The sequence below is a fragment of the Chryseobacterium carnipullorum genome (genome assembly GCF_003815695.1).
Taxonomy (GTDB): domain Bacteria; phylum Bacteroidota; class Bacteroidia; order Flavobacteriales; family Weeksellaceae; genus Chryseobacterium; species Chryseobacterium carnipullorum.
The window spans coordinates 288,358-346,028 of the sequence record NZ_CP033920.1 but is presented as its reverse complement, the minus strand read 5'-3'; the positions used below and the strand labels follow the sequence as shown (position 1 = coordinate 346,028).

Below are 57,671 nucleotides of genomic sequence, written 5' to 3'. Positions count from 1 at the left end.
AGAAGTGGAAAATGTACTGAAAGACTATCTGAAAAACCTTGAGAACATAGATATTATGAGCAAAATATTTGACTTCGACGAAGAAACCAATATTCTGCGCGCAATGCTTAATTTAAATTTGAATAATAATTAATACGAAATTTGATTTGCAAATAGGTTCATAAGCCCATTTGCCAAAAATAAATAACAACAATAAATATAAAAAGATGGCTATTAACTTACAAAAAGGTCAAAGAATCAACCTGAAAAAGGAAAACGGTGCCGAACTTACCCAAGCTTGTGTAGGGATCAACTGGGGGGCAATCGAGAAAAAAGGACTTTTCGGAACTAAAAAAGAAGCAGTAGACTTAGATGGAAGCTGTATTTTATTTGATTCAAATAAAACGCTGACAGAAGTTATTTATTTCGGAAATCTGAAATCAAGAAACGGTTCTGTAAAACATAGCGGTGATGACCTTACCGGAGACGTAAACGGAGATGACGGACTGGACAATGAAGTCATTACAGTAGATTTCAGCCAGCTGGAACCCAACGTGGAGCACGTTGCATTGGTACTGAACAGCTACCAGGGACAGGATTTCGGAACGATTCCTTTTGCTTCTATCCGTATCTACGAAGGAACCCCTACCAATGTAAGAGAGGTTTTCGCTAAATATGATATCGCCAATGATGCTTCTTTCAAAGGACACGTTGCTATGGTAATGGGAGTGTTCTACAAAAGAAATGGCGAGTGGAAGTTCAATGCGATCGGAGATCCTACTTCAGACAGAAAACTGGAACAGACGATTCAGACGGTTCAGGCCAATTATTTATAACCAATAGATAATCAGTAAGAATGAGCCTTGCTTCATTCGGAAAAAATGAATAGTTTTACAGGCTTGAAGCCAGAAATTATTGATCTGTTGATATCAAATAAAAAACATTAAAAATTAGCAATATTTGTGCATACTGTACATCTATTGCTTTTATCATATAATAACATAAACTGAAGTGGAACATCAAAGTATTTTAGAATTGCACCCGGGCTTGGTGTGGGGATTTGCGGTAACAGTCGTTATCATGCTGCTCCTGGATTTAGGAGTATTCAACAAAAAAAGCCATGAAGTATCATCCAAAGAAGCAACCATCTGGTCTATCGTATGGATTTCACTATCCATGGTATTCTCAGGAGTAGTCTATTGGGTTTTCAATACAGACGGAAGTCCTGAGAGCCACGCGGTGGCCGTAGAGAAATTTACGCAGTATCAGGCCGCCTACTGGATCGAAAAAGCCCTCTCTGTGGATAACTTATTCGTATTTATTCTTGTTTTCGGGTTCTTTAAAGTTCCGAAATACCTTCATCACAAAGTTCTTTTCTGGGGAATTATTGGAGCACTGATCTTCAGAGCGATATTTATTTTCGCAGGAGTAGGATTGATCAACCTGACGTATCTTCCTGAAATGACTATTTTTGGAAAAGCAGTACAGATCAACGTGGTAATGGCTCTGTTCGGTCTCTTCCTTGTTTATGCCGGGATAAAATCCTGGGGCGACGGAGGTGATGATGATGACGAAGATTACAGCAATACAGCTGGGGCAAGACTGATTAAAAGTTTCTGGAAAGTTTCCGATAATTATGATGGTGATAAGTTCTTCACCGTTCAAAACGGAATCAAGATGGCAACTCCGCTTTTAGTAGTGGTTGGGGTTATTGAATTTACCGACGTTCTTTTTGCAGTAGATTCTATTCCGGCGATCTTTGCGATCTCCAATGACCCGTTCATCCTGTATACATCCAATATTTTCGCGATCTTAGGATTAAGATCTTTATATTTCCTATTGGCGAACTTTATCCACATGTTCAGCAAGCTTCCTTACGGACTGGCGATTATCCTGTCATTTATCGGGGTAAAAATGTTGATCGCGCCTTGGATTCATATTCCGTCTCCGGTTTCATTGGGAATTGTAGGAGGAGTATTGGTACTTTCTGTTCTGGTATCTATTATTTTCCCTGAAAAAGAAGATGATGTAAAAGAAAAATCAGACAAATAAGAATCGCAAAACCTGATCATATAAAAAGGCTTTACCATCTGTAAAGCCTTTTTTATTTTAAAAAATTAATTGAATCAACAAATATTCACATTTTGTAATTCACTATTCAGAACTGACCACTCACTTCACTCCGTGTAACAGCTTATTAATCTTTTTCCTGGTCTGCATAGAAACCTTATAGGCTTCATCACGAAGTTTCTGTATCTTTCCCACAGGCTGGAAAAAAATCTTGCTTTCAAATGGATTGAACGATAACAGTTCATTGCTGCAATTGCGCGGATCCAAAAGATCGCCTTTATTTATTCTTACTTCTCCAATCTTTAGATAAGGCGAATTTTTCCATTCCACATTCAGTCTATTGACAGGCTGGTCTTTCAGATCGTAACAAAACTGGATCAGAACATCTGCCGTATAGTCATGATCTTGGAAAAAGTTTTTCACAGCTTCTTTCATCTTTGATTTTTTACCGAAATGTTTATCTACAGATTGGGGAACCAGTTTTATTTTAATCATATAGTCACCAAGACGGTAAGCTCCTACAGAATGATAATCAAAAGACAGAATAAAATCATTCCTTTTGCTCAACAATTTAAAAACATTCCTGGCGAATGATAGCGTGAAAACAGAAGGTACAACTTTTAAAGACTGAGCTGCCAGTGAAAAAAAACTGCTCCATTTTTTAATATAAAATCTGTTCACCGCAGTAAACAGTTTCAGGAAATGAGAAACCGAATTCGTTGGGAAGAGAGGGAAATTAACGAGAGGGAAATTAGCGATTAAGCCCCCTTTTTCATCCTTTACTTTTACAGCAAATCCATAGGCTGGAATATCGTTTCCTTTGTTTTTAATTTTCAGATTCGCATTGGAAAGCCTTATAGTAAGGTCAAATTTTTCGCTGTCAAAAAACGGGAGAAGTTCTTCCGGAATATTTTTATCGATGAAGAATGTCCCCTCTGCTGTAGCATAAGTTTTGGCATGAGCATTTCTGGTAGCGTAGTTGACATCACTTATGGAAGAAGACTGTTCAACGAAATCTGCAATCGTTTTTTTATTGATTTCCAGAAGTTCTCTTTCCTCTTCAGTAAGCTCATCAAATTTCCTGTTATATTTTAGTGGTGTTGGCATTTAGTTTTTAAATTCAATTATAACGCCAAGTTTTGGAATCTGCGTTAACATAATATTAAAATTACTTGAATTTTGTAGCAGGCAATAGGGTTGGAAGGGAACGTTTTGCTAATCTGTGGTTTAGCAGAAGTGATGGAAGAGGAAAAGGAGGAAAAACTTCCGATGCACCCATCAGCTAGCTGTGATGCAAATTTATTTCGTCATTATATTCTAAACCGACAACCAGCAACATCTTAACTATTATTCCTTCCATCTACCTCCATAACTTCCATCCTCCGGCTTCCTTCTTCCATTCTCTCCAAAACTCCTATCTTTGTAAAAAATATCAACAATGGGAGTAGCAGATATGTTATTTAAAAAGAAAAAAGAACTGGCAGAAAAGAACCTTAACGATGGTAAGGAATATATGATGGAATATGGTAAGAGAGAAAGCGTTGTGCAATTACCAAGCGGTTTACAATACGAAATCATTACTGAAGGCGACGGCCCAAAACCAGGTCCTAAATCCACGGTAAAATGCCACTACCACGGAACGACCATTTCCGGCAAAGTATTCGACAGCTCTGTAAAAAGAGGAACACCCGCTTCTTTCCCTTTAAACAAAGTGATTAAGGGATGGACAGAAGCACTCCAGTTAATGCCTGTTGGAAGCAAATGGAGACTGATTCTTCCTCCGCATTTAGCGTATGGAGATCAGCAGATCAGCAAAGAAATCGGACCCAATTCTACACTGGTTTTTGAAGTAGAGTTGCTGGATATAAAATAATCCTGCTTAAAAATAGATTAAAAAATTACCCGAATTCGGGTAATTTTTTTTATTTGTATTATATTCGTATCAATCAATTTCAAAGGATAAAACGGATTGGAATAATTTTTAGAATTATCGTTACAACTTTTCCATAAAATTGGTGTATTTAAATTGTATAAAAGATAAAATCATTACACCTTAAAAAGAGAAACAGCTGAATCTCTTCGAGCCTTTGCAATTAACGAACTACATGACACAAAGAAAAATATAGACTGAATGAAAAAACTCTTTTACCTTTTGGCAGTATTCAGCTTGCTGACTTCCTGTATTTCCAAAAAGAATCAGGTGATCAGACAGAATATTCTTACTTTAAAAGACAGCTACTGTAAAGCACCTTTTAAATATAACTACAGCACCAGAGTACCATCATACAATTCTGATTCTATTTTAGCGGCCAATAAAGAATTGCAGGGAATGTTCTCCGATCAGAGTATTTTGATTTTGAATGCTTTGGATAATCTGGACGAAGTTCATAAAATTGTTGATCTGAAAAAGGATTCATCCATTACAGCCCAGGTAAAAGTATTACAGCTTAAAAGTAAAATCAACAGTAAAATTACCATTGCCCTTACCGAATTGGATGCGGTTGCCGCAGAATTTGATTGTGAAGGGGAGAGGGTAGCACAGATTGGAAATTATGTGGATAACCTTAATGATTCCAGAAATAACAAAATGATTCTCTACTCCATTGTGACGGGAGCGGCTGCCTCTATAGCAGGAGGTATCGTTTCAGACGGTGGATGGAGCAATGCGATTGATATCAGTGGGGGAGTCGTGGGAGCAGGTTTCGGTTTGGCAACCCTGAATCCAAAAGGAAAAAAAGTAGAATTTATCCATCAGAGAAATCTATTGAGAGATATATGGAAAGAAAAGCTGGAGTCTCCGAATTTTCCACCATTCATCTGGTACATGTATACCGAGAAAAAATTCTCCAATAAAGAAAAACATTCTATCATCAGCAGTATGAAGGAAAGATGGCTTCATTACCAGTTTGATGACAGTAAAGAAGAGGCTGATCAGTCGGTGATCTTCAGCGACGGAGGTTTTTACAGAGCTGATGATCTTCATAACCGTGCTGCGATGCTCAATCAGATGCAGTCCGCAACGAGAACGATTAACCAGAATATTAATTATCTGCTGCTGGATCTGGACAAATTAATTCTTTAAGAAAAATTTAACTGTAATAAATTTTGTTACATTTAAAAAATGTTTATCTTTGCCCTGTAATTATAATGAACAATACAAGATTTGCTACGGCGATACACATGATGACCTTGTTGGCGAAAAGTCCTCAGGAGTGGCTCACTTCTGAATGGATTGCAGGCAGCGTGAATGTCAATGCAGTGATCGTAAGGAAAGAATTAAGTGTATTGAGAGAAGCAGGCCTGATTGCCAGCAGACAGGGAAAAGATGGCGGAAGCCAGCTTGCGAAGGGCGCAGATCAGATCAGTATTTCTGAAATCTACAGAGCGGTAAAGAATACCGAAGTTTTAGGAAAAAAAAATCAGAATCCTAATCCGGAATGCAGTGTAGGGAAGGAGATCAATAACCATTTAATGACCTTGTTTGAAGAAACAGATCAGTTGGTTACTCAATTTTTAGGCAATAAATCATTGCAGGAATTCAGCGATCAGTTTGATTAAAATTTTTTATCTATAAATGTAACAAAAGTTATTACAATTTAATTTTAAAATAAAATATTATGAAAAAAGTATCAGTAATCGGTGCAACCGGTTTTGTGGGAAAAAATGTGGTGAACGAATTGGCGAAAAGAGGATATGCTGTGGAAGCTTTGGTAAGAGATGCTTCTAAGGTAGAATCTAAAGAAAACGTGACGGCAAAAAGTGTTGATGTAAACAATACAGAAGAACTGGCAGAAGCTTTAAAAGGAAGTGATGCGGTCATCAGTGCATTCAACGCTGGCTGGACAAATCCAAATCTTTACAATGATTTTCTGAATGGTTCTGTTAATATTGAAAAAGCAGTAGAAAAATCAGGCGTAAAAAGGCTGATCGTGGTAGGAGGAGCAGGAAGTCTTTATACTCCGGATCATGTACAGATCGTAGATACACCAGATTTCCCTGAGGCTTACAAACCAGGTGCAACGGCAGCAAGAGATTATTTAAACAAAATTAAAGAAAACACTACACTGGACTGGACTTTCTTCAGCCCTGCCATTGAAATGAACCAGGCGAATGTAGGGGAAAGAACAGGGAAATACAGAACCTCTTTAGAAACTCCGGTTTTTGATGAGAACGGAAGAAGCCGTCTTTCTGTTGAAGATGTAGCAGCCGTTTTGGTCGACGAACTGGAGCAAAATAACCATATCCGTGAACGTTTTACAGCAGCTTACTAATTCCTTAAAAAAAAGACAATGTTAAAAAAGAAATTATTATCACTATTGACACTGCTGGGTTTTGTAAGCATTATGTTTGCAGGGAATTTAAAGATTAAAGTGTACAATCCCGGCCCCAAGGCTATTTTTCCTATTACATCCACCATTATTTATGGCGATAAAGATGCGGTGCTTATCGATGCTCAGTTTCAGAAGCAGTATGCAGAACAATTGGTAAAAGAGATTAAGGCCACGGGAAAAAATCTGAAAACGGTTTTTATTTCCCACAGCGATCCCGATTTTTACTTTGGTTTAGAGGTGATCAAAAAAGCATTTCCAAATGCAAAGATTATTTCTACAGCGCAGACTGCTTACTTGATATCTGCCTCAAAAGATGATAAAATGGCCGTGTGGAAACCGCAGCTTAAAGAAGATGCTCCCTCAGAGATCATTATTCCTGAAGCAGTAAACGCCATTCCTGATCTGGAGGGAAATAAGATTGAAATCAAAATGAATGCTGAAGATTCTGCTCACAGTTTTGTCTGGATTCCATCTCTAAAAACTGTAGCCGGTGGTATTTCTGTATCAGTAGATTCCCATATCTGGATGGCGGATACTCAGAATATCAAAGCAATTGATCAGTGGATCGCACAGATTGATGCCATGAAAGCACTACAACCTGAACAGGTCGTTCCTTCCCATTTTGCAAAGCTTTCGGTGTCTACTCAGTCACTTGATTTTGTTAAAAACTATCTTGAAAACTATAAAAGGGCCGTCACTGAAAACAAAACATCTTCAGGTGTTGTAGATTTTATGGTAAAAAAATACCCTGATCTTCACGGAAAAGATGAACTGGAAATGGGAGCGAAAGTTTTCTTCGGAGCGATCAACTGGGATTTGAGATCACCTTATCCGGCCATAGGAAACAAAGTAGAAGCTGATTTCGGAACTTTTAAATTCATTCTTGATTTCAAAAACAATAAAGAAATGTCTTTCACCGGAGTTTCCGGAAACGTAAAGGGAAATACCGATACGGTCCGGTACACTGCTGTAGAAGTAGCAAAGAATATCTTTATGGTCTACTGGCATGAACCTAAATTAGGCGCTAATGTGACCCATATTCAGGATTATAATCAAAATATAATATATACCAATATAGCAGAACCTAACGGATCATTCACTCATCTGAAAGGAACTCTTAAAATTCTGAAATAATATGTAAAACTGCTGTCATTAGATGGCAGTTTTTTATTGATAATACAGTATATTTTGCGAGAACAAGATCATTGATGACAAATATTTCTGGGAGACTGAGTTTCTCAAAGCCCTCACGCGCTTAAATTATTTAAACCACAAAAGTCACAAAATTTTATAGTTTTAAACACTTTAGATCACTTTAGTTTCAAAAGTTTATCATCCTGATACATAATAAGACCACATAAGCAGAAAATCAAAGATTTTCATAAAACTTTAGTGCACTTTATCGGTTTAATGTATTTAACTTAAAAATAAGTTGTGTTTTAAAAGCTTTTGTGACTTTTGTGGTTGATGTTTTTCGTTTCCCACGGATTTCTCAGAATACACAGATTTTCTTTTGATAGTATTACATAAAAAATGGCCGTCCAACAGACAGCCATTTTTTTATAAATTCATAAACAGTTTCGGATTTACCGGCGTGTTGTTTTTATGTACTTCGTAATGCAGGTGAGGCCCTGTAGAACGTCCGGAATTTCCAGACTTCGCGATAACCTGTCCTACTTTTACTTTCTCGTTCACTTTAGAGACCAATTGAGACAAGTGGCCATATAATGTAGCCAGTCCGTTTCCGTGAGAAACGATAACACAGTTTCCATAACCACCCTTCTGACCGGAGAAAATAACAGTTCCGGCAGCAGCAGCTCTCACATCTGAACCGAAGGCCACCGCAATGTCAAGTCCCTTATGGAACTGCATCTGGTCAGCTTCAGCAGGTGGATTATTCTTTTCTGCAGACGCTTTAGCTGGAGAATTGCTGGCCACAGCTTTTGTTGAAGTGGCAGTTGCAGACGATGGGGCCGGAGCAGTAGGTGCTGCTTTAGGCGTTACCATAACTTTTACTTCTCTTTTGTTACCATAGCTGTCCGTTAATTCAATGATTTTCTCAACGGGTTCTACTTTTACTTCCGGTTTAGGAGCGGCAGCGGCTATTGGCTTAGACTCTGCGGCACTTGATTTTACAGAAGCAAATACGGTTTTAAAAGGAATTGGATTTTTTCTGATACCAAAATTAGAGGAGATATATCCGTCCGTAGGCATTCCCAGAGGAACTTCCATCAGCTTTTTTTGAAGATTCATGAGATACTGACTGTAGCGGTTGGCTTGCTTAGCCAGATATACGGAATTTGAAATACTGTCTTTACTGAGGATCATCACTTTTTCATTGGAGATGTCTTTGGATTTCAGGAAAGAATTAAGTTCAGATACCGTTTGATCTACCAAAGTAAGATCTGTTTTCATTTTTAAATAATCTACACTGTCTTTTTCAGTGTTGATCTTGACAAGGTTCACTTCATACATCTTGTCATCCTTTTCAGAAAATAACCTGGCGATAAAGATGGCCTGTGCAAAAACTACCAGCAAAAGTCCTCCCAGGAGAATATTCACATTCTTCTTGCTGTTTAGAAATTTCTTCATATTTCTTTTCTTAAGTATATTACAAAACGGTTTTAAGCGTGCAAATTTAATTAAAAATACTCTTTGATGTATATTTTTAAAGAAAACTTAGTTTTTTCTGTATTTAACGTCTAATTAGATATTTAATTGTGTTTAAGTGTTAATTTTTTCAGAAAATGGCTTTTATCATAAGCCTAAAGTCCTTCTTCCGCCTTTGTTTTAATATATTTGTAGCTCATATTTCAATTATGGCTAAAAAGAAAATAATTTCCGAATCTTCGAATCCAAAAAAGAATAAAAACGAAGTTTCTGTAGGGGTAGTAGGCAGTGGAAGTTTTGCAACTGCTATCGTAAAAATGCTTGTTGAAAACTGTAAAGTGGTCCACTGGTGTGTAAGAAGCGAATTCGTAAAAGGGGCTATAGAGCTTCGCGGACACAACCCATCTTACCTGACAGCAGTTAATTTTAATCTTAAAAGTCTAAAACTGACAACCGATATTAATGAATTGGTAAGTGCCTGTGATGTCATCGTATTGGCAACACCTTCCATTTACCTTTCTGATACTATGGATAAAATGACCTGTGAATATGGTGACAAGATCTTTGTTTCAGCAATTAAAGGAATTATTCCCAAAGTCAATGATGTGGTAGCGCATTATTTAAGGGATGAATTTAAAATAGGTTTCAGAAATCAGGCGGTTATTGCAGGGCCATGTCACGCGGAAGAAGTAGCTATGGAAAGGCTTTCTTACCTCACCGTTGCCGCAGTAGAAGATGAAACAGCAAATAAACTGACCGGAATTTTCAGTTCAGATTTTATCAAAGTACATTCCAGTAAAGATATTTTAGGAAACGAATACAGTGCCATTCTTAAAAATATTTTCGCCATCGGAGCGGGAATAGCAAGCGGATTGGGCTATGGAGATAACTTCACGGCCGTTTTTGTTTCCAATGCGATCCGTGAAATGGAAATTTTCCTGGAAGCAGTATATGAAGCTCCAAGAGACGTTAATGAAAGTGCGTATCTGGGTGATCTTTTGGTAACGGCATACTCTCTTTTCTCAAGAAACCGAAGTTTAGGAAATCTCATCGGAAAAGGATACACTGTAAAATCTGCAATCCAATCGATGAATATGGTGGCAGAAGGATATTATGCTGCTGACTCTATTTATAAGACTGCAAAGCAGAAAAATCTTAAGCTTCCGATTATTGATACCGTGTATGCCATCCTTTACGAAGGAAAGAATGCTGAAAAGCAATTTAAAAAACTGACCGCTAAGTTAAATTAAAAAAACAAGGCTTTAAAGATTAAAACCTTGTTCAGATATACCATTAAACTAAAGCCTTTTTTCAAGGCTTTAGTTTTTTTATAAGCTCATTTTGGTGATCAAAAGTGTAAAGGAAGCTCTTACATTAAGATTACTTGCCGTAAATCCATTGCCTGTATCAAATTCAAACTTCTGTCTGATCGTTGTTGGAGCAGCCAGCATTAAAAAATAAGTTCCCTGAAAAAAAGTAAATGAACTGGATAGCTGGCACATTTTGTTCATTTCAGTAATCGTAGCACTTGTGGCCCCATTAATTAAATAAGAACGTGTGCAGGTAAAGTTTTGTGAAAGATACTGTGTATTCGCCGGACCCGAATTATTATTGGCATTACTCGTATCTACAGAATAACGGACGATGTAAGTTCCGGCTGGCAATGTAATGGTAGAAGTATCAGCACCAAGTGATGCACCTGTGATCTTATTGGCAGCAACGGTAAATCCTGTAAGTGTATTATTCGTACTGTTAGCAGGGATTAGAGCAGAAGGGTTAATAAGAAGAGACATAATCTGGGGTTCAGATCCTGCAAGAATAGCACGTTGCCACTGGTCTCTTATCCATATATAGTACCCTTTTGGATAGACAGAACTGCCTCCTTTGTTAAATATCATTAGTCCGTCTGCAGGGTTTGAAACCGGAGTAGAAGTACTGTTCAGTACCGTGAGATCATATTGTGGAAAAAGAACACCTTTATTTGCTGAATTGATATCCAGAACACTACTTGCGTTGGGTGTATTGGTATTAATACCCACCTGTGCTTTTATGAACATGCTTGACAGGAAAGCTGCCATACAGAATATATAAATAAGTTTTTTCATTTTTTTACTGTTATTGATTAAGAGCAGAACGCTGGATGTCAATTTTTGCATTGGTAATGATGATTTCTCCGTTATTTGGAGTGGTACCTCCAGCGCCCGCCTGATAGGTTCCTCCAGCGTCATGAGCAATAGAAGGAAGAAGTGTAATAGGCGTTGTAGAAGTTGTTACAAAAGAGAAACTCAAATTAAGAGTATGCGTTTTGTTGGTGGCGATCGACTGGGCGTTTAAGCTGATAGTTTTTCCATACTGTGTCCCGCTTACAGGGTCGATAAGCTTTACAAGATACTGATGTAAATGAACTGCGGTGCCTCCAATACCCAATGTCGTGCTTTCAAGAGCTGTACGGATGTTCAGACATACCACTGTTGCCAGGGAGTGTGATAAGCCCGGAGCCAGTATTGTAAGACGCTCCGATATCGTTCGAGATGACTGTAAGGGCGGCATCATTGAAGTTTTTAAAAGTGCCGTTTGCAGAAGCTCCCAGTATAGTATAATCAGTAGTTCTCTGAAGGATCATATAGCTCACGAGATTGTAAGTGTCTGAAATCTGGTTCCAGCGGTTGTTTTTCCATAAGTAGAGACCTGGGCTCATAGAATTCCCTTTATTATATACTAAAAGCCCATTTGCAGGATTGTTTACAGGACTTGTATTGCTTAATATATCTACAATATCTACTCTGGGAAGAAGAACTCCTTTATTGGAAGATTCTGAAATTTCCAGCACTGCAGAGCTGTTAACGGTGTTTTTCCCTATAGCAACTTGTGCATATATCAGGTGGGCTATTGATAAAAATAGTAGAATATAACTTTTTTTCATATTTTGTATTTAAAGCTTAGAGATTTTAATATAAGATCCTGTTGGGATCACATTCACCAGATCATAGAATGTACTGTTCTGCATTCTTCCAAGGCTAAGCCTTAGTCCCCCGATGATGTTGGCATTGGCATTATTAGGTACACTATAATAATACGACCAGGTTGCAAGGTGATTGGTGTTCACTTTCGAAACAATCGGGACTTCCTTTCTGGAATTGGCTCCCGCTGTAAAGGTGCTGGTAGAGTTATTAAAGGTTTCGCTAAAGAAATCGATGAAATATCCCATCAGATAATAAGTACTACCTGTAAGAGGAGCAGTGCCTCCCTGTCCTGCAGGGCTTTCCTGTGGTGAGTTGAGGTTAAGGTTTACTTCAACGAGGTAATTTCCCTGTGGAAGAACTAAAGAATAGCCTCCGGATACTGTATTCAGCACTACTTTAAAACCATTAATATTGGAAACACCGGAAATTGCCGGCGGGTTTACGACTAATAGCGCACTAGCTCCTGCAACAGCATTGTCCAGTAAAGACAGAGAACCTGTGAAATCCAGATAAGCTACTTTAGGGGTTTCTTCAGCATCTATCGTACTTTGCCACTGGTTTGAAGTACCATTGAAAAAATGAAGTGCCTTATTGTTACTGTTCGTTCCTCCATTAAAGCCAATAAGCCCATTGGCTGGCGATGCTACGGGAGAAGTTGTACTGCTCAGGTTAGCGATATTAAGGTTGGGGAAAAGAAGACCTTTGTTACCTCCGGAGATCGTAACAGTAGGAGGACTGGTATAACCCGTTCCACCATTATTAATCGTAATTCCTGTCACTGTACCTCCTGAAATAGAAGCTGTTGCCCTGGCTTTTGTTCCTCCGTTGACGATAGATCCTCCTGCATAGAAGTTAACTGTAGGAGCGGTAGTGTATCCGCTTCCGCCGTTGGTTAAGGTAATCCCTGTGACAGCACCTCCTGAAATTGTTGCCGTAGCAATAGCTGGAGTTCCTTTAAAGTTTTCGATGTGTAAAATTGCACTGGGATCAGGTGTGGACGTGTCAATCCCTACATTTCCGCTTTGGGCTAGTGCCGCTGTTGCAAAAAATGTACTCATGAAATGGATGATTTTCATCTGTTTTATGTTTTAATGAATATTTTTAATTAAATACTAATAAAATAAACAATATTAAGGGTGCAAATTACATAAAATAAATAACTTAATTGAATTCTTATTATAAATTTAATTTACTTATTTGTGTGTTTTATTCAATTAAAAGTGAGAAATATTATATTTGATCTATTATTTTTCACAATGTATTGATAATTATTTACCTCTAAGATGTCTATTATTGAATCGTTCTACATAACAGACTTAAGTGAACTTAAGTGAACTTAAATTATTTTTTAGAAAATTTTAAACCATTTCATTTGATATTTATTAAAAAAATTCTCAATAAAATAGATTCTATTACGACTATTCACCAGCATTTTTAAAAAATACAAATTGTAATTTCATTACGAATTTCAATGCAAGGCTATTGACAGTATCCATGAAATATTTTTGGCCGTTAAAAAACTTTTTTGGCTGTAAAAATTAACGTGTTAAAATCGTTAAACCCATCCTTACTTATCAAACTTTTCCCGAAATTTGATGTAAAATTTAGAAATATGCCACAATCGCTTATAAGCAGAACACCGAAACCAAAATATGACGTTGTACTGATAGGCGGCGGAATCATGAGCGCCACTTTAGCAACATTGCTTCACGAATTTGATCCCAATCTTGAAATTGCCATCTTCGAAAGGCTTGGCAGGTTTGCGAAAGAAAGTACCGCAGCATGGAATAATGCTGGTACGGGGCATTCAGCTTTTTGTGAACTTAATTATACGCATGAAAGACCGGATGGAACCGTTGATATTACTAAAGCCGAGAGTATTGCAGAGCAGTTTGAAATGTCAAAACAGTTCTGGGCTTATCTGGTGACTAAAGGATATGTGGAGAATCCAAAGGATTTTATCAATTCATGTCCGCATATGAGTCTTGTATTCGGCGAAAAAGAAGCTGAATACCTTAGAAAACGTCATCAGACGATGTCGGAATCGGTTCTTTTTTCAGGGATGGAATATTCTACCGATCATGATAAGCTTAGAGAATGGATTCCCCTGGTGATGAGCAAAAGAAATGATTCTGAAGTGATGGCGGCTACCAAGATGGATATGGGGACGGATGTCAACTTCGGAACTTTAACCAGAAAGATGGGAAGACATCTGCTGGAGGATTCTAATGTTGAGGTATTTCTTTACCATGAAGTAAAAGACGTTGATCCCAGAGAAGACGGAAAGTGGGAAATGAAAGTCAAAGACAGAATCCACAATCACAAACAGGAAGTTGTTGCTGATTTTGTATTCATTGGTGCTGGTGGCTATGCGCTTCCTCTATTGGATAGTTCAGATATCAAAGAAAGTGAAGGGTACGGTGGTTTCCCTGTTTCCGGACAATGGCTGGTAAGTCATAACCAGGAACTGGTTGAAAAACATCACGCCAAAGTATATACCCAGGCAACAGTAGATGCTCCGCCTATGTCTGTTCCTCACTTGGATCTTAGAATTATTGATGGTAAAAAAGCGCTTCTTTTCGGACCTTTTGCCGGGTTCTCTACAAAATTTCTGAAAGAAGGAAGTTATCTGGACTTACCTGAAAGCGTTAATACTAAAAATTTAAGATCACTATTTGGTGCTTGGTGGCACAATCTTCCGCTGACTAAATACCTTATTCAGCAGGTAGCGATGACGAAATCACAAAGAATACAGCATCTGAGAGAATTCATCAAAGATGCCAATGAAGAAGACTGGGAACTGAAAGTAGCAGGACAGAGAGTACAGATCATTAAAAAAGATGAAAAAGACGGTGGAAAACTGGAGTTCGGAACTGAAGTGGTCGTTAATAAAAGCGGAACCATTGCGTCCTTGCTTGGCGCTTCTCCGGGTGCTTCCACAGCGGTATATGCTATGCTGAATGTTCTTGAAAAATGCTTCCCTGAAAAACTACAGGGAGAGTGGAAAGACAAACTTTTGGAAATGGTGCCTTCTTACGGACAAAAACTAGCCCACAATCCGGAGCTGACCGAAAAAGTAAGAAACTATACCAAAGACAAATTAGAATTAGAATATTAAAAAATTGAATGGTGAATAATTAATGTTAAAAATTGACTATTCACCATTCACTATTGACATTATATAAAAGGTGGAAGAAATACTCGTAAAGCCCATTATCGCTAAAGAACTCCTGGAATCTCTTCAGACCAAAATTGAAGAGGAGAAGCAGGTTATTGTCCATTGCTGTTTTCCCGCATCACCATTTTTAGGAAATCTGATCAGGATATGGAATTCTACTTACCTTCTTGACAATCAGTCTGATCATAAAAGTAAGCTTATTCATGCTGAGAATATTACGATCTACCCCAATTGGACAGCCGTTCCGTTCATGCAGGATTTCTGGTTTACGTTAGTATTTTCTGGTTTGCCAAAAGACTGTAAAAGTTTTAACCTTAAAGAAGTTATACCAGAAGAAGGAGGTTTTTTTGTGGAATCTATCAAAAGAAACTCTCTGGATGTCTACCGGGTGAAAATTTCAGAATCTTATTAATAATGAAAGCGCGGGAGGAAAAACTGAAGCATATTATCAGCTGGGCAGACAACAATCCTGACATTCACGCTGTACTGCTGACCAGTTCGTTGGTGAATCCTTTCGCACCTGTAGATGATTTCAGCGACCTTGATATAGAACTGGTCTTTGAAAATTTAAAAGAGTATGAGACCGATAAGAAATGGATTTATATTTTTGGTGATCCTGTTTCCATGGTAGAAGAAGATGATTCTCATTTTGATGGGAAACACGCCATGAAAATGGTACTGTACGCTGATCATGTGAAGGTTGATTTTAAACTTTATCAAAAATCAGAATTTTTAAAAGAGGTTCAGGAAGAAAAGCTTCCAGATGATTGGGATGTTGGTTACAAGGTTTTGATTGATAAAGATCAGCTGACCAAAGATTTAAAGCCGCCAACCTATCAGTCTGTCATGATCCGGAAACCTACAGAACAAAAGTTTCAGCAATTGATGAACGACTTCTGGTGGGATACGACCTATGTGGCCAAATGCCTGAAACGTGAAGATCTGTTTTATGCTAAATTCATGTCAGAAGATGTGATCCGGACAGATTATCTCGTGCCTCTGATTGAATGGTCTATTGCCAGTTTTCACGACTGGAAAAATATCACCACCAATAAACATGGCCGTCTTTTCAAAAAACACCTGTCTGCAGAACTCTGGGAAAGAGCAGAAGCCACCTTCTCAGGAAGCAGTATTGACGATAACTGGCGTGCTTTATACGCTTCAGCAGATTTGGTGCATGACCTTGGGACAGCTTTGGCTGAGAATCTTAATTTTGAGTACCCTCATCAACAGGAAGAGGATATCAGAAAATATTTAAATGAAGTACAATCCATGTAGTGATATCTTAATCCTATGCAAATTCATTCTGCCTGATTAGATTTTCAATGCAATATTCTGCAATAGCAGTAATGGTCACAAAAGGATTAACCCCGATTGTTCCCGGAATCAAAGATCCATCTAACACATAAAGATTGTCGTGATCTTTTAGTTTTCCATAGTCATTGGTTGCTTTACCGAGTACACAGCCTCCCAGCGGATGATAGCAGACATCAGCTCCGAAACCGTTATTAAATAAGAAATGGCTTCTCGTTCCACCATTCGCCCGGTTCATCTTTTTAATAAAATAATTCGCATTCTCCCTCATTTTAGCCGTATGGCTCTGATCCCAGTTTAAACTCAGCTTTTTGGTAGTAGTATCATACGAAACTTCTCCTTTTTTATCTACTCTGTTGATCAGAAGATATAATGCTGTAGCTACATCCATTCCCATCGGAAGCGGAGCAATTTCCGTGAAAAAAGGATGTTCTTTGTCTTCCCAGTTATCAATACCTCCCACAGGAATCGTAGATTGTTTGGCCCCTGTTCCGCCGGACAATGGTTTTACCCAGTTTCTGCCCGTCATGAAATTGCCGTTGTTCCCCCAGTTTTTCCCGATCTCTTCGTGAATCGGAAATTTATTAACGGCATTGGACTGTAACAGAATTTTCAAAGTTCCCATCGTTCCCGCAGCGAGAATCAGTTTTTTACAGTTGAATACCTTATCAGAAACGACAGCCCCTGAAGTATCAATTTGCTGCACATTTAAAGTATAGGTTTTATCGTCATTAAGCTTAATGTTTTCGACACAATGAAGATCCATAATTTCGAGATTTCCGGTTTCGAGAGCCTTTTTGAGGTAGGTTTTATCCAGACTGTTCTTGCCGTGGTTATTTCCGTAAATCACTTCTGTATTAAAAGCAGAACGGGGAACTTCATTCTTATATTCTTTTTCCATGTATTGGAAATCATAGACATTCGGAACCCGTATGGTTTTGAAACCTGCTTTATGAGCCTCCTCTTCACCTACCCTTGTAAACTGATAATAAGGGCAGTCTTTTAAAAAATGCTCATCAATAATATTCACTTTCAGTTCTTTATGAACCAATGGGAAATAGGTGCTGTAAAACTTTTCAGCATCCAGATCAGGAAAAACTTCTTTAAAGTAGCTTTCCTTAGGGGTAACGGCCATTCCGCCATTTACCAGAGAACCGCCGCCTACACCCCGTCCAACCCAGATATTGATATGCTCAAAATCCATTCTGTCCAGCGTTCCCGTGAAAGGAGTTAATGAAAAAATATTCATAAACGGGGCAATGGTCTTCTTTTTCAGCCACGCTGCACTTTTGCCTGGTTTCAACATACTGGAAAATGGAATTCCTGATTTTTCCCAATTCAGACCCATTTCAAGCATGACCACTTTTTTTCCGGCTTCACAAAGACGTAAAGCCGAAACAGCTCCTCCATATCCGCTGCCTACAATAAGTATAGGAGCGTCTATGACATTTCCTTCTAAGCTGTCTGTTTTCGGCTGCATGGCCTGAAACAGATCAGCATTAAGAAAATAAAAACCTGATACTGCGAGAAGGCCCGTCTTGATGAATTTCTTTCTGTCCATAAGCTTTAAAGGTCAAAAAATATGCTAAAGAAAATGGAATACGGATTATTTAAAACAGATTGTGCCTTTTTATTACAATTTTAACTTTTCATGCCATGAAAAATTCATAGTTTTACTTATAATTTGAAGCGTTCATGAAAAAAATATTAATCATTCTTCTGTTGTCTCCACTCTTCATTTTAGCTCAAAAAGGAGCTACAAAAGAAAGCAAGGAGATCAGAAAATTTCAGAAAGAACTCGATGCAGAATATCTTAATCCAAAGGAAACGCCCTTACGTGGAGACAATTTTACGAATTTTAAAAAACATCCTTTCTTTCCAGTTAATTTAAAATACAGGGTTACCGCAAAATTCAGTAGAACTGAAAATCCCCAACCTTTTGAGCTGCCTACGTCTTCTGGTAAGACAAAGCCGTATCGTGAATATGGAAAAGCAACCTTTGAACTCGATGGAAAACCTTATACCGTGACTTTGTATCAGAGTCTTGATCTTATTAAGCAGGAGAAATATAAAGACCATCTTTTCCTTCCTTTTCGCGATGCTACCAATGAAAAAGAAACCTATGGAGGCGGAAAATATATGGACCTGAAAATTCCGAAAGGAAATACGATTGTTGTGGATTTTAATCAATCGTATCAGCCTTACTGTGCCTATAATGCGTACGATTACAATTGTCCCGTAGTTCCTGAAGAAAACAAGCTTCCAATAGAAATCAAGGCAGGTGTCATGTATCAGGATATTTATCATCATTAAGAATATGGTCAGCTTAGATTTTTATAAACAGGAAGATTTCGCAGGGCTTAATTATGCCCTGGATGAACATCAGCAAAGGTATACTTCAACTGTAGAGCAGGCCTTGAAAAGACTCAGCGAGATCAACGATCCTAAAGCGTATGCCATAACGGTCTTTGAAAACAGGCAGCCGTCAGGATTTTTCGTGCTGGATTTTGGAGAAGATAAATTTGACTTGACCGATAATGAACAATCTGTTTTGCTGAGGTCTTTATCTATCAATCCTGACTTACAGGGAAAAGGAATCGGAAAAGCTGCCATGCAGATTGCTGATGAATTTGTGAGGGGGAATTTTCCCGATTGCGAGGAAATTGTTCTGGCAGTTAATCAGAAAAATCTTTCAGCCTATCATATTTATCTGAAAACAGGATATCTGTACGATGGTAAAAGCAGAATAGGGAGGAGTGGTCCACAATATCTGATGTATAAAAAACTTTAATAAATTCAGTTAATGCAGTTCCGTCATTGATCAGCGATTCGATAGCCATTCCAGAAATAGAGTGGCCTTTTCTCTGGGCACAAAAACTTTCTCAGAGGTTTCCACATCCAACAGGATCAAAAGTTTTCGATGGAAATAATGCTGTACTTCTCTGATGCTTTTGAAAGCTACAAGATGTTGTCGGTTGACCCTAAAAAAATCTTCCGGACTTACCTGCCGCTGGAGTTCCTCTAATGTTTCTTTCATTGGATATACCTTATGGTCAGTTGTGGATAAAAAGGTGCCTTCAGTTCTTTTACAGAAATAGGAAATTTCACCGGTAGGAACATTGATATATCTGTTTTGTGAAAAGATCAGAAAATTAGTTTTTGTTTTTTCAGAGGGAATCACCGATTTTATGATCTGTAAAAGTTCAGCTGGTGAGTTTTGTTTTTGAAAGAAATTGCGGAACTGTTCCAGTTTTTGAAGGGATAACTCAATTTCGTTTATTGTAAAAGGTTTCAGGATATAATCGATCCCGTTATTTCGGAAAGCCTCGAACGTATGGTCACTGTAAGCAGTACAGAATATAACGGGGATATGGATATCAACAGATTCGAAAATTTCAAAACATTGACCGTCTGCCAATTGGATATCCATGAATATCAGATCCGGCAGAGTTTCGTTCTGTAACCAGTCTATTGCAGATTCCACGCTTTGTAAAATACTCAGAATCTGACTTTCCGGCCTTATTTTCTTAAGATTATCTGCCAGTGCCTTGGCAGCCTTTACTTCATCTTCAATAATGAGAATATTCATAGACAAGCGGTAATTTAACAATGAAAAAATCTTTATTATGGATCACTTTTACAGGTTGATCTGTTAAGTGTGCATATCTGCCTTTTATATTATCCAGTCCTATTCCGGACGATTGCTCTACATTTCTTTTGCGTTGTATATTATTTTGAATCACCAGTTGACAATCCTCTTCAAAGATGGTTATACGGATGGGTTTTTCCAATGATACAATATTATGCTTAATACTGTTTTCAATAAGAAGCTGCAGGGTAAAAGGAGGAATTAAAGATGGTCTGGTCTTGTCTGAAATTGAAATTTCAATCTGGAAACCCTCTTCAAACCTTGATTTCAGGAGAAATGTATAAGCTTCCAAAATAGCAATTTCTTTATCAAGCGGGACAACATTCTCCCTTCTGCTTTCAAGCGAAAAACGATAAAAATTGGATAATTTCACAACGAAATCCGACGCCTGATTATCCTGTACATCAATCATTGATTTCAGCGTATTGAGGCTATTGAATAAAAAATGAGGATTGACCTGTTGTTTTAATAGTTCGTATTGAGCATTCAGATTATCGGTCTTTATTTTCTCAAGCTGTAATTTTACCTGTTGGGTGTCATAGCTTTGGTAAATGAAGTGAATCAGTAAAAAGACCGTAAGATTAATTAAAATTCCTCTAAACTGGTACATAAGAAACATCGGTAGAAACTGATAATGAGAAAAAATCAGATGGTACAAAGCGACTAAAATAGCCATGAATACCGTTCCTGAAATCAAACTGATCACAAGTTTCTTAGTCAGTTGATTCCGGCTGTTTCCGGATACTGAAAATTTCGGTAGGCTGTAGAGATTATAATACCATATAAATAAAGTGTAGATGAAAGCCATTCCTGCATCCACAGCCAATTCTGATGTTGTAATATTAATCTGAAGAACCTTTGGAATAGAGGCCAGAATAGCCATAAATACAGAGCTCAGCCATATTATTTTCGGAGAAACGTTAAAAGTATTTCTATTCAGCTGCATGTGATGAGTTACAAAATTAAAACTGGCTTCAACAAGGTACAAAAATTCAATGTTAATTACTGAAACGATAGATCGCTTTTTAAAACCTTCAACTATATTTTTCTTTTTTTAAGGCATGACGGCTGGATGCAATGCCAGAATAGCTTTGATCCGCTTGCCCTTATCCGATGCTGGGATATCTTGTTCTGAGTGAGCACCAGGCAAAAATTCATAGGTGATATTGTGTAGATCTTTAAAGTTGGTATTTGTTTTTAAAGTCTCAATACTCACCAGCGAGCCAGGGATTTTTGCACCAAACCAGTTAGGATCATCTTGTTGTTTCCATGTGATCAGCACTAAATTTTTACTGCTGTTACTAGGGGTGGAATCTGACTGTAGCATTGCATTATAGGCGTTCTCATTACCATATAATGTACTTGTTGTATGGTTTTTCGGATGAATAAAAGTGGTAATGGTTTTAAGCTTCATCTCTTTAAAATTGAATTTTTCAGGAAGAGATGCTTGCTGATTTCTGTTTTCCGGGAATGCTTTATTACATGAACAAAGCAAAAAAGAAAAGGTAATGGTAAGGATAAGGTATTTCATATTAGTGTTGCATTGGTAAGGTGAAAACATAATCGGTATTGGCTACAGGAGTATGACAATTGACACACTCTTTCGTAAAACTTTCATCATTTCCGTAGGGCTTCAGGTCAGTAGTCAAAAATCTTGCCCATCCCCATCCCTTGGTAGAAGCATATTTTTTACGGTCTTTAATCATATATTCCACAGCCCTGAAAGCACCGGGAGAAATATTTCCATCGGGAGTCGTCAAAGATTCCCAGTTGACTTTGGCAATAATGCTTCCATCTGGCCAGGGGTTTGTATGATGTTCTTTGATGGCCTGTATGGCAATGTTATTTCCGAAAATAATACGCAATGTTCCATTATCAATTCTTTGGGTCGTGCTTATTGGAGTCCAGTTTTTATATTCCGGGATATAAGCGATTCCATTTACGGCAACAGGTGACTTTTGGGGCGTTTTCATCTCTTTGTCACGCCATGCAGCATATTGTAAATTGAGCTTATGATCTTTTGCTGTGTCCTTTTTTTGTTCAGGAGCCAGCGTAAGGGCGTACTTTTTAAGTTTTTCCAGGTCAGCGTTTGACACTTTGGCTTCAGGGTGTAATGTTAAATAACTCTTTAACGGCATTGCACCCAGCATGATTTTATTAACAGCTCCCCATATTTTGGTATTTTGATCGGATTTTTGAAGCTGATCAAATTCTGAAAAATTTAAAACACTTTTTGCCCTGTTAACATCGTCTGCAACGATCCAGTTGGCAGGTGCGATCTGATCAAACCATTTTAAATTTTGCTGGTTGGAATGACAGTCGTAACATGAGTTTTTAAGAATCACCTGCACATCGTGAGGAAATACTTTTTTTTGACTTTCATGATGTCCTTTATCTATTTTTGGACGGTACAGTTGCATGAGTGCAAAAATACCTGTGATGACAAGTCCGGTTGTAATCATCTTGTTTTTCATAAATAGGCTTGAATTGAATACAAAGTAAAAGATGTTTTTCCTTTCAAAATTATAAAATGAGTTGAAACGTTCATTTTTATTCTTTAAACGTTCATAAGGCTTCGTCTGAAAAACTTTAATAAAATTTTAAATTTAAAAATTCCATCCGGCTGATTTCTTTCCATAACTTTGAGTAAGATCAAATAATAAAATATGGAAATATCACTTCGTAATCAGGTAGCTGTCGTTACTGGAGGCTCAAGCGGAATAGGTTCAGGAATTGCAAAATCACTTGCATCTGCGGGGGCAACTGTTATTGTGAATCACTCTTCGGAAAGATCAACCGATGATGCGCAGGCTGTCTTAAAAGAAATTACAGATGCCGGAGGAAAAGGAATGACCTATCAGTGTGATGTTTCTAAAGAAGACCAGGTGGTTAAGATGTTTGAAGATACCGTTTCACAATTCGGAACCGTAGATATCCTTATTAATAATGCCGGAATTCAAAAAGACTCAAAGTTTACTGAAATGACCCTTGATCAGTGGAATGCCGTGATTGGTGTAAATCTTACCGGGCAATTTCTCTGTGCCCGCGAAGCTATTAAGGAATTTCTTCGCAGAGGGATAGATCCGTCCCGTTCCGTTGCCTGTGGGAAAATCATTCATATCAGTTCTGTTCACGAAATTATTCCATGGGCAGGACATGCCAATTATGCTTCCAGCAAAGGGGCCATCAGAATGCTTATGCAAACTCTTGCACAGGAATATGGTGCCAATAAAATCCGTGTGAATTCTATCTGTCCCGGTGCCATTCAAACCCCAATCAATAAAGAGGCATGGGGTACACCTGAGGCTTTGAATTCCCTGCTTCATCTTATTCCGTATGATAGAATAGGGCAGCCAGAGGATATCGGGAATTTAGCCGCTTTTCTGGCAAGTGATCTGGCAGATTATATCACAGGAACAAGCATTTTCGTAGACGGAGGTATGACCACATTTGAAAGCTTTTCTACAGGAGGATAGGTCATTTTAAGTTTTCAATAGTATTAATGTTTGAGAGTGTTCTAGTGCCTGCAGAAGCCTCTTATTTAATCGTCTGAAATCCGACGTCTTAAGTCTTTTTTCTTTATTCTTTTCTCCACTGATCGATATATTTAAAAAAAAAATCAACACATGTCCGAAAAACAAAGACTTTCAGAAATCTCATGGAAAAAATGGGGACCCTATGTCAGCAATCGCGAATGGGGGCTTGTCCGCGAAGATTATAGCGGAAACGGAGATGCATGGAACTATACCAGCCATGATACCGCAGAAGCCAAAACCTACCGCTGGGGTGAAGAGGGGGTTTGTGGAATCTGTGATGATCTTCAGAAGCTGGTCTTTTCCATCGGATTCTGGAATAAAAAGGATAAAATGGTCAAAGAACGTTTTTTCGGTCTTACCAACGGGCAGGGAAATCACGGAGAAGATGTCAAGGAATATTTTTATTATCTCGATTCTACCCCAACGCATTCCTATATGAAGATGTTGTACAAATATCCTCAGAATGCTTTTCCTTATGAAGATCTTTTAGAAACGAATGCCAAAAAAGGTAAAAATGAGCCTGAATATGAGTTGATCGATACCGGAGTCTTTGATCAAAATGAGTATTTTGACCTGTTTATTGAATATGCTAAAGAAAGTGAGCACGATATCTTAGTTAAGCTTACAGTCGTCAATAAGTCTGAAAAAGAGGCACCGCTTGTCATACTACCCACAATATGGTTCAGAAATACATGGAACTGGGGATACGATGATTACAAACCGAAGCTGAATAGCGAAGATCCGCAACATATTGCGATTGATCATAAGGATCTTGAAATTAAAAATATCTATGCAAAAGAGTCATTAAAAACACTGTTCTGTAATAATGAAACCAATACTGAAAGACTCTATCAATCTCCCAGTGAAGTAAAATACTGCAAAGACGGGATTAATGATTTTGTCATTAATGGAAATTCTCAGGCCGTTAATCCTCAAAGTAACGGAACTAAAGCTGCTTTTTTTATTGATGACGTACTGAAAGCAGGAGCGTCTAAAATTTTTGAATTCAGAATAACAGATAAAGAACTAAAAGAACCTTTTGCCGATTTTGAAGAAGTCTTTGAGTTAAGGAAAAAAGAAGCAGATGAGTTTTATGCTGAAATTCAGAGGGGAATAGAGTCGGACGACAAAAAATTGGTTCAGAGACAGGCTTTTGCAGGAATGCTCTGGAACAAAATGTACTATCATTATAATGTGGAAAAGTGGCTGAAAGGAGATCCGGCAGAAATACCACCTCCCAAATCCCGTGAGAAGATCCGGAATTACCAATGGAAGCATCTGAATAACGAACATATTATTTCCATGCCGGATAAATGGGAATATCCATGGTATGCGACCTGGGATCTTGCGTTTCATACCATTAGTTTTTCATTGATAGATCCGGATTTTGCAAAATATCAGCTAAAACTTTTTCTGTTTGAATGGTATATGCATCCCAATGGCCAGCTTCCTGCTTATGAATGGAATTTAAGCGATGTGAATCCACCGGTTCATGCATGGGCTGTTTTCAGAGTGTTTAAAATAGATGAATACATCAAAGGAGAACCGGATATTGAATTTTTGGAGAGTGCTTTTCAGAAACTCCTCATGAATTTTACATGGTGGGTGAATAAAAAAGACAACAACGGAAATAATATTTTTGAAGGAGGCTTTTTAGGACTGGATAATATTGGGGTTTTTGACCGCAATACAACCCTTCCCAACGGAGAACAGCTGGAACAGTCGGACGGAACAAGCTGGATGGCCATGTTTGCATTGAATATGATGAGAATTGCACTCGAACTGTCTTTATACAACATTGTTTATGAAGAAATGGCGATGAAGTTTTTTGAACACTTCCTTGCCATTGCCAATTCACTCGATAATATGGGCGAAGAAGAGTTCAGCCTCTGGGATCAGGAAGATGAATTTTTCTATGATGCCATTGCTTCCAGTGATGGTAATCATATGTACTTAAAGCTACGCACGATTGTAGGGCTGATTCCCATGTTTGCCGTTGAGGTGATCGATGATGAAATGATTGAAAAACTGCCCAATTTCAAAAAAAGAATGAAATGGGTACTTGAAAATAAACCCGAACTGGCCTCCCTCGTATCCAGATGGGAAGTGAAAGGACAGGATTCCAAACACCTTCTCTCACTGCTCCGTGGTCATCGTTTAAAGAGACTTTTAAGCAGAATGCTGAATCCGGAAGAGTTTCTGAGCGATTATGGAGTGCGTGCATTGTCTAAAGAATATGAAAAAAATCCCTATACCTTAAATTTAAACGGAACCGATTACTGTGTGAAATATATGCCTGCAGAAAGTGATAGCGGACTTTTCGGAGGAAACAGCAATTGGCGTGGGCCGGTATGGTTTCCAATCAATTTTCTCATTATTGAGAGCCTTCAGCGGTTTTTCTTTTATTACAGTCCGGATTTTATAGTAGAATATCCTACGGGAAGCGGAAATTACTCCAATCTGGATGAGATTGCAGATTCTCTAAGCAAAAGGCTTTCTAAGATATTTTTAAAAGATGAAAACGGAAAACGTCCGGTGAATGGGCAGTATGAAAGGTTTCAGACGGATCCGGATTTTAAAGATTATATCTTATTCTACGAATATTTTCATGGTGATAATGGAAGGGGAGTGGGAGCTTCCCACCAGACAGGATGGACAGGACTTATTGCAAAAATCCTACAACCAAGATTCTCTAAAAAAGAAATAGCTGAATCTGAAACGGAAATGCCGGGAGAAACGAAGCGTTAAGAGTTGAGGGACGATACAAGGTGATTTTTTATAATTTCCATCTTCCATCCTCAAGCTTGATTATAAATAAAAAATCTTATATTATTCAAATATCTGCTGGATCACCTCCAGTGATGCCGGGACCTTAAAATCTGTCATATGATAATGATAATAGACCAGAAGACTGTCCAGGAAATCTTTTCTTAAAGACGAATGTATTTTTGTTGTATAAAGGTTTTCTGAGCAGAGTGCTGTTTTCCAGATATTTGATATTTCTTCATTGAAGAGTTGGTGAGCATGGGCTGCAGAGAATGTTCCGGTTTCCGGATCCAAATAAGTTCCGCTATTAATCAAAGGGGCAACACCCTGAATTTTTAATATCCTAATTAAAAATAACAGATGACACTGATAGTTTTTGCTGGTCAGTTCAGTGACAAATTCATCAATACCAAAGAATAAGCCCGGGTTTTTGTTTTCGTGTCTTAAAATCTGATTAAGGAAGTCCGAAATGAAAAATATGACCGTATTGGCTTTGATATCCATATACATATCTGGATTCTTCACCAGTTCAAATCTAGACACTGATGGTATTCCATTACCTCTCGTGGGATGAATGGTAAAACTGAGCATACTCAGAGGCTGAAGCAGGGCTTTCTTTTTATTTCGTTTAGCATAGATCCCTTTTACGAAATAGGTCTGAAAGCCATCCTCTTCTGTAAAACAATGCAGAACAGCATCATTTTCGCCATATTTTATGAATGATAATAAAAATCCGTTTTGTGAATTCATTAATTGACCACAGCTATTTTTGCGGTAGCTTTATCTGATCCGTCTTCGTTGGTCATCAGTACAAAATATATTCCGGAAGCTACTCTGTTCCCCTTCATATTATTAAGATCCCATTCATAATAACCTCCTCTGGCCACTGCAGAATGTATTACATTTCCAGCGGCATCTGTGATTCTGATATTGGTTTTTTCAGCAAGACCTTTAATGGTAACCTTTCCTTTAAAATTTGAATACACTACAGGGTTAGGATAGACTACCACATTTCCAAAATTGGCTGTCAAATCAGCAACATCTCCCTGGTAGGCAACAATACCGTTAAAAGTTACAAAATATACTTTTCCTGTTTTTTTGTCGACCTTAATATCGGTAACTGAATTGGTAGGAAGAGGCGAATTTTCTTTTGTAAAATGCTTAATGGTTTGCTGTCCGTCGGAAGAAAGATAATATACCCCACCTCCGTCTACAGAGATCCATTTATAATCTCCTGCATCTACTTCTATCTGCAGTATCTGACCATCTCTGAAAAGTTCTTCTCCAAGCCCGCCTTGCTCTATGATAATAGGTTCTACTTTAGGATCCGGATTTTTTATTTCTGTTACTGCATTGGACATTATTCTTAAACCACTGTCAGTGCCTATCCAGGCATCTCCGGACTTACTGAATGCAACAGATAATGTTCCCTTTGAATTTCCGGCGAACCCATTAGAATCTTTTAAGATATAATCTACATCATCAGAAAGATTCGTTGGATTTTTATAATCGTATACGATAAAATTATTACTTCTGGGAATAGGAATCCACAGTTGATTTTCATGGAATATCGGTTTTTGCATTCCTTCACTTGATATTCCGAATTTTTTTATGATAAAATCATCCGCTGCCTTGTCATAGATTCCTATCGAAGGTGAGCCGTCATGGAAACCTACCGAAACGAAAATATTGTTCTGATTGTCAAATGCGAAACCTACGGGACGACGGTAATAGATACTGGGTGCTCCCATGTCATAATATTTTGATAGATCAAAATCTTTATTACCGGGATTATACTTCATTTTATAAACACCCTGCGCACCTACCGTATAGTTCGTAAAAAAAACTTCACTGTTGTCAGCAGGGTTCATTACAGCATCAAGAACATTGATGGGAAAAGTCTTGCCTATGAAATAAGATGGGTATATCCATTCCGATCCATTAAAGTAGTAAAATCCAGGTTTTTTAGGATTTTCTCCAGGCTGATTATACCTGTTCAGTCTTGAACCTGACGACACCAGCATCTGGTTGTTATCATACAGATTAATTTTATATGAAGAGTTGGAATAAGGACCTGATGGTTTATAAGTGGTACCGCCTTCGTCTTTTATTCCTGACAGTATCGTTCCTCCATATACTTTTCCGTTGACAGTTAAAGCTGTATTACAGTCTTCTCCCATACTTACAGCGTTTAATGAGACTCCGTTTAATCCGAATGTATAAATTCTACTGTCCGTTACTACAATGTTATTTGAACTTAATGTAATGTCTTTGATACCTCCAAAAGTTGTGGGAAGAGGAGTTCCGGTTCCGTTATTGTAGATAAATGCAGCAGTTGCTGATGAAAAAATAAGTGAGGAAGACTCTCCGTCAATATGCTTAAAGGATCCGGGTATTTCCGTAGTCCATGTAGAAAACACAGGAAATGTTGTATTCAGTTCGTGACTTTTCAAACCTGTATTGGTAACAGAATATAATTTGTTTCCAAAAATAGTAGCTTCATTACTGGCTTCATAGACACCGCCGCTTACAAAAAATGCAGAATCTCCGAATTCCTTCTTATTAATATTAAATATAGAAACTCCATAACCCACAGAAATTACCGCCTGATCTCCTGTAATCGAAATATGATTGATTCTTTTGCTTCCATTATAACCGGTTGCAATGGGTATATCAACAATATATTTGATTTCCTGAGGAGTGATAACGTCCATTGAGCCGTTGGCATATCCCACCACAGCGATCTTAGTCTGCGGATTATAGTCAAAAGCAGATATATTAACATCATGGAGACCTGTGGCTTTTGACAGCTTTGTAATTTCTCCTGTTGCTATGGTATAATAAAATATCCCATTTTCTGTCGCGGCTACTATTTTTCCATTGTCTTCCTTCATAGCCAAGACATTGTTGTAGGAAAAATGATCCGTCCATTTTTTTGATGAAATGACCTGCGCATTGATGAATTGCAGGGAGGCTAAAGTAGCGAGAGAGAGTAATGAGAGTTTTTTCATATTATACGGTTATACTGCTGTCTATTGTCTGGTTGTTCCAGGAAATATGCTTTACGTTTTTATTTGCATCAAAGTAAAAATCTATTCTGCCAAGAAGAAGACCTGCCCATCCTACCTGATTGACCAGAACGTTTTTCCCTTGTCGGTTGGTAAAGGTTTGTGGTTCAGATAAAAAAGTATGGGTATGTCCGCCCAGAATAATATCAATATTCTCTGTTTTGGCAGCAAGAATTTTGTCACTTATTTTATTAGGTTCATCTTCATAATCATAACCTATGTGCGAAAGGCAGATCACAAGATCACATTTTTGTTCATTTTTAAGAAAGTTGGAATAGTGCTGGGCTACATCTACAGGATCCGAATATACGGTTTCACCATACTGTTTTTTACCCACAAGTCCGTCCAGTTGAATACCTACTCCGAAAATACCTACTTTTATTCCGTTTTTATTAAAGATCTTATACGGTGAAGTCTTTCCATCCAGAACGGTATTCTTAAAATCATAGTTTGAACAGATAAAAGGGAATTTTGCATTGGGAAGAACTTTTAAAAATCCATCTAAACTATTGTCAAAATCATGGTTTCCCATTGTAGAAGCATCATACTTCATCATAGACATCAGCTTAAACTCCAGCTCACCTCCGAAGAAATTGAAATAAGGAGTTCCCTGAAAAATATCACCTGAATCCAGAAGCAAAACATTGCTTTCCTGATTTCTTATTTGCTGTATCAAACTAGCCCTTCTTGCAAAACCACCCTGATTGGGATTTTTGGTATAGCTTGCATCAAAAGGTTCTATTCTGCTGTGCTGGTCATTGGTATGAAGAATGGTCAGTTTATTTGTGGAATTTAAATTAAGAATTTTTAATTCTTCCGCCATCATCATTTGGGGAGCTAAAGACATTGCTAAAGTTCCACCACCTAGTACTTTTAAAAAACTTTTTCTATCCATTATTTCTTACCGATAAAATTTAAACGAATATCTGTATTGGGAACTACTTCAGACGTTTTCTTGAAATATTCAATGAAAAGATCCCTCAATTTGATTCCGGTAGAAATAGCTTCTCCTTTGGAAAAGAATTTCATATTGTCACCCCCTAAAGCCAGATAATCCGAAGTTGCGATATAATAATCCTGCGTAGGAACTATAGGTTTTCCATTGATCAGCGATTGGGTAAGCTGCCCATTTTTGGTTTCTATGTACAAATGAGAAACAGGATTGTTTACCTGAGTTTTTGCATAATAATCAAAAAGTCCCTGCAGATCTGTCCCTTTCATTTTTACAATGATCACTTCATTTTCGAAAGGCATGACTTCAAAAACGCTTTTCAGAAGAATATCTCCTTTTCCAATCGTAGTACGGATACCACCGATATTGATCAGGGCAGCGTCTACATTTTTTTTAAGATTGGTTTTCGTCCAGGCATCAGCGCCTTCGAACGTGTAATCGGCCAAAAGATTACCCAGATTGCTGTTATCCCCTTGTTTGGTAAGATCTACACTGGTATGAGAGATTTTCTGATTCATCTCTTTGTCCAGTTTTTGCTTATAAGGTTCGATAACTTTTACAAACTCCCCATCATTCTTTAGCTCATTATTAATAGAAATGTTTTTCTGGATCTTTACATCCGCCATCTGCAGCGTAGAAGCTGTTTTGCAGGCAGTAAGCGAAGCCAGAGCAATTCCTAGTAACAAGAATTTATTTTTCATAATATCTTTTAGTATATGCAAATATAATTATATGTAGAATAAAACATTATTATTTATTACAAATTCTTCTGGTAAATTATTAAATTTGACGAAAATAATTCTAACAGATGAGCATTTTAAAAGGAGTAGGTGTTGCATTGGTAACGCCCTTTAATGAAGATTTATCCGTTGATTTCGACAGTTTAACAAAACTTGTTGAGTATAATATCGAAAACGGAACCAATTATTTAGTTGTTTTGGGAACTACAGCAGAAGCTGCAACGCTTTCTGATGAGGAGAAGAAACAGGTGATTGAGCATATCATTAAGGTTAATAACAAACGTCTTCCTTTGGTTTTAGGAATTGGCGGGAACAATACTCTTGAAGTAAAGAAACAGATAGAAGAAACAGATCTTTCAGCATTTGATGCAGTACTTTCTGTATCTCCATACTATAACAAACCGAATCAGGAAGGACTTTACCAACATTATAAAATGTTGGCTTCTACCGGTAAAAATATCATTATTTATAATGTTCCATCGAGAACAGGACAGAATCTTGAAGCTGACACGACGATCCGTCTGGCAAAAGAATTCCCTAATCTGTTGATGATCAAAGAAGCGGCACCGAATATTCTTCAGTACTTCGATATTTTAAGAAAGAAGCCGGAAGGTTTTTTATTGGTATCAGGAGATGATGAATATACATTGCCTGTAACTTTAGCCGGTGGAAACGGAGTGATTTCCGTGATCGGGCAGGGGTATCCAAAAGAATTCTCTACAATGGTTCAGTTGGCTTTTGAAGGAAAAGTAAAAGAAGCATACGAGATTCACAATAAGTTGGTTGAAATGACAAGATTGATCTTTGCAGAAGGAAATCCATGTGGAATTAAAGTGATTTTAACGGAAAAAGGAATCATCAAAAATTATCTGAGACTTCCTTTAGTTCCTGCTTCAGAAGGTCTTTATGCGAAGATCAAAGCTGAAATGGAGAAAATTTAATAAGCCGTCAATGGTGAATTTTGCTTCGCAAGTGAATTGTCAATATTTAAAGTTAAGTGTTGACAGCTCACCATTGACATCAAAAATACCAAAGGTGAAAAGTTCCGGCTTTTCACTTTTTTTAATCATAAAAAGTATGAAATTAATAAAGGCGACAGAAAAAGATATTCCCCTTATTCAGGATCTGGCGAAAAGATCATGGGGAAATGCTTATGCGGATATTCTCTCCGGTGAGCAGATGGACTATATGCTTTCAGAAATGTATTCCGAAGCAGAAATCAGTAGTCATCTCAGCAATGCAGATTATCATTATTATATGATTCAGGATGATAATAATGGTTCGTATGAGGGCTTTATAGGATACCAGCATCATTATGAAGAGGGAACCACAAAACTTCACCGGATCTATTTAGTTCCGGAAAGCAAAGGGAAAGGTTTCGGAAAAGCTGCCCTGCAGTTTCTTAACGGTAAAGTAGCTGAGAACAGAGATAAAAGGATTATATTGAATGTCAACAAATACAATGCTGCCAGAAATTTCTACGAATCCCAGGGATACAAGGTGTACGGAGAGGGAGTTTTTGATATAGGAAATGGTTTTGTGATGGATGATTATCTGATGGAATTCTTAATTCACGAATGAATGACTTAAAATTGTGTAACATTTAATTTTAATTCTATAACATGTGATGTTTCTTTTTGGTCCATCTTTGTATCAGAACCAAATCACTTTCAATAATACATTCATATGCTTGGTTTTGAGCTTTTGCAGCTTTTTATCAGTATATTTTTTTCATCCTTAGTGTTTAAATTCCTGTATTCTATATGCAGGAGTTTTTTGTTTTTATACATTATGTTAAAAAAATTCACTGCTATTTCACTTTTAAATGAAATAAATTATTATATTTACTTCGAAATTTGACACACTTATATTAGGATGAAAATGTATGTAAAATTTGATTTCAATGCTCTCTGTAAGAAAGTGTTGGATGAAAAGCTAAAAGAGCATGGGCTGAAATACCGCCTGCTGAACTTTGGTGAAGTGGAGTTCTATGAACCGATTACCAAAGAGCAGCATAATCTATTTAAGAAGAATCTTGGAGATTACGGTATAGAGATTATTGAAAGCCAGAAAACGGCTTTAATACAGAAGATAAAAGATGTCATCGTAGAGCTCGTTTTTGCCGAAAACGCTATTCCCGTAAAAGCATCTATTTATATTGCTGAAAAACTGAACCATAGCTATGGTTATCTTTCCAATCTTTTTTCTGAAGTAGCCTATACTTCAATAGAGAATTTTATTATCCATCAGAAAATTGAGTATGCAAAAGAGCTGATTTTAAATAATAAACTGAGTCTGACAGAAATTGCCCATAAACTGAACTATTCCAGCGTAGCCCACCTGAGTACCCAGTTCAAAAATACAACGGGCATTACGCCTTCTCAGTTTCATAAGATCATTACCAGGAGAAGAAAGATCCAAAGCATGGCCACAAATTCTAAAATGATGTATGAATAAAGAATATTTAAATGTAATAGCAGCAGATAATGACGAGGGTAATATAATATTTTTTAAAAATATTTTCAAGGATTTAAGGATCGGAGTAAAGTCCCAATGTTTCTCGAGCGGAGAGGATCTTATGGAGTATCTTACCAGTGAAGGAACCATTATTCCTGAAGTTGTTTTCATTAAATATGACATTCCCGGAAAAAATTCTATGGAATGTCTGGATGAAATAAAAACAGATTCCAGATTAAGCAATATCATCATTGTAATATACAGTGATCAAATTTCTGAAAGTGAAATAGAAGAAATATTTGTTAATGGAGGCAATATTGTTATGAGAAAGCCAGACAGCTATGATGGTCTTAAAAAATCACTCACAGAAATAATTACAATAAACTGGCAGTACCATACTTCCGGACTAAATAAAGATAATTTCATCATGAAAGTATGATGGATAAAGTAATTTTTAGTTTTTATTTATGAAGGTGTAATTGGTATTTAATACATACTATTCACATAAAGGTGAGAATTGTATAACTAATAATGAAAATGATATAAGACAAAATCGGCGTAATATCACCAATTTTGTAAATGTAAACATTGCAACACAAATTAGCATATAAAAAGCAATGGATGATAGAGAATAGATTATTTCATTTAGAAATCAAGATATAAGTCACAATGTTAGTTTTAACAAAATGAATTATCTTCATTTCCAGCTATAAAGCATAGAAGATCTTTAAACAAAACGGTACAATCATGAAAACTTAAAAAAGTTGAAGGGTATTTATTCGTTTCATTCCCACTTCCTTCAACTTGAAACAGTTAGTTTTTATAATAAGCAAGCTGGAAAAATAATTCATTTTGTTTTTTTTAATTTATTTTAATAGTCAGGACTGAAAATTCAAATAATATATAAATATTTTCACACCAAATCACAAGATATTAAGTTCTGACTACTAGAATAAATTCTTTACACAGACCAAAAGTAATTTCTTCTAAATAACAGTTTTATAAGGGGGCCGCGGAAAGATTTTCTTTTCGCGGTTTTTTTATGAAATTTTACTCCACTTATTCTTTCCTTTGTAGTACCTCAGGTAGTAGTTTTTGATGATCACGTTGTCCGGATTAGCCAGATGGGGATCTGCTTCCAGAATTTTATCAACTGTATTTTTTGTGGTTTTGATAATGGCAGAATCATTCACCAGATCCAGTCTTTTAAAATCTACCACTCCGCTTTGTTGTGTTCCCAAAATATCTCCGGGACCTCTGAGCTGCATATCCACCTCTGAAATTTTAAACCCGTCATTGGTCTCTGTCATCGTTTTGATACGCGTTCTGCTCTCCTTAGATAATTTATCGGAAGTCATAAGGATGCAGTAACTCTGTTCTGCCCCTCTTCCTACACGGCCTCTCAGCTGGTGAAGCTGTGAAAGTCCAAATCTTTCCGAACTTTCTATAACCATTACAGATGCATTAGGCACATTCACACCTACCTCAATCACAGTAGTTGCGACCATGATTTCTGCTTTACCTGAAGCGAAATAATTCATAGCGGCATCCTTTTCAGCAGGTTTCATTTTTCCGTGAAGCATTGTAGTATTATAGTCCGAAAATGCGGTCATCACATGGTCAAGGCCTTCCATCAGATTTTTATAATCCAGAGTTTCTGATTCTTCGATCAGTGGATACACAAAATAAACCTGTCTTCCTTTTTTAATCTCATCCCTGCAGAAATTATACACATAGGTTCTGTCTTTTTCTCTTCTGTGCGCAGTGATAATAGGTTTTCTTCCTACCGGCATCTCATCAATCACGGAAACGTCAAGATCAGAATAAAAACTCATGGCCAGCGTTCTTGGGATAGGCGTTGCTGTCATGACTAAAATATGTGGAGGAATTTTATTTTTAGCCCATAATTTAGCTCTCTGTGCCACACCAAATCTGTGCTGTTCATCGATAATAGCCAGACCAAGATTTTTAAACTTCACCTTATCTTCAAGAACGGCGTGTGTTCCTACTAATATAGACAACGTTCCATTTTCAAGTTCTTCGTGGATGATCTTTCTTTCTGAGGTTTTGGAAGAGCCGGTCAGTAGACGCACATTGATGTCCGTCGCCTCCAAAAGCTCTTTGATGCCATTATAATGCTGTTGTGCCAAAATTTCAGTAGGTGCCATCAGACAGCTCTGAAAGCCATTGTCCATTGCAATCAGCATGGTGAGTAAAGCAACCATTGTTTTTCCTGATCCTACATCACCTTGTAAAAGCCTGTTCATCTGAACAGGTCTTTTCATATCCAGGCGAATTTCTTTTAAAACCCGTTTCTGTGCCCCCGTAAGGTCAAAAGGGATATGATGATTATAAAAATCATTAAAATGATCACCAACAATAGGAAATGGATTTCCGGGTGAATGGCTTCTGTGATGTAGTTTTTTAAGGGCATAACCCAGCTGGAAAAAGAAGGATTCTTCAAACTTCAGTCTGTTATCGGCTTTTTCGTAATGCTCCATGTCCTTTGGGAAATGGATATTTAAATAGGTATGTTGTCTTGATAAAAACTTAAAGGCTTTTGTAAGATAGTCCGGAAAATTTTCTTCAACCAGATTCGGAATTTCTTTGCAGATATTTCTTAATATAACCTGAAAAAATCTTTGATTCAATCCTCTTTTAGTCAACTTTTCGGAGCTGGGATAGATCGGCTTCAAACGGTTTTCACCTTCTTTTTTTTCTTCCACTTCTATTTCAGGATGTGGCATGGAAAACTGGCGGTTGAAAACATTGATCTTTCCGAAAATATAAACTTCACGGTTAATCGGAAGCTGTTCCTTCAGCCATTTCGAATATTGAAACCATACCAGATCCATTGTTCCCGTATCATCATTGAATTTTGCCGAAAGCCTTTTCGTTTTTCCGGTTTGAACCTCCTGTACCTGTGTGATTCTCCCCTTAAGCTGTATTTCAATACTGCTTTCCTCAAGCTGGGAAATTTTAAATACTTTACTTTTATCCAGATAGCGGATAGGGTAGAAGTTCAGAAGATCATCAACGGTTGAAAGACCCAACACACTTTTGATGAGTTTGGCTCTGTCTGGACCGATTCCTTTTACGTATTCTATGGAAGTTTCTGGGGTCATTTTTAAAAATGAGGCCTAATTTCGGGAAAATAGCCTGAAGATTAAAATTTTTTACTGGAAATATTGCTCATCAATATCAAAAAAGCGGCTTCCAATGTATGAAAGCCGCTGTATGATTTTAATCCTTGATGCCGGATTTGAATTTTTTCTGATAATCTTCCCACTGATCCCTGGTACGGATCTTTTTAAAAAGATCTTTTGAGATAAATTCTAAATAAGGTTCCAGTTCTTTGGCAGACAATTCTCCCTGAAGAATGGTGATAGGTCCTCCTTTTTCGTCCAGAAACACCGTGCTGGGAACAGCACCTACATTCATGTATTGAGTGAACTCGTGGAGGGAGTTTTTTCCTTTCTTATGTTCTGTATTATTATTGGAAAATGTTCTTTCGAAGACCTCAATAGATTTTTTCTCTTCTGCATTGAACTTAACCGGATAGTAGTTTTCATTTAAAATCCGGGCAATTACATCGTGACCGTATGTTTTTTTGTCCATTATCTTGCATGGTCCACACCAGTCTGCATAAAAATCGATCAGAATTTTTTTTGGATTTTCTTTTTGAGCTTTTAAAGCTTCTTCGATGGTCATCCATTGTACCTGAGCGAAACTAAAATTGACTAAAAGAAGAAGGATTATGCTTATAATTTTTTTCATAATTTGATATTTAAGTAAAAATAAGCATAATCTGCTTACTTTATTTTACCTCCTGCATTAATTTTTTCACGAACGGAGATATCAAAATTAATACCACCCCGGCAATTACCGCGTATAATCCCAATTGTTTATATCCATCAGTATAAGTGATTAAAACATCATAGTTGGTAGAACCTTCTTTGGCGGTGGCAAGTCCGGCACCAATAATTCCGGCTACATACTGTCCGTAAGCCGAAGCCAGGAACCACATTCCCATCATCATTCCCTGAAGATTCTTGGTGGAAAGTTTTGTCATGATCGATAGTCCGATCGGTGACAAGCATAGTTCTCCAAGCGTGATGATCAATAATGCCAGCGTGAAAAAGTTCAGTGAAGTGATCCCCTGAAGATCTGCGAAAAGTCGGGTTGCAAATAAAACATAGTACCCAATACCCAGGAAGATAAATCCTAGACCGAATTTAACGATGGTGTTAGGTTCAATCTTTCTCTTGTTCAGCCATATCCATAAAAGTCCGATAAGCGGAGCAAGGAAAATAATGAAGAATGCGCCTCCTGAATTATTCACTCCATTCGGATCTAATCCTAAAAGATCTTTATTAAGGTTTTTAGCGGCGAAAATACTTAGAGAACCACCACTTTGTTCATAGATTCCCCAGAATATAATAGAGAAGATAATGAAAACTAAGGCTGCCCAAAGTTTTTTACGCTCTGATGCTGTTACTTTTGACATTTCATAAAAAAGATAGATCAGGGTCAATGGCCCGATAGTCCACATAAAATAATCAGTATATTCCGTTTTGGCTACCATTTTCATGATAATTGGAACGAAGATAAGAGACAATACGTACACTCCGTATTCTTTCCATTTGGGAATCGGGGCAGATTTAATTTCAGCTAAAGGATGTCCCGGCTGAAGTCCTATGGTACCCATTCTTCTTTGAGTAAAAATAAAATTGATAAGACTGATGACCATGACCACTGAAGCAAGTCCGAAGGCTACATTCCATCTCATGGCTTCCGAGATCATACCGCCTAAAATTTCACCTTTACCGATGGCAATACAAAGATAACCACCCAGTAAAGCGCCCAGGTTGATACCTGCATAAAAAAGAGAGAAACCGGCATCTGCTCTTGAATCGTTTGGCTTATAAAGCTGTCCTACCATGGATGAGATATTAGGTTTGAAGAAACCTGTTCCCACTACGGTAAATGCTATTCCCAGGAAAAAGAATTGATGGGGGTCGGCTGCCAGAATCAAACTTCCTACAATCATCAGAAGTCCGCCCCAAAAGAGTGATTTTCTGAATCCAAGGATTTTATCAGCGAAAAGACCGCCAACAAATGTGAAGGCGTACACAAACGCCTGGGTAGCGCCATATTGAAGGTTAGCTTCTTTTTCATGGAAATTCAGCTGTGAGATCATAAAGAAAACCAGCATTCCACGCATTCCGTAGAAACAGAAACGCTCCCACATTTCAGAGAAAAACAGGCTCCATATCTGTCTGGGATATTTTCCTTTGAAATTTTGTATTTCATCTAGAGTTAAGCTCATAATTGTATATGATTGATTTTATTAGGGTTGTTTATTGTTGTTTTGGTCCAGTTCAAAACGAATTCTGTCCTGGTTAATGATTTCTTTTAATTCCTCTTGTTTGGGAAGGTAGAGAAGGTATTTGCTGACAATTCCAGTTATTTTGAATAGACTCATTGATATAGTAATTCCTTTTGTCAATAGGGCCAAGTCTTATCAGTAATCTGTAATGAGTCCAGCTCAATTCGTGACGCAGTGCGTCACATTTTGGAAATGCCTGGTAAAAGGAGCGCATATTCCTTAAATTACTTTCTTCAAAACCTTTTCCAAACTCCAGAGAAAGTTTCTTAGAAAGATTTTTTAAGGTTTGCTTTCCGTATTCAGCGCGTTCTTTTCCCTGGTGTTCATCTTCTACAATCAGATTTCCGATCTGCCAGTAAGTAAGCAGTAAAGTAGAATTCGCTATCCGAAACACTTTTTCGCGCGACTGCCTAATAATTTCCTTTACGGATTGAAATAAAGAATCTTCGGAAATTTCCATCATACGAAAATAAAAAAAACCTCCGACTTAGCAGAGGTTTTTATTGTATTTTGTTGATGCGGTTATTTTACACCGTGCATCATTTTCTTTAAGACTGGAGATAGTAACGCCAAAATTACAGCTGCGATACCACAAAGTACTACGAATACCATAAAGAATTCAAATAGGTTGTGGATCTCAAATCCTGCAAATGTAGGATTGTGTAGTGGCAACTGAGCTTTTTCAAATGCTACCGCCTGATCAGCCGTTAATGTCACTTTTTTATCTAAAACATCCTGAAGATCAACGCCTATTTCCTTTGCTTTAGTGAATTTGTCACCTGTAGCCGGGATAAGAGCACCCAATGAACCTGCCAAAGCATACCCTGCAGCATTGGAAATAAAGAATACACCATATAATAAAGAGGCAAATCGTTTAGGAGCAAGTTTACCTACCAGTGATAGACCAATTGGAGATAAACAAAGCTCACCACAAGTCTGGATGAAATAAAGAAGCATCAACCATTTGATGGCCAATAATCCTGAATTTCCAAGATCTTTTACATTGTGTGCAATGATGAAATAAGAAAGAGCGATCAATGCTAATCCCATTGCCTGCTTGAAAGGAGACACGGGTTCTCTTCCTTTTGTTCTTAATTTATCCCATGTTAAACTGAATGGAACTGCTAACAGAACTACGAAAATACCGTTGAAGATCTGAACCATTGAAGGAGGCATATTCCATCCGAAAATGTTTCTGTCTGTTTGGTTGTCCGCGATAAATGTTAATGAAGATCCTGCCTGCTCGAAAGCTGCCCAGAAGAATATGATAAAGAAGGATACAATATAAATTACCCAGATTCTTTGTCTTTCAATCTTGTTTTCTGCAGAACTCATGATAAGGAAGGCTAAGGAAATACCAGCTGCATAAATGAAAGGATAAATAATTCCTTTGATCATTTGACCCATTTCAACCGCGTTAAACCCGAATTCTCCTACCAAAAGATATCTGAAGGCAAAGAATAAAACAACAAATAAAAATCCGGTAATCCCTAATGATGTTCCTGAGAATTTGGCTGTCTGAGTTTCGCCTTCTTCAAAGTCTGCACTTGTATTGTTCTTTGGTAATCCACCGATAGGTCTTCCTTCCGGGGTTACTACATACTTATTTTTAAGGATGAAGAATGTCACTGTTCCAATGACCATGGCAATGGAAGCCGCTAAGAATCCCCATTTGAAAGCAAAAATGTCTCTTACTCCTGTCGTTGCATCTTTCACGTCTCCTACGTACGGGCAGATAAACTGTCCAAGGAATGCTCCGATGTTGATCCCCATATAGAAAATGGTGAATGCTGAGTCTAATTTGGATTTCTCCTGTTTAGGATAAAGACTTCCTACCATTGAGGAAATATTAGGCTTGAAAAATCCATTACCGAAAATGATAACGAATAAAGCCAGCCACATAATCATTTTTGAACTGCCAAGATCGGCAGAGAAAGTAGAGGCACTGATAAATAGTAGAAACTGGCCGATAGCCATTAAAGATCCACCGATTAAGATGGCATTTCTGTTTCCGATATACTTATCTGCAATGAATCCTCCCAAAAGAGGCGTTAAATAACATAAAGCTAAAAATCCACCGTAAATGATTGCCGCATCAGCCTCTTTTATTAATAAGGAATTTACCATAAAGAGCGTCAAAAGGGCTCTCATCCCATAAAAGTTGAAACGCTCCCACATTTCTGTTCCGAAAAGAACCCACAATCCCTTTGGATGCCTTGAATTCTTATTCTCTACAAATTCATCCGGTTTCGGACTTAATGCTTCAATATTATCCATTCTATTGTTAATTTTTGTTAAGACTGACAAATATAGTTTTTTTTGAGTTTTTGGCAAGGTTTTAATTTTATATTTAAATAAAAAAGCTGCAGAGTGATTCTGCAGCTTGATATTCTTTATGATAATGGCGCATTAGTGCCCTTTTTCCTTCATGATCTTGTTTAATCTTTTTAACATGGATAACCCTAAAAGTGTTGCAAATATTAACAGAGCGAAGTTCACCAGGAAGTAATTCATTTTGTTGTCGTAATTGTACCAGGTACTTGCCAGAATTCCTGAAAGTTTATTTCCTACTGAATTGGCCAGGAAGAAACCTCCCATCATCAATGCCGTAATTCTTGCCGGGGAAAGCTTGGAAACAAAAGAAAGCCCCATCGGAGAAAGGCATAATTCCCCGACAGTAATGACTCCGTAACCGGCAACCAGCCAAAGTGGCGATACTTTTACGGCGCCGTTGTCTCCGGCCATCACCGCAAGAACCATGACCAGACAGGATAATCCGGAGATAAATAGTCCCAATACAATTTTTGTAGGAGTTAAAGGTTCTTTTCCTTTCCTTCTCAATAAAGCCCAGAATCCTACAACCACCGGAGTCAAAGCAATTACCCAGAATGGATTGATAGACTGGAATAATTCCGTGTTATATAAATAGACTTTAGATTCAGGATTTCTTTCCAGGGCTGCACGCTGCTCAGGAGAAATATTTCTGAAGTAGATATCTTTTCCTGTTTCCTTAATGCTTTTTCCATCCTTGTCTTTTTGAGATTGGAACTGGTTATCGTAGACAGGAACTTCTTTGTCTTCGTAGCTCTTTCCTTCTACCATATAAATGTCTTCAAGAGGTTTCTCTAAAGAGGCAGGAACACTTCTGTCCGTATAATAATTGGCCCATCTCGTAAGTGCTGTCCCATTTTGTTTAAAGACTGCCCAAAAGAACATACTGATCAGGAATACTGAAAGCAGTGCTCCAATAGAAGGTTTTTCTTCCGGTTTGGCTTTAAAGTAAAGCGAAGCATAAAAGTAAATAATAGGAACACAGGCAAAAATAAAGGCATCCGTACTGTCGCTTCCGAAAATGTTGCCTGGAATAAACCATCCTATAGCTCCCACTGCAATGGCAGGGACAAAAACTTTAATTAAAATTTCAGAAAGTTTAGTGTCTCCTTCTTCTACAGGTTTCATTTGTGCAGCGTGGATATAGTGTTTTCTTCCGATGGTAAAAATTACCATTCCGATGAGCATACCAACTCCTGCAGTAATGAATGCTTCACCCCACCCGAATTTATTACGCATGAAAGCAGCAATAATATTACAGATAAAGGCTCCGATATTGATTCCCATATAGAAAATATTGTATCCGGAGTCTTTATTGGCTTTATAAGGTTCTTCAGAATAGAGGTTTCCTAATAACGTAGAAATAGTGGGTTTGAAGAATCCGTTTCCAATGATGATCAGGGCTAAAGAACCGTAGAAAAGGGGAAGTTCTTTGAAGACGCCCATTCCTATATATCCAGCGGCCATTAAAATTCCACCCAGATAAATAGATTTGATATATCCTAAAACCCTGTCAGCCAAAAATCCTCCAAGGAATGGCGTTAAGTAGGTCAAAGCGATGTAGGTTCCGAAAATATCATCGGCTGTTTTGTCCGGAAGCCCAAGTCCTCCTTTTAGTCCGGTGGGCTCAATGACATAAAGAACAAAGATTCCAAGAATCAGATAGTACCCAAAACGCTCCCACATTTCTGTGAAAAAGAGAAAGGGCAGGCCTTTAGGATGTTTAGTCTTCATATATTCAATTTTCAAATTTCCCAAAAATAAGTTTTTAATTTCAATTGATAAAATAAATAATACTCTGAGAAATGATTAATGAAATAAATAAAAATCCCTTTCAGAATTTGAAAGGAATGATCTAATCGTTTATTTATAAATTTTAGGAGGGGGCACGAGAGCCTGTTCATTTCTTCTCAACTTCTCGGCTTTTGAAAGGCCGTTGATCAGTTTTTCAAGATCTTCTTTATTTTTTGCAAAGAGATGACTGTAGGTATATGCAGAAAGATGACAATAGCCGTAAGTCGTCTGAAAATAATTATCCATAAAATCAAAAGGTCCATCATCCAGTTTTTTTGAATAATTGATGTGGAACATGGGTAAACCATTCACTGTTCTATATTCAGTCTTCTTTAAAGTTGAAATATTGGGCGTATTCAAAACAGATCCGATCGCCTCATTTTTAATTGCTTCAATATTTTCTTTTTTGGAATTGATACAATAGAAATAGCCGTACAGTTTTGAATCGTCTGAGCTCACAAAATGATATTCAGAAAATCGGATATTGTCACTTTCGTAAGCGTCCCATTTTTTCTTATCAAAATAAACACCGCCGTCAGCACGTTCACTGCTTACCAATGAATCTGCAGAGGGTAATTTTGTAAGGAGTTGCTTATTGACAGGAATATTTTTAAATGCTTCACGATCTTTACTGTTGGCGTAGGTCCAGGTTTTATCTTTATACAGAATAAGTTGTGCACCATTTTCAGTTATTGCGGTTGTTTGAGCAAGGTGAAATTCAGCATTGATTTTTCTGATTTCCCAATTTCCTTCTGAAAAAACAGCAACCTCCATTTTCTCCTTTGTCATTGCCAATGCCTGCGAATCTGCAAAAGAATAACATATGAGCATTGGCAAAACAAATAGATATTTCATATTACAGATTCTCAATAATAAAATCTGTCATTTTCTGATACAGTTGTGGTCTTGTCTGGCCACCGTGAATCCCGTGGTTTTTATCAGGATACGCCATGAAATCAAACTGTTTTTTGTTCTGGATCAATGCTTCAGAGAATTCCATGGAATTTTGGAAATGTACGTTGTCATCGGCTGTTCCGTGGATCAACAGGAACTTGCCTTTCAGTAGATTAGCATATTCCGTTGGAGAGTTTTTATCATATCCATCAGGGTTTTCCTGTGGTGTTCTCATGAATCTTTCTGTGTATACGGAATCATAATATCTCCAGTTGGTCACCGGTGCTACAGCGATTCCTGCCTTGAACACATCGGCTCCTTTGGTCATTGCCAGACTGGTCATATACCCACCGAAACTCCATCCGAACATTCCGATTCTTGTTTTATCGATATAAGACTGACTTCCGAACCATTTTGCGGCAGTGATCTGATCTTCAATCTCGTATTTCCCTAAATTCATATAAGTCACTTTTTTGAATTTAGTTCCTTTGTAACCCGTTCCACGACCATCTACACAGGCAACAATATAGCCTTTCTGTGCCAAATGATTAAACCATAAAGTATTTCCATTGTCCCAAGAGTTCGCCACCTGCTGTGATCCCGGTCCGGAGTATTGGAACATAAATAAGGGATATTTCTTGTTGGGGTCAAAGTTCTTAGGCTTTATAATCCATGCATTCATCTGATCACCTGCACCGTTTGGAATGGTGATGAATTCTTTCTCTGAAAAGTTATCAGCCTTTAATTTCTGAAGCTGATCGTTATTGTTCTGAAGTTCTTTTACCGTTTTCCCATTTCCGTCTTTTAATACGTACGTGTATGGTTTTGAAGCCGTGGAGGATGTTTCGATGAAATAATTGTAATTTTTGCTGAAGTTGGCAGAATTGTTTCCTTCTGTATTAGAGATCAGCTGAGATTTTCCGCTTTCAATATTCACTTTGGAAACGACTTTATTAATGCTGCCTTTTTCAGTGGTCTGAACGTAAATTTCCTTAGATTTTGGATTAAATCCATAAAAATCGGTTACTTCCCAGTTTCCTTTTGTAATCTGTTTTTTAAGCTTTCCATCTTTGTCATACCAATATAAATGACGGTTTCCATCTCTCTCCGAAGCCCAAAGGAATGAATCATCCTCAAGGAATTCCAGAGTAGGGCTGTCGGTGTCAATCCATTTATCATCCGTTTCAGTAAACAGTTTCTGAACTGTACCGGTTTTAGTATTGACCTTTAAAATATCGGAAGCATTCTGAATTCTTTCAGAAGTAACCAAAACCATCTCGTCCTGCTTTGCGGTCTGAATAACATTGGGAATATAATAGTTTTTAAAAGAGCTCAAGTTGAGCGGTATCGTTTTTCCGGAATCAAGACGGTATAACTGTGCAGAAACGATAGAGTTTTTTTCTCCCGCTTTGGGATATTTGTAACGCATTTCAGCAGGATACAGATTTTTTCCATAGATGGGAATGTAGATCTCCGGAACCTGGCTTTCATCAGATTTTACAAATACCACGGCATCCGAGTTTTTAGTCCACTCAAATTGTCTTGCATGTCCAAATTCCTCTTCATATACCCAGTCTGCAAGTCCGTTGATAATTGAATTTTTTTTACCATCATTCGTAATCTGAGTAATTTTTCCTGAGCTCAGATCCTGATAGAATAAATTGTTGTCTGCGATAAATGCTACTTTAGTGGCATCTGGAGAAAATCTTGGCTCCTGAACTGTTTTGCCATCATTTAAGCTGATCGTTTTTCCTGATTTCAAATCTTTTACCTCAAATTTTCCCAGGAAAGAATGTCTGTAAATCGGCTGGCTTTCTTTTAAAAGAAGAATTTTTGACTCATCATCAGAGAACTCATAGCTTTCAAAATTACCGTCAACAATATTTCCTTCTTTTTGTGAAGTTTTATAAGAATACTTTGCAATTCCTGTTGGTTCAATGACCAGATAATTCTCTCCATTCTTCATGGAAGCAATACCGGCAATGCCTTTTCCGCGGTAATATCCTGAATATATTTTATCTAATGTGATTTCCTGTGCAGCTACATTATAGAATGCTACAGCCACAGTAAGAGTTAAGAATATTTTTTTCATTTCTAATTTTAATGGATCTCAAAGATAATAATTTTATTAAATGCATAAAAAAGCTTTTTTAATACGGGTTTTGGCAATAAAATTGAATGTATCATTATACAATCAAATTAAATAATAATTATGGAAACGAATGCATATAATCAGAAACTGAATCGATACGTTTTAGCCGATCAGATTGTTTATACTGGATTTTCAAGTTTTAAGGATGCAGAAGAATGTGCAGGAAAAAAAGGAGGAAATTTGGTAGAAGTAAGTTTTAAAGATGGAAATGATAATCCACAGATTACCAATGAAGCCGGATTAATTGAAAAAAAACTTCATTATTATGTTTATGCCGGGGATGAATATAAATTTATTCACTCATCAGATCCCGGATTTAGAAAATATGCTGATGAACTGCAGAAAATAAAAGCCAATAGAGATAAAACCAGTCCGGATGAACGATATTTTGCCAGCTTTGAAATCGAAAATATAGAAGACCCGATCATTGTGATCAAAAATGACCATTTTGAATCGGTAACTTCCAGAGAACGCTCAAAATATTTGAAGCACGCAGAAGTTTATGAACTTGGGGTATCCCTGCCAAAATCTTAAAAAATTTTATCATGAGCAAAACCAAATATTCAGACAAAGCTCAGGACAAGGTAGGAAAGGTCATGCACGAATTCAAAGAAGGAAAACTAAAGTCCTCTTCAGGAGAAAAAGTCACCAACAGAAAACAGGCTATCGCTATTGGAATTTCAGAAGCCAAAGAAAAAGGCTTAAAAGTACCCAGGAAGAAAAAAGATTAATTTCTAGTAATAAAAAATTCCGTGAATCGATTCACGGAATTTTTTATTGTTGCCAGATACCCAACATTTGTCTATTGATACAATATTTTATAATATTCATCTGCCATACGGTCACTATTAAAGTGCTCCTGAACGTCATTCATCGCATTGTATTGAATCTTTCGCCATTGATCTGGCTGATCGTAATAGGTTGGAAGAATTTCATTTTCAAGAATATCATACAATGTGTTAAGATCATAAGTATCCTGTTCGTAAATGCTCATATTCGCATAATCAGCTTGTGGAACTACAAAAGAGTTTTCTCCGGGTTTAGCAAATTCCGGAATCCATCCATCATCGGTAGACAGATTTACAGATCCGTTCATCGCCGCCGTCATTCCGGAGGTTCCCGAAGCTTCTCTTGGCACCCTTGGATTGTTGAGCCATAGGTCTGAACCCTGTTTCATGGACTTACTTAAAGCAAGTTCGTAGCCTGTAAGAACAGCCATGTTTTTATGATTCTTACTTTCCTCGACGAGTGTGTTAAACGTAGAAATTGCAGAATAGTCCATCGGATAAGGTTTCCCCGACCAAATGATCTGTACCGGATATCTAGGATTATTTAATAATCTGTAGAATCTTTCTTTGTCATGCAGCAATAAGTCTGCACGTTTATAACCGGCAAACCTTCTCGCCCAAACGATAGTGAAAATATTGGGATTAAACAGATTTCCCGTCTGATCTGCAACAATAGTGAAAAGCCTTTTCTTTAAATGTTTTTTGCGGTAATCAAAAACAGTTTCGTCGTTTTCATCTTTTGCGTTGTAAAGAGGCTTGTCTGCCCAGTATTTAAATTCCTGAGCATTTGTAATGGAGGTGATTTCACATATTCCGGGATATTTACTCCACATCGCTCTGGAAACGACCCCATGAAGTTGGGAAACGCCATTTGCTATTCTTGCCATTTTCAAAGCACATAAAGAATGGTTGAAACGGTCATCATCTGCTCCTTCAATGCTTTTTACGTCCTGCATACTGAATCCCGAGAAATAAGACATATCGTAACACAATTTCAGATTATGTTTCTCATTTCCTGCTTCTTCAGGAGTATGGGTGGTGAAAACCAGTTTTTCTTTTACCCTGTTCAGATCTCCGTTGTACTTTTTCAAAAGATAGAATGCTGCGGGAAGTCCGTGGGCCTCATTAAGATGATAAACATCTCTTTCCGTATTCATTTCATCCAGTAGTTTTGCTCCACCTTTTCCTAGCAGAATATATTGTGCCAGCTTTGTAGATTCATTGGCATCATATAGTTTATGACAGATTGTTTTGGATACATGATCATTTTCAGGAACATCTGTAGAAAGGAAAAACATGGGTGCTGTATTGAAAATTTCGGGATCAAGGTACCAGACTTTTACCCATACCGGGGCGCTGTGGATCTCGATCTGGAATTTTATTCCGGTGTCTTCAAGAAAACTATATATTTTTCTTGTCCATACCGGCTGAAGGGTCTGGTCATGGTTTCTGGCCTGGTCATAATAGCCAAACTTCCAAAGAATTCCGATCCCTATAAGGTCCTGTTTCAGGTTATACGCACTTCTCATATGAGAACCGGCAAGAAATCCCAGTCCTCCTGAATATATTTTTAAAACCTGTTCGATCGCAAATTCCATCGAAAAATACACGACTTTTTTAGAATATTGTGGATTGACGCTGTAAGGTATTTTAAAATTTTTAAAATCCATAAATCACAGTTTTATTGTTAAAGCTCTAAAGGTATCGATTATGAAAATAAACTTTGTATTAATTATTTGATAAATTAATTTAAAAGTATCTGATGAATAGTTTTTTTACCTACCTTTAATAGGTAAATTTTTGAAAATCAAAAACTTCTAACGGTGAGAACCAATACAACATATGTTTCTTGGTCACATAAAAAAATCACCCATGAAAAAGACATTTTCTGATGAAGATTTAATAAAGAATCTAAGCCTATACTATATGAACCGGCATTTGAAAAAAAAGCCGATGGAAAAGTATCACCGTAAAATAGACGAATCTCCGCTTCATGACCGCGAAAAATACAGAAAAAAGTCAGAGATTCTGCTGCTTAATTCCTTTATGCATCATTTTCCTGATGTAAAATTTGAAGATCTTACCTGCGAAAGTCCAGACTTTATCGCCAAGCTCAACGACAAAAAGATCGGAATAGAGCTCACCGAAGTAATTAATCATCTGGAAATGAAAAAGGTAGAAAGTACTTTGAACAAAATGTTTCGTCAGGCGGAAATATTATTAGAACAGGAAGACACCGCGAAATACCGTGGTGTTTATTTTTTGGAATTTTACCCGAACATCAGGTTTGATAACATAGAAGAACAGGAGGAAAATATCATCAGCATTTATAAAAGCATTAAAAAAAATAAGGCTTTAGGTTGTGTCAAAGGAATGAGGAAATCTTTTCACCGCAGAAATGTTTTTATTACCCATGAATACAGTATGAATCTGTTTGATGAGCTGTGTTCGGAAAAAATTCTGGATCTTATCGATAAGAAAAATGAAAAGTTTCCCTATTACGATACTTCTGTTGATGAATGTTGGCTGGTCATCGTTTCTGATATGAACTCTATTGCCTCCAGATATACATTTATACAGGACAAAGAACATCTTCAGGAAGTAAAAAGTCCGTTTCATAAGATCTTTCATCTCGAAAATCTATGCGGAAATATTACAAGTATAAAATAGTTGTATTTTCTTGGTGGATATCGTAGTTTTTTGCTCTATCTATTTGAAATAATTTAAGATTTTTAAAAATCCATTGTTTGTGATTAAAATATAGGTATATTTGATGTATCTGTTGTAAATCAATACAAATTATATGTTTTTCACATTATATTCAACAAAAACTAGATATCTATGAAAAAACTTTTACTACTTATTTTTTTCGGCATATCCCAGATTTTCTTTGCCCAGGCAGATTGTGCGACCGCTCTTGCCGTCTGTGGAAACTCGAATATTACTTACAGTCCTACGGGATACGGTGACATCCGTGAATTGGTAAATTCCGGAAGTTGTATCGATGCAACCGGTGAGCACAATTCAATTTGGTACAAAATTACTATTGCCACAGGAGGAACTCTTACCTTTGATCTGGTTCCGAATAATCCGGATGCCGACTATGACTGGGCGATTTTTGGTCCCAATGTTACCTGTGGAAGTTTGGGATCACCTGTACGTTGTAATGCTGCAACAGTTATTGGAGTAGGGCCATCTACAGGATTAAATATGACCAGTACGATTACCAATGCACTTGGAGGGTCACTGACCCCTTATTGCAAGTATATGGATGTTCTGCCGGGACAAACTTATTATTTATTTATTGATAATTGGGTCAGCAGCACCAGCAGTACGACCGCTCCATTTTCTTTAACATGGGGTGGAACTGCAACATTGGCCTCTCCGTTTACGGATCCTGCTACACAGCCACATCCATTTAATCCTCCCGGAGTTCCAGCTGCTAATCCGGCGGATCCAAGAGAAGTGATCATTTGTGTTAATCCTGCGGTATTCGATTTTTCTACTTTATCTGCAGGGATTCTAAACGGAAATCCTAATTTTAATGTCAGCTATCATACCAGTCAGAATGATGCATTAACGGGAAGTAATGCCATCACTGTTCCTACGACTGTCAATACTACTTCAATTTATTATTACAGCATTGGCTATACAGATCCGGCTAATCCAAACAGTCCGCTCAATCAATGCAAGCAGATCGGAACCTTTAAATTTAAAGATGGTAAAATCACAGCAAAGAATGCAACACTTACACAGTGCAACAATAATAATGCAGGAACAGCAATTTATGATCTGACTACAGCAGATGTCATTGGAGATCCTACTGCGACTAAGAAATATTACAATACGCTTTCTGATCTCAATGCAGGAATTAATGAAATTACCAATCCGTCAGCGTTTACTTCTGCGGAAGCAACAATTTATGTGAAAGTGACCTCGTCATTCGGATGTACTTCTGTAGCGCAGATCATGTTGAAATTCCATCCTGTAGTCATCGTAAATGATGCTACAGTAAGATCATGTTCTATTGAGAGTAGTCCGTCTACAGCATCTTTCAATCTTGCAGGAGCCATCGTAACCTCACAGAATGGTACGGTGAAAAAATATTATCCTTCAGCAACGGATGCTGCGAATCAGACCAATGAAATTTTAACCACTGCAGCATACATTGCACCTAGCGGAGTTGTTTATGTTAGGGTTTCCAATGCGCAAGGCTGTTTTAATATCGCTAAAATTACTTTAGTCGTTATTCCACCGGTTTATTCAAACATTCTTAAGGATAAAACGATTTGCGTAGAAGATAAAACGACGCTGGACGCTGGCCCGGGTTTCAATAGCTACGAATGGAGTACAGGAGCAACTACCCAGACCATTACCAATGTAGGCGTGGGGACTTACTGGGTAAAGCTTAAAACAGGCGATTGTACCGTCGTACAAAATGTAAAAGTCTATCCTTCCGAACAACCTGTCGTTTCAAGTATCGAAATTTCAAGCACGACCGTTACGGTATTTGTGATAGGGGGTACTCCAGCTTACAAATACTCTATGGATAATGTAAACTGGCAGGACTCCAACGTATTTAATAATGTCAAGAGAGGAGATGCTACTGTATTTGTCAAAGATTCTTATGATTGTGATCCTATAGATATTAGCATAGTGGTTCCTAATCTTGTGAACGTTATCACACCAAACGGTGACGGTTATAATGACGTTATTGATTATTCTGCACTGGCCAGTAAGAAAAACTTAGTGATGAATATTTACGACCGTTACGGAAATATGATCTTCCAGGTAGATAAATCTACCGGCTATAAATGGGATGGAACGAGCAAAAATGGAGTAAAAGTACCTACAGGGAACTACTGGTATTCTGTAGGCTGGAATGAAAATGACAAAATGAGTACGCCCATCAAATATTCAGGCTGGATTGTAGTCAAAAACAGAGATTAAGCTTTTTAATAATAAACTATTGAGATAAAACCATTTCGAAAGAAGTGGTTTTGTTTTGAATGGTAATCAAAGGCGGATTCGCTAGTTAAAAACTTTTGTATCTTTAAAATAATCAGAAAGATAAATAATTTTTCCCTCCTCAGAAAAATGAACTACCGTACAGATGTTATTTTCATAAACCCCTTTATTAATCATCGTTCCATAAGATGTAGTCTGATAAAAATACTTTTGATCACCTAGAGGGAAAATTTCAAAAACCCGCCATTCAATAGCATCATACCGTCTGAATATTGCTCTGAACAAAGCTAAAATTCTGTTCTTACCGGAAATTTCTTTTGAAGGTGGAATCCAGATCGTACTTTCATCGGTAAACCATTTTTCAAGATGTTCAATATTTAACGAATTAAGATCTTTCATAAAAGCATTTATCTTACACAACATAGGAGAGTTTGTCTTTATATACGGGAAAAATGCTAACTTGGTTTTTATTTAAATATTATGAAAGATCTTTTTATAAAACGCTTTAAGTACTATAAATCTCTCGGAGATAAATCATTCGGACAACTTTCTGATGAACAAATCTTCTGGCAGTATAATGATGAAAGTAATTCGATTGCTATTCTTGTGAAGCATATCGCCGGAAATATGCTTTCAAGATGGACTAATTTTCTTACCGAAGATGGTGAAAAGCCCTGGAGGAATCGTGACGATGAATTTGTCAACACCTTCAAAACAAAACAGGAAGTTATCGAGTATTGGGAAACAGGCTGGAAATGTCTTTTCGAAGGTCTTGATCAGATTAATGATGAGAATCTGTACCATACGGTTTATTTGAGAGGCGAAGCACATTCAGTTATTGATGCAGTCTGCCGTCAGCTGGCCCATTATCCTTATCATATAGGACAGATCGTTTATATTGCGAAAATGATGAAGAATGATGACTGGAAAACACTTTCCATTGAAAGAAATAAGTCTCAGGAATTTAATAATGAAATGAAACAGAGGTTTCCTAATGAAGATGTAGATTCCAATTCATCGCCGGTATGCTTTCAAAACAGCCCTGAAATAAGGGATGAATATAAATAATAGACTGAATCGATTTAGAATTCTTATTAAAATTACTATCTTTGCCCCCAGAAAATTCAGGAGTAATAAAATGTCTACTTTTCACGGAACTGCCGCATTTCATACACTTGGCTGCAAATTAAATTTTGCGGAAACATCTACTATTGCCCGTCAATTAACAGATGCAGGTTATGATAAAGTAAGTTTTGATGATAAAGCAGACGTTTATGTAATCAATACCTGTTCAGTCACTGAAAACGCTGACCGTGAGTGTAAACTTCACGTGAAGAGAGCAATGAAGGCTAATCCTGAAGGGCTGGTGGTTATTGTAGGATGTTACGCACAGCTGAAGCCTGAAGAAATTTCACAGATTGATGGGGTAGACCTTGTTCTGGGAGCTAAAGAAAAATTCAATATCTTAAGCTACCTGGATGACCTGGAAAAGACTGAAAATGAAGGGATTGTTCATTCATGCGAAATTGAGGAAACCGATTTCTTTATCGGAAGTTATTCAATAGGAGACAGAACAAGAGCGTTCCTGAAAGTACAGGACGGATGTGACTATAAATGTACCTACTGTACCATTCCATTGGCGAGAGGTATTTCCCGTTCAGATACCATTGAAAACGTTCTTAAAAATGCCAGAGAAATTGCCGGAAGAGACATCAAAGAAATTGTTCTTACAGGCGTTAATATCGGTGATTATGGTAAAGGAGAATTCGGAAATAAAAGACACGAACATACTTTCCTGGATTTAATTTCAGAGCTTGATCAGGTGGATGGCATTGAAAGAATACGTATTTCTTCCATTGAACCCAATCTTTTGAAAGACGAAAGTATTGATCTCGTTTCCAAAAGCAAAAGCTTTGTTCCCCATTTTCACATTCCGCTACAGTCGGGATGCGATGATCTGTTGAAAAAAATGAAGCGCCGTTACCTTACGAAACTTTATAATGACAGAGTCAATAAAATCCGCGAAGTAATGCCTGATGCCGCTATTGGCGTAGATGTTATCGTAGGGTTTCCCGGTGAAACAGAAGAAAAATTCATGGAGACTTATAATTTCCTGAATGCACTTCCCATCACCTACCTTCATGTATTTACCTATTCTGAAAGAGAAAATACAGAAGCTGCCGATATGGATGGTGTTGTTCCTATCCCGGAAAGAAAAAAACGAAATAAAATGCTGAGAATACTTTCTGAAAAGAAGAAAATGGCATTTTACCAGACCCAGCTTGGGAAAACGCTTCCTGTACTTTGGGAGCATGAAAATAAAGACGGCAAAATGTATGGCTTCACGGAAAACTATGTGAGAGTCCAGAAAGATTTTGATCCCGCATTCGTTAATCAGATTGAATTTCTAAATTTAGAAAAAATCCTGTCAGATGGCACGGTTTCTGTGCAGTCATCATTCGAAACTTTTTTAGCAAAAGCATAGTCTCTTTGCAAAATTTCTACTAAATTTATTTTAACTTTAAATAACTACATTCATGAGAGATAAGTTTTTATCTTGGGGAATTGTATTAGTAACTGCTACATGGATCGTCGCATTACTGATCAGAGCGCATTACTGGATACCCATCCTGTTATCCGCAATCTATGCATTGGGTGTTTACAATGCTTACCAGTCGAAACACGCTATTTTGAGGAACTTCCCTGTATTGGGATACTTCAGGTACTTTTTCGAAAGTATTTCACCCGAAATGCAGCAGTATTTCATCGAAAGGGAGACCGATGGAAAACCATTTCCCAGAAACCAGCGTTCCGCAGTATACAGACGTGCTAAAAACTTAAGTGATACAGTCGCTTTTGGAACACAGTTAGAAGTAAATCATAGAAAATATGAAGGGATTAAGCATTCCATTTATGCAAAATCACCTGTAGAAGAACTTCCAAGAGTATGGGTAGGAGGAGAGCAGTGTACGCAGCCTTATCATGCTTCTTTATTCAATATTTCAGCAATGAGTTTTGGAGCATTGAGCGATAGGGCACAGATTTCATTAAACAGAGGGGCTAAAAAAGGAAATTTCTACCATAACACAGGGGAAGGAGGTATTTCTCCCTATCATATGGAAGGAGGAGATCTGTGCTGGCAGATAGGAACCGGATATTTCGGGTGCCGTAATGAAGAAGGGAAATTTAATCCGGAACTTTTTGAAAAGTACGCTACCCTTCCAAATGTAAAGATGATCGAAATTAAGCTGTCTCAGGGAGCAAAGCCAGGACATGGAGGTGTTCTTCCAGGGGTGAAAAATACACCGGAGATTGCAAAAATCCGTCACGTCACTCCAGGTATGACGGTGATCTCACCACCATCTCACAGTTCATTTTCTGATGCATCAGGATTGCTTAGATTTGTACAGCAGCTTAGAGAACTTTCAGGTGGTAAGCCTGTAGGTTTTAAGCTTTGTATAGGCGATACCAAAGAATTTGAAGATATTTGTGTACAGATGAATGTGATGAAAATCTTTCCGGATTTCATTACGATAGACGGAGCAGAAGGAGGAACTGGAGCAGCACCACCGGAATTTTCGGATGGAGTAGGAATGCCTTTGGAACCTGCTCTTATTTTTGTGAACAGAACGCTTAATAATTATAATTTAAGAAGCAAATTAAGGGTTATTGCCAGCGGAAAAGTACTGACAAGCTTGGATATTCTTAGAGCCATAGCAATGGGAGCGGATATGTGTAATAACGCGAGAGGATTTATGTTCTCACTAGGATGTATTCAGGCTTTAAGATGCAACAATAACAATTGCCCTACAGGAGTTGCTACTCAGGACAAAATGCTGGTCAAAGGACTGGATGTTACTGATAAAAGCGAAAGAGTATACCATTTCCACAAAAATACACTCCATACCTGCAATGAACTGATTGCCGCCGCGGGAAGAAGCTCTTATGAAGAAGTTGATGCGACTATGTTCATGAGAGGTGACGAGTTTGATCATCTGGCAGATCTTTATTTTCCGGATATTTTAGGCAATGTAAAGCAGAAAGCAAAGTATTAGTAAAGGGTAAAAAATATACAACCGCCTTCAGATGAAGGCGGTTGTATATTTTTTATAATGGTATGAAACTATTGTCCGACAGGTCGGTCTGCTCTTCCATATACCTGAAAATTAAATACAAAAGAACAATTTCTAAGAGAATAAGATGTATTGTAAGGGAAATGAGGATCTCTTGCGAAAGCTGCTCTTGATGGTACTAAAATAACACCTTGAAGATTATAGGGGTTTCCATTTGGAAGATTATTAAAAGCCTTGAATTTTCTTATAGCTTCCTGGAAGCCTTCAATTTCGTAATAGCTTGGTTGCTTGGCAGCATCTGTAGTTGCAGCGGCTAATACAGATTGTTTTACATAATAATACATAGGATCCACTAGTGGAAGCCCATTACCATTAATAGTGTTGTTGATTGCTAAAGTTGAAATAAAAGAAACGTTGCCGTCAGTATTAGCTGCTAAATGAGCCGTAGCTCTCATCATCACCGTAAGGATATCTTTTGGATTAATGGTTTTCTCATCAATTGCAGGAGGCTGTGCTCCGTCTCTCATAATATAGATGGTTCCGGAAGGAAGCGTTTCATACGGAAGGCTTGATAATTTTTTTTCATTATCATCACTGGCATCCGTTGTGCTGAAAGCTTTTATATTCCCTTGGGCATCCAGATAATTTTCGTCCATAAACTTCTTAATGGCCTGATCGTCATAGTTGTTTTGAACGGTAATGTCTTCCGGTTCTTTATAAGTTTCAACTTCATCATCTTTTTTACACGCAGTAAAAGATAGAGACCCCGCAAGGATATATAAAAATATTTTTTTCATTTCAAAAAACTTTAATTACTTTACAAATAATATAACGGCAAAAGTATAAAAAATTATGAGAATAGATAAATTTTTATGGTGCATTCGTTTTTATAAGACGAGAAGTGTTGCAACAGAGGAAATTAAAAAGAACAGAGTGTCAATAGGAAACTCTGCCGTAAAGTCGTCTAAGGAGGTTAAAGAAGGGGATGTAATCAAGATTCGGAAAAATCAGATCGACTATAAAATAAAAGTGATCCAGATTCCAAAAAGCAGATTGGGAGCGAAGTTGGTTTCCCTCCATATACAGGATGTGACAGATAAGGAGCAGTATGAATTATTAAAACTCCGCAAAATGTCACAGGATTATTACAGAATTAAAGGAGAAGGCAGACCTACCAAAAGAGACAGAAGAGATATGGATGAATATGTAGGAAATGATATTGCTTCAGACTTTACAGACTGGGATGATTTCTTTGGCGAAACGGCAGACATTACTGAAAATGAAGATTAAAACTAAAAAAAGCTCTAGAGATAGAGCTTTTCTATTATTTCTTTGACAATATCTTCAGGATCTCTGGCATCGGTATTGACGCTGAACTGGGCTTTGCTGTAAAATGCATTTCTTTCAAATAAATGTTTGGCTATAAACTCAGGAAGATTTTCATCAGAAATATTGGCAATCAACGGTCTTTTTTCTTTCTGTTTTGATATCCTTTCGTATAAAGTGCCTACAGAAGCTTTTAAAAATATGCTTTTTGAACCGTGATTGATGATCTCCATATTATTGTAATAAACAGGAGTGCCTCCACCAAGGCTTAAAACCGTATTTTCTTCCGAAGCAAGTATTTCTTCCAATGCCTCTCTTTCCAGCTTTCTAAAGTGAATTTCTC

The 57,671-nt window shown here is 37.5% G+C and carries 55 protein-coding genes (2 of these 55 only partly in view); 28 read left to right on the top strand and 27 right to left on the bottom strand.

Going from position 1 to position 57,671, the window contains the following annotated elements:
* The 3 genes from EG346_RS01620 to EG346_RS01610 form a co-directional block, all read left to right on the top strand.
* A protein-coding gene (locus EG346_RS01620) for a hypothetical protein (protein WP_123876780.1) crosses the window boundary here: on the top strand, nucleotides 1-133 show its end. The gene continues 815 nt to the left of window position 1, outside the view; only the last 133 of its 948 coding nucleotides appear in the window; its start codon lies off the left edge, out of view; its stop codon occupies nucleotides 131-133.
* 73 nt (nucleotides 134-206) lie between these two features.
* Nucleotides 207-815 carry a TerD family protein gene (locus EG346_RS01615; protein ID WP_034703446.1) on the top strand — a complete coding sequence of 203 codons (609 nt, stop codon included), beginning with the start codon at nucleotides 207-209 and terminating at the stop codon, nucleotides 813-815.
* 175 nt (nucleotides 816-990) lie between these two features.
* Nucleotides 991-2,031, top strand: a complete 1,041-nt coding sequence (locus tag EG346_RS01610) for a TerC/Alx family metal homeostasis membrane protein (protein ID WP_123876779.1) — start codon at nucleotides 991-993, stop codon at nucleotides 2,029-2,031.
* Nucleotides 2,032-2,151: 120 nt separating this feature from the next.
* Here EG346_RS01610 and EG346_RS01605 read toward each other — a convergent pair whose 3' ends face one another.
* On the bottom strand, nucleotides 2,152-3,156 hold the full coding sequence (locus tag EG346_RS01605; RefSeq protein ID WP_123876778.1) for a catalase family protein: 1,005 nt from the start codon (nucleotides 3,154-3,156) through the stop codon (nucleotides 2,152-2,154).
* 331 nt (nucleotides 3,157-3,487) lie between these two features.
* Between EG346_RS01605 and EG346_RS01600 the strand changes: the two genes are divergently transcribed.
* From EG346_RS01600 to EG346_RS01580, 5 genes are all read left to right on the top strand, one after another.
* Nucleotides 3,488-3,922: an FKBP-type peptidyl-prolyl cis-trans isomerase gene (locus EG346_RS01600; protein WP_073331784.1), complete on the top strand. Its 435-nt coding sequence runs from the start codon at nucleotides 3,488-3,490 to the stop codon at nucleotides 3,920-3,922.
* A gap of 258 nt (nucleotides 3,923-4,180) precedes the next feature.
* Nucleotides 4,181-5,131, top strand: a complete 951-nt coding sequence (locus EG346_RS01595; RefSeq protein WP_073331781.1) for a hypothetical protein — start codon at nucleotides 4,181-4,183, stop codon at nucleotides 5,129-5,131.
* Between the two features lie 65 nt (nucleotides 5,132-5,196).
* Complete coding sequence (locus tag EG346_RS01590; protein ID WP_073331779.1) at nucleotides 5,197-5,607, top strand: Rrf2 family transcriptional regulator; 411 nt, start codon at nucleotides 5,197-5,199, stop codon at nucleotides 5,605-5,607.
* A 59-nt stretch (nucleotides 5,608-5,666) separates the two neighbouring features.
* A complete protein-coding gene (locus EG346_RS01585; RefSeq protein WP_123876777.1) occupies nucleotides 5,667-6,320 on the top strand; it encodes an NAD(P)-dependent oxidoreductase in 654 nt (217 codons plus the stop codon).
* Between the two features lie 18 nt (nucleotides 6,321-6,338).
* Nucleotides 6,339-7,514 carry an MBL fold metallo-hydrolase gene (locus tag EG346_RS01580; protein ID WP_123876776.1) on the top strand — a complete coding sequence of 392 codons (1,176 nt, stop codon included), beginning with the start codon at nucleotides 6,339-6,341 and terminating at the stop codon, nucleotides 7,512-7,514.
* A gap of 426 nt (nucleotides 7,515-7,940) precedes the next feature.
* Here EG346_RS01580 and EG346_RS01575 read toward each other — a convergent pair whose 3' ends face one another.
* Nucleotides 7,941-8,972, bottom strand: coding sequence for a M23 family metallopeptidase (locus EG346_RS01575; protein ID WP_123876775.1), 1,032 nt, complete (start codon nucleotides 8,970-8,972; stop codon nucleotides 7,941-7,943).
* A gap of 227 nt (nucleotides 8,973-9,199) precedes the next feature.
* On the opposite strand from EG346_RS01575, the gene EG346_RS01570 reads away from it, so the two are divergent.
* Nucleotides 9,200-10,240 carry an NAD(P)H-dependent glycerol-3-phosphate dehydrogenase gene (locus EG346_RS01570; protein ID WP_073331771.1) on the top strand — a complete coding sequence of 347 codons (1,041 nt, stop codon included), beginning with the start codon at nucleotides 9,200-9,202 and terminating at the stop codon, nucleotides 10,238-10,240.
* Nucleotides 10,241-10,318: 78 nt separating this feature from the next.
* Here EG346_RS01570 and EG346_RS01565 read toward each other — a convergent pair whose 3' ends face one another.
* Genes EG346_RS01565 through EG346_RS01550 form a run of 4 tightly spaced genes read right to left on the bottom strand, consistent with a single transcriptional unit; the run spans nucleotide 10,319 to nucleotide 13,011 of the window.
* Entirely contained in the window at nucleotides 10,319-11,095 is a 777-nt protein-coding gene (locus EG346_RS01565; protein ID WP_123876774.1) for a phage tail-like protein, read from the bottom strand.
* 10 nt (nucleotides 11,096-11,105) lie between these two features.
* Nucleotides 11,106-11,459: a hypothetical protein gene (locus tag EG346_RS01560; RefSeq protein ID WP_123876773.1), complete on the bottom strand. Its 354-nt coding sequence runs from the start codon at nucleotides 11,457-11,459 to the stop codon at nucleotides 11,106-11,108.
* A complete protein-coding gene (locus EG346_RS01555) occupies nucleotides 11,428-11,913 on the bottom strand; it encodes a phage tail-like protein (protein ID WP_123876772.1) in 486 nt (161 codons plus the stop codon). Before EG346_RS01555 ends, EG346_RS01560 begins: the two co-directional genes overlap by 32 nt.
* A 9-nt stretch (nucleotides 11,914-11,922) precedes the next feature.
* A complete protein-coding gene (locus EG346_RS01550; RefSeq protein ID WP_128124974.1) occupies nucleotides 11,923-13,011 on the bottom strand; it encodes a phage tail-like protein in 1,089 nt (362 codons plus the stop codon).
* Nucleotides 13,012-13,565: 554 nt separating this feature from the next.
* Between EG346_RS01550 and mqo the strand changes: the two genes are divergently transcribed.
* From mqo to EG346_RS01535, 3 genes are all read left to right on the top strand, one after another.
* On the top strand, nucleotides 13,566-15,071 hold the full coding sequence (gene mqo / locus EG346_RS01545) for a malate dehydrogenase (quinone) (protein ID WP_123876770.1): 1,506 nt from the start codon (nucleotides 13,566-13,568) through the stop codon (nucleotides 15,069-15,071).
* Nucleotides 15,072-15,141: 70 nt separating this feature from the next.
* Nucleotides 15,142-15,543, top strand: coding sequence for a hypothetical protein (locus tag EG346_RS01540; RefSeq protein ID WP_123876769.1), 402 nt, complete (start codon nucleotides 15,142-15,144; stop codon nucleotides 15,541-15,543).
* Nucleotides 15,544-15,545: 2 nt separating this feature from the next.
* A complete protein-coding gene (locus EG346_RS01535; RefSeq protein WP_123876768.1) occupies nucleotides 15,546-16,409 on the top strand; it encodes an AadS family aminoglycoside 6-adenylyltransferase in 864 nt (287 codons plus the stop codon).
* Between the two features lie 13 nt (nucleotides 16,410-16,422).
* Here EG346_RS01535 and EG346_RS01530 read toward each other — a convergent pair whose 3' ends face one another.
* Entirely contained in the window at nucleotides 16,423-18,006 is a 1,584-nt protein-coding gene (locus EG346_RS01530; protein WP_123876767.1) for a GMC family oxidoreductase N-terminal domain-containing protein, read from the bottom strand.
* A gap of 134 nt (nucleotides 18,007-18,140) precedes the next feature.
* Between EG346_RS01530 and EG346_RS01525 the strand changes: the two genes are divergently transcribed.
* The gene (locus EG346_RS01525; protein ID WP_123876766.1) at nucleotides 18,141-18,758 is read left to right on the top strand and encodes a DUF1684 domain-containing protein; all 618 of its coding nucleotides are present in this window, start codon (nucleotides 18,141-18,143) and stop codon (nucleotides 18,756-18,758) included.
* Nucleotides 18,759-18,762: 4 nt separating this feature from the next.
* A complete protein-coding gene (locus tag EG346_RS01520; protein ID WP_083564017.1) occupies nucleotides 18,763-19,236 on the top strand; it encodes a GNAT family N-acetyltransferase in 474 nt (157 codons plus the stop codon).
* A 30-nt stretch (nucleotides 19,237-19,266) separates the two neighbouring features.
* Here EG346_RS01520 and EG346_RS01515 read toward each other — a convergent pair whose 3' ends face one another.
* The 4 genes from EG346_RS01515 to EG346_RS01500 form a co-directional block, all read right to left on the bottom strand.
* Nucleotides 19,267-20,034: a LytR/AlgR family response regulator transcription factor gene (locus EG346_RS01515; protein WP_123876765.1), complete on the bottom strand. Its 768-nt coding sequence runs from the start codon at nucleotides 20,032-20,034 to the stop codon at nucleotides 19,267-19,269.
* On the bottom strand, nucleotides 20,015-21,040 hold the full coding sequence (locus tag EG346_RS01510) for a sensor histidine kinase (RefSeq protein WP_123876764.1): 1,026 nt from the start codon (nucleotides 21,038-21,040) through the stop codon (nucleotides 20,015-20,017). The genes EG346_RS01515 and EG346_RS01510 overlap by 20 nt, the downstream gene beginning before the upstream one ends.
* A gap of 108 nt (nucleotides 21,041-21,148) precedes the next feature.
* The gene (locus EG346_RS01505; protein ID WP_123876763.1) at nucleotides 21,149-21,625 is read right to left on the bottom strand and encodes a hypothetical protein; all 477 of its coding nucleotides are present in this window, start codon (nucleotides 21,623-21,625) and stop codon (nucleotides 21,149-21,151) included.
* Nucleotide 21,626: 1 nt separating this feature from the next.
* Nucleotides 21,627-22,568 carry a heme-binding domain-containing protein gene (locus EG346_RS01500; protein ID WP_123876762.1) on the bottom strand — a complete coding sequence of 314 codons (942 nt, stop codon included), beginning with the start codon at nucleotides 22,566-22,568 and terminating at the stop codon, nucleotides 21,627-21,629.
* A gap of 192 nt (nucleotides 22,569-22,760) precedes the next feature.
* On the opposite strand from EG346_RS01500, the gene EG346_RS01495 reads away from it, so the two are divergent.
* A complete protein-coding gene (locus tag EG346_RS01495) occupies nucleotides 22,761-23,570 on the top strand; it encodes a glucose 1-dehydrogenase (RefSeq protein WP_123876761.1) in 810 nt (269 codons plus the stop codon).
* A 150-nt stretch (nucleotides 23,571-23,720) separates the two neighbouring features.
* Nucleotides 23,721-26,378 (top strand): MGH1-like glycoside hydrolase domain-containing protein, encoded by a 2,658-nt coding sequence (locus EG346_RS01490; protein ID WP_123876760.1) that lies wholly within the window; start codon nucleotides 23,721-23,723, stop codon nucleotides 26,376-26,378.
* 81 nt (nucleotides 26,379-26,459) lie between these two features.
* On the opposite strand, the gene recO is transcribed toward EG346_RS01490, so the two are convergent.
* From recO to EG346_RS01470, 4 genes are read right to left on the bottom strand one after another with little or no spacing between them, the layout of a single operon-like run.
* Nucleotides 26,460-27,146, bottom strand: a complete 687-nt coding sequence (gene recO, locus EG346_RS01485; protein WP_123876759.1) for a DNA repair protein RecO — start codon at nucleotides 27,144-27,146, stop codon at nucleotides 26,460-26,462.
* Entirely contained in the window at nucleotides 27,146-29,407 is a 2,262-nt protein-coding gene (gene porZ, locus EG346_RS01480; protein WP_123876758.1) for a type IX secretion system anionic LPS delivery protein PorZ, read from the bottom strand. The genes recO and porZ overlap by 1 nt, the downstream gene beginning before the upstream one ends.
* A 1-nt stretch (nucleotide 29,408) precedes the next feature.
* Entirely contained in the window at nucleotides 29,409-30,359 is a 951-nt protein-coding gene (locus EG346_RS01475) for a bifunctional metallophosphatase/5'-nucleotidase (RefSeq protein WP_073331723.1), read from the bottom strand.
* The gene (locus tag EG346_RS01470; protein WP_123876757.1) at nucleotides 30,359-31,117 is read right to left on the bottom strand and encodes a 5'-nucleotidase C-terminal domain-containing protein; all 759 of its coding nucleotides are present in this window, start codon (nucleotides 31,115-31,117) and stop codon (nucleotides 30,359-30,361) included. The genes EG346_RS01475 and EG346_RS01470 overlap by 1 nt, the downstream gene beginning before the upstream one ends.
* 107 nt (nucleotides 31,118-31,224) lie before the next feature.
* On the opposite strand from EG346_RS01470, the gene dapA reads away from it, so the two are divergent.
* The 4 genes from dapA (at nucleotide 31,225) to EG346_RS01450 (ending at nucleotide 34,052) form a co-directional block, all read left to right on the top strand.
* A complete protein-coding gene (gene dapA, locus EG346_RS01465; RefSeq protein WP_073331718.1) occupies nucleotides 31,225-32,097 on the top strand; it encodes a 4-hydroxy-tetrahydrodipicolinate synthase in 873 nt (290 codons plus the stop codon).
* Nucleotides 32,098-32,233: 136 nt separating this feature from the next.
* A complete protein-coding gene (locus EG346_RS01460; protein WP_123876756.1) occupies nucleotides 32,234-32,737 on the top strand; it encodes a GNAT family N-acetyltransferase in 504 nt (167 codons plus the stop codon).
* A 294-nt stretch (nucleotides 32,738-33,031) separates the two neighbouring features.
* Nucleotides 33,032-33,613 (top strand): helix-turn-helix domain-containing protein, encoded by a 582-nt coding sequence (locus EG346_RS01455; RefSeq protein WP_123876755.1) that lies wholly within the window; start codon nucleotides 33,032-33,034, stop codon nucleotides 33,611-33,613.
* Entirely contained in the window at nucleotides 33,606-34,052 is a 447-nt protein-coding gene (locus tag EG346_RS01450; protein WP_123876754.1) for a response regulator, read from the top strand. Before EG346_RS01455 ends, EG346_RS01450 begins: the two co-directional genes overlap by 8 nt.
* A gap of 601 nt (nucleotides 34,053-34,653) precedes the next feature.
* Here EG346_RS01450 and recG read toward each other — a convergent pair.
* From recG to EG346_RS01410, 8 genes are all read right to left on the bottom strand, one after another.
* Nucleotides 34,654-36,738 (bottom strand): ATP-dependent DNA helicase RecG, encoded by a 2,085-nt coding sequence (recG, locus tag EG346_RS01445; protein WP_123876753.1) that lies wholly within the window; start codon nucleotides 36,736-36,738, stop codon nucleotides 34,654-34,656.
* A 118-nt stretch (nucleotides 36,739-36,856) separates the two neighbouring features.
* Nucleotides 36,857-37,390: a thioredoxin family protein gene (locus EG346_RS01440; protein WP_073331705.1), complete on the bottom strand. Its 534-nt coding sequence runs from the start codon at nucleotides 37,388-37,390 to the stop codon at nucleotides 36,857-36,859.
* A gap of 40 nt (nucleotides 37,391-37,430) precedes the next feature.
* A complete protein-coding gene (locus EG346_RS01435; RefSeq protein WP_073331703.1) occupies nucleotides 37,431-38,942 on the bottom strand; it encodes a peptide MFS transporter in 1,512 nt (503 codons plus the stop codon).
* Nucleotides 38,943-39,015: 73 nt separating this feature from the next.
* Nucleotides 39,016-39,465: a DUF1016 N-terminal domain-containing protein gene (locus EG346_RS01430; RefSeq protein WP_228429368.1), complete on the bottom strand. Its 450-nt coding sequence runs from the start codon at nucleotides 39,463-39,465 to the stop codon at nucleotides 39,016-39,018.
* 59 nt (nucleotides 39,466-39,524) lie between these two features.
* Entirely contained in the window at nucleotides 39,525-41,279 is a 1,755-nt protein-coding gene (locus EG346_RS01425) for a peptide MFS transporter (protein ID WP_073331698.1), read from the bottom strand.
* A gap of 132 nt (nucleotides 41,280-41,411) precedes the next feature.
* A complete protein-coding gene (locus tag EG346_RS01420; protein WP_123876752.1) occupies nucleotides 41,412-43,067 on the bottom strand; it encodes a peptide MFS transporter in 1,656 nt (551 codons plus the stop codon).
* 129 nt (nucleotides 43,068-43,196) lie between these two features.
* The gene (locus tag EG346_RS01415) at nucleotides 43,197-43,982 is read right to left on the bottom strand and encodes a hypothetical protein (protein ID WP_123876751.1); all 786 of its coding nucleotides are present in this window, start codon (nucleotides 43,980-43,982) and stop codon (nucleotides 43,197-43,199) included.
* 1 nt (nucleotide 43,983) lies between these two features.
* Complete coding sequence (locus tag EG346_RS01410) at nucleotides 43,984-46,113, bottom strand: S9 family peptidase (RefSeq protein WP_123876750.1); 2,130 nt, start codon at nucleotides 46,111-46,113, stop codon at nucleotides 43,984-43,986.
* 120 nt (nucleotides 46,114-46,233) lie between these two features.
* Here EG346_RS01410 and EG346_RS01405 point away from each other — a divergent pair, with 120 nt between their 5' ends.
* Nucleotides 46,234-46,707 carry a hypothetical protein gene (locus EG346_RS01405; protein ID WP_123876749.1) on the top strand — a complete coding sequence of 158 codons (474 nt, stop codon included), beginning with the start codon at nucleotides 46,234-46,236 and terminating at the stop codon, nucleotides 46,705-46,707.
* A gap of 11 nt (nucleotides 46,708-46,718) precedes the next feature.
* The gene (locus tag EG346_RS01400) at nucleotides 46,719-46,904 is read left to right on the top strand and encodes a DUF6496 domain-containing protein (RefSeq protein WP_123876748.1); all 186 of its coding nucleotides are present in this window, start codon (nucleotides 46,719-46,721) and stop codon (nucleotides 46,902-46,904) included.
* A gap of 71 nt (nucleotides 46,905-46,975) precedes the next feature.
* Here the strand turns inward: EG346_RS01400 and glgP are convergent, their stop codons facing one another.
* Nucleotides 46,976-48,631, bottom strand: coding sequence for an alpha-glucan family phosphorylase (gene glgP, locus EG346_RS01395; protein ID WP_123876747.1), 1,656 nt, complete (start codon nucleotides 48,629-48,631; stop codon nucleotides 46,976-46,978).
* A gap of 202 nt (nucleotides 48,632-48,833) precedes the next feature.
* Here glgP and EG346_RS01390 point away from each other — a divergent pair, with 202 nt between their 5' ends.
* Both EG346_RS01390 and EG346_RS01385 read left to right on the top strand, forming a co-directional pair.
* A complete protein-coding gene (locus tag EG346_RS01390) occupies nucleotides 48,834-49,631 on the top strand; it encodes a hypothetical protein (RefSeq protein ID WP_073331679.1) in 798 nt (265 codons plus the stop codon).
* A 171-nt stretch (nucleotides 49,632-49,802) separates the two neighbouring features.
* The gene (locus tag EG346_RS01385) at nucleotides 49,803-51,911 is read left to right on the top strand and encodes an FIDD domain-containing protein (RefSeq protein ID WP_123876746.1); all 2,109 of its coding nucleotides are present in this window, start codon (nucleotides 49,803-49,805) and stop codon (nucleotides 51,909-51,911) included.
* Nucleotides 51,912-51,992: 81 nt separating this feature from the next.
* Here the strand turns inward: EG346_RS01385 and EG346_RS01380 are convergent, their stop codons facing one another.
* Nucleotides 51,993-52,328: a nuclear transport factor 2 family protein gene (locus EG346_RS01380; protein WP_164466296.1), complete on the bottom strand. Its 336-nt coding sequence runs from the start codon at nucleotides 52,326-52,328 to the stop codon at nucleotides 51,993-51,995.
* A gap of 81 nt (nucleotides 52,329-52,409) precedes the next feature.
* Here EG346_RS01380 and EG346_RS01375 point away from each other — a divergent pair, with 81 nt between their 5' ends.
* From EG346_RS01375 to EG346_RS01365, 3 genes are all read left to right on the top strand, one after another.
* A complete protein-coding gene (locus EG346_RS01375) occupies nucleotides 52,410-52,997 on the top strand; it encodes a DUF1572 domain-containing protein (RefSeq protein WP_123876744.1) in 588 nt (195 codons plus the stop codon).
* Between the two features lie 70 nt (nucleotides 52,998-53,067).
* Nucleotides 53,068-54,414 carry a tRNA (N(6)-L-threonylcarbamoyladenosine(37)-C(2))-methylthiotransferase MtaB gene (gene mtaB, locus EG346_RS01370; protein ID WP_123876743.1) on the top strand — a complete coding sequence of 449 codons (1,347 nt, stop codon included), beginning with the start codon at nucleotides 53,068-53,070 and terminating at the stop codon, nucleotides 54,412-54,414.
* Nucleotides 54,415-54,466: 52 nt separating this feature from the next.
* Nucleotides 54,467-55,984, top strand: a complete 1,518-nt coding sequence (locus tag EG346_RS01365; RefSeq protein ID WP_123876742.1) for an FMN-binding glutamate synthase family protein — start codon at nucleotides 54,467-54,469, stop codon at nucleotides 55,982-55,984.
* Between the two features lie 68 nt (nucleotides 55,985-56,052).
* Here the strand turns inward: EG346_RS01365 and EG346_RS01360 are convergent, their stop codons facing one another.
* Nucleotides 56,053-56,799, bottom strand: a complete 747-nt coding sequence (locus EG346_RS01360; RefSeq protein ID WP_073331660.1) for a hypothetical protein — start codon at nucleotides 56,797-56,799, stop codon at nucleotides 56,053-56,055.
* A gap of 55 nt (nucleotides 56,800-56,854) precedes the next feature.
* Between EG346_RS01360 and EG346_RS01355 the strand changes: the two genes are divergently transcribed.
* On the top strand, nucleotides 56,855-57,292 hold the full coding sequence (locus EG346_RS01355; protein WP_123876741.1) for an Hsp15 family ribosome-associated heat shock protein: 438 nt from the start codon (nucleotides 56,855-56,857) through the stop codon (nucleotides 57,290-57,292).
* A 14-nt stretch (nucleotides 57,293-57,306) separates the two neighbouring features.
* Here EG346_RS01355 and EG346_RS01350 read toward each other — a convergent pair whose 3' ends face one another.
* A protein-coding gene (locus EG346_RS01350; protein WP_073331653.1) for a shikimate kinase crosses the window boundary here: on the bottom strand, nucleotides 57,307-57,671 show its 3' portion. 151 nt of this gene lie beyond the right edge of the window; the window shows 365 of its 516 coding nt (coding positions 152-516); its start codon lies off the right edge, out of view — the gene reads right to left on this strand; it ends in the stop codon at nucleotides 57,307-57,309.

What these genes read in the sequence shown, in the direction of transcription:
- EG346_RS01475 (WP_073331723.1), bottom strand. Translation starts at nt 30,359, where the DNA reads ATGGATAGAAAAAGTTTTTTAAAAGTACTAGGTGGTGGAACTTTAGCA.
- EG346_RS01590 (WP_073331779.1), top strand. Translation starts at nt 5,197, where the DNA reads ATGAACAATACAAGATTTGCTACGGCGATACACATGATGACCTTGTTG.
- EG346_RS01575 (WP_123876775.1), bottom strand. Translation starts at nt 8,972, where the DNA reads ATGAAGAAATTTCTAAACAGCAAGAAGAATGTGAATATTCTCCTGGGA.
- porZ (WP_123876758.1), bottom strand. Translation starts at nt 29,407, where the DNA reads ATGAAAAAACTCTCATTACTCTCTCTCGCTACTTTAGCCTCCCTGCAA.
- EG346_RS01535 (WP_123876768.1), top strand. Translation starts at nt 15,546, where the DNA reads ATGAAAGCGCGGGAGGAAAAACTGAAGCATATTATCAGCTGGGCAGAC.
- EG346_RS01365 (WP_123876742.1), top strand. Translation starts at nt 54,467, where the DNA reads ATGAGAGATAAGTTTTTATCTTGGGGAATTGTATTAGTAACTGCTACA.
- EG346_RS01500 (WP_123876762.1), bottom strand. Translation starts at nt 22,568, where the DNA reads ATGAAAAACAAGATGATTACAACCGGACTTGTCATCACAGGTATTTTT.
- EG346_RS01570 (WP_073331771.1), top strand. Translation starts at nt 9,200, where the DNA reads ATGGCTAAAAAGAAAATAATTTCCGAATCTTCGAATCCAAAAAAGAAT.
- EG346_RS01555 (WP_123876772.1), bottom strand. Translation starts at nt 11,913, where the DNA reads ATGAAAAAAAGTTATATTCTACTATTTTTATCAATAGCCCACCTGATA.
- EG346_RS01510 (WP_123876764.1), bottom strand. Translation starts at nt 21,040, where the DNA reads ATGCAGCTGAATAGAAATACTTTTAACGTTTCTCCGAAAATAATATGG.
- EG346_RS01360 (WP_073331660.1), bottom strand. Translation starts at nt 56,799, where the DNA reads ATGAAAAAAATATTTTTATATATCCTTGCGGGGTCTCTATCTTTTACT.
- EG346_RS01400 (WP_123876748.1), top strand. Translation starts at nt 46,719, where the DNA reads ATGAGCAAAACCAAATATTCAGACAAAGCTCAGGACAAGGTAGGAAAG.
- mqo (WP_123876770.1), top strand. Translation starts at nt 13,566, where the DNA reads ATGCCACAATCGCTTATAAGCAGAACACCGAAACCAAAATATGACGTT.
- EG346_RS01460 (WP_123876756.1), top strand. Translation starts at nt 32,234, where the DNA reads ATGAAATTAATAAAGGCGACAGAAAAAGATATTCCCCTTATTCAGGAT.
- EG346_RS01405 (WP_123876749.1), top strand. Translation starts at nt 46,234, where the DNA reads ATGGAAACGAATGCATATAATCAGAAACTGAATCGATACGTTTTAGCC.
- EG346_RS01430 (WP_228429368.1), bottom strand. Translation starts at nt 39,465, where the DNA reads ATGATGGAAATTTCCGAAGATTCTTTATTTCAATCCGTAAAGGAAATT.
- EG346_RS01425 (WP_073331698.1), bottom strand. Translation starts at nt 41,279, where the DNA reads ATGGATAATATTGAAGCATTAAGTCCGAAACCGGATGAATTTGTAGAG.
- EG346_RS01390 (WP_073331679.1), top strand. Translation starts at nt 48,834, where the DNA reads ATGAAAAAGACATTTTCTGATGAAGATTTAATAAAGAATCTAAGCCTA.
- EG346_RS01385 (WP_123876746.1), top strand. Translation starts at nt 49,803, where the DNA reads ATGAAAAAACTTTTACTACTTATTTTTTTCGGCATATCCCAGATTTTC.
- EG346_RS01450 (WP_123876754.1), top strand. Translation starts at nt 33,606, where the DNA reads ATGAATAAAGAATATTTAAATGTAATAGCAGCAGATAATGACGAGGGT.
- EG346_RS01615 (WP_034703446.1), top strand. Translation starts at nt 207, where the DNA reads ATGGCTATTAACTTACAAAAAGGTCAAAGAATCAACCTGAAAAAGGAA.
- mtaB (WP_123876743.1), top strand. Translation starts at nt 53,068, where the DNA reads ATGTCTACTTTTCACGGAACTGCCGCATTTCATACACTTGGCTGCAAA.
- EG346_RS01440 (WP_073331705.1), bottom strand. Translation starts at nt 37,390, where the DNA reads ATGAAAAAAATTATAAGCATAATCCTTCTTCTTTTAGTCAATTTTAGT.
- EG346_RS01515 (WP_123876765.1), bottom strand. Translation starts at nt 20,034, where the DNA reads ATGAATATTCTCATTATTGAAGATGAAGTAAAGGCTGCCAAGGCACTG.
- EG346_RS01595 (WP_073331781.1), top strand. Translation starts at nt 4,181, where the DNA reads ATGAAAAAACTCTTTTACCTTTTGGCAGTATTCAGCTTGCTGACTTCC.
- dapA (WP_073331718.1), top strand. Translation starts at nt 31,225, where the DNA reads ATGAGCATTTTAAAAGGAGTAGGTGTTGCATTGGTAACGCCCTTTAAT.
- EG346_RS01490 (WP_123876760.1), top strand. Translation starts at nt 23,721, where the DNA reads ATGTCCGAAAAACAAAGACTTTCAGAAATCTCATGGAAAAAATGGGGA.
- EG346_RS01605 (WP_123876778.1), bottom strand. Translation starts at nt 3,156, where the DNA reads ATGCCAACACCACTAAAATATAACAGGAAATTTGATGAGCTTACTGAA.
- EG346_RS01580 (WP_123876776.1), top strand. Translation starts at nt 6,339, where the DNA reads ATGTTAAAAAAGAAATTATTATCACTATTGACACTGCTGGGTTTTGTA.
- EG346_RS01375 (WP_123876744.1), top strand. Translation starts at nt 52,410, where the DNA reads ATGAAAGATCTTTTTATAAAACGCTTTAAGTACTATAAATCTCTCGGA.
- EG346_RS01380 (WP_164466296.1), bottom strand. Translation starts at nt 52,328, where the DNA reads ATGAAAGATCTTAATTCGTTAAATATTGAACATCTTGAAAAATGGTTT.
- EG346_RS01565 (WP_123876774.1), bottom strand. Translation starts at nt 11,095, where the DNA reads ATGAAAAAACTTATTTATATATTCTGTATGGCAGCTTTCCTGTCAAGC.
- EG346_RS01585 (WP_123876777.1), top strand. Translation starts at nt 5,667, where the DNA reads ATGAAAAAAGTATCAGTAATCGGTGCAACCGGTTTTGTGGGAAAAAAT.
- EG346_RS01420 (WP_123876752.1), bottom strand. Translation starts at nt 43,067, where the DNA reads ATGAAGACTAAACATCCTAAAGGCCTGCCCTTTCTCTTTTTCACAGAA.
- EG346_RS01505 (WP_123876763.1), bottom strand. Translation starts at nt 21,625, where the DNA reads ATGAAATACCTTATCCTTACCATTACCTTTTCTTTTTTGCTTTGTTCA.
- EG346_RS01495 (WP_123876761.1), top strand. Translation starts at nt 22,761, where the DNA reads ATGGAAATATCACTTCGTAATCAGGTAGCTGTCGTTACTGGAGGCTCA.
- recO (WP_123876759.1), bottom strand. Translation starts at nt 27,146, where the DNA reads ATGAATTCACAAAACGGATTTTTATTATCATTCATAAAATATGGCGAA.
- EG346_RS01550 (WP_128124974.1), bottom strand. Translation starts at nt 13,011, where the DNA reads ATGAGTACATTTTTTGCAACAGCGGCACTAGCCCAAAGCGGAAATGTA.
- EG346_RS01520 (WP_083564017.1), top strand. Translation starts at nt 18,763, where the DNA reads ATGGTCAGCTTAGATTTTTATAAACAGGAAGATTTCGCAGGGCTTAAT.
- EG346_RS01455 (WP_123876755.1), top strand. Translation starts at nt 33,032, where the DNA reads ATGAAAATGTATGTAAAATTTGATTTCAATGCTCTCTGTAAGAAAGTG.
- glgP (WP_123876747.1), bottom strand. Translation starts at nt 48,631, where the DNA reads ATGGATTTTAAAAATTTTAAAATACCTTACAGCGTCAATCCACAATAT.
- EG346_RS01355 (WP_123876741.1), top strand. Translation starts at nt 56,855, where the DNA reads ATGAGAATAGATAAATTTTTATGGTGCATTCGTTTTTATAAGACGAGA.
- EG346_RS01410 (WP_123876750.1), bottom strand. Translation starts at nt 46,113, where the DNA reads ATGAAAAAAATATTCTTAACTCTTACTGTGGCTGTAGCATTCTATAAT.
- EG346_RS01415 (WP_123876751.1), bottom strand. Translation starts at nt 43,982, where the DNA reads ATGAAATATCTATTTGTTTTGCCAATGCTCATATGTTATTCTTTTGCA.
- EG346_RS01600 (WP_073331784.1), top strand. Translation starts at nt 3,488, where the DNA reads ATGGGAGTAGCAGATATGTTATTTAAAAAGAAAAAAGAACTGGCAGAA.
- recG (WP_123876753.1), bottom strand. Translation starts at nt 36,738, where the DNA reads ATGACCCCAGAAACTTCCATAGAATACGTAAAAGGAATCGGTCCAGAC.
- EG346_RS01435 (WP_073331703.1), bottom strand. Translation starts at nt 38,942, where the DNA reads ATGAGCTTAACTCTAGATGAAATACAAAATTTCAAAGGAAAATATCCC.
- EG346_RS01525 (WP_123876766.1), top strand. Translation starts at nt 18,141, where the DNA reads ATGAAAAAAATATTAATCATTCTTCTGTTGTCTCCACTCTTCATTTTA.
- EG346_RS01530 (WP_123876767.1), bottom strand. Translation starts at nt 18,006, where the DNA reads ATGGACAGAAAGAAATTCATCAAGACGGGCCTTCTCGCAGTATCAGGT.
- EG346_RS01470 (WP_123876757.1), bottom strand. Translation starts at nt 31,117, where the DNA reads ATGAAAAATAAATTCTTGTTACTAGGAATTGCTCTGGCTTCGCTTACT.